The organism is Streptomyces sp. NPDC047042 (assembly GCF_040644035.1).
Taxonomy (GTDB): Bacteria; Actinomycetota; Actinomycetes; order Streptomycetales; family Streptomycetaceae; genus Streptomyces.
In genome coordinates, this window is record NZ_JBEYVP010000008.1 from 1 (window position 1) to 56,344 (window position 56,344).

General features: G+C 71.1%; 52 protein-coding genes (1 of these 52 cut by a window edge). 27 read left to right on the forward strand and 25 right to left on the reverse strand.

The genetic code is table 11. From position 1 onward, the window contains the following. Nucleotides 1-104 precede the first annotated feature (104 nt). Together ABZ855_RS10625 and ABZ855_RS10630 are read right to left on the reverse strand one after the other, a co-directional pair. The gene (locus ABZ855_RS10625; protein ID WP_360804222.1) at nt 105-917 is read right to left on the reverse strand and encodes an ABC transporter permease; all 813 of its coding nucleotides are present in this window, start codon (nt 915-917) and stop codon (nt 105-107) included. After that, entirely contained in the window at nt 914-1,858 is a 945-nt protein-coding gene (locus ABZ855_RS10630; RefSeq protein ID WP_360804225.1) for an ATP-binding cassette domain-containing protein, read from the reverse strand. The genes ABZ855_RS10625 and ABZ855_RS10630 overlap by 4 nt, the downstream gene beginning before the upstream one ends. 64 nt (nt 1,859-1,922) lie before the next feature. Here ABZ855_RS10630 and ABZ855_RS10635 point away from each other — a divergent pair, with 64 nt between their 5' ends. Beyond that, the gene (locus tag ABZ855_RS10635) at nt 1,923-2,636 is read left to right on the forward strand and encodes a TetR/AcrR family transcriptional regulator (protein WP_360804228.1); all 714 of its coding nucleotides are present in this window, start codon (nt 1,923-1,925) and stop codon (nt 2,634-2,636) included. A 34-nt stretch (nt 2,637-2,670) separates the two neighbouring features. Here ABZ855_RS10635 and ABZ855_RS10640 read toward each other — a convergent pair whose 3' ends face one another. From ABZ855_RS10640 to hmgA, 3 genes are read right to left on the reverse strand one after another with little or no spacing between them, the layout of a single operon-like run. Beyond that, entirely contained in the window at nt 2,671-3,846 is a 1,176-nt protein-coding gene (locus ABZ855_RS10640; protein WP_360804231.1) for a type ISP restriction/modification enzyme, read from the reverse strand. A 27-nt stretch (nt 3,847-3,873) separates the two neighbouring features. After that, nucleotides 3,874-4,623, reverse strand: a complete 750-nt coding sequence (locus ABZ855_RS10645) for a GntR family transcriptional regulator (RefSeq protein WP_360804234.1) — start codon at nt 4,621-4,623, stop codon at nt 3,874-3,876. Nucleotides 4,624-4,650: 27 nt separating this feature from the next. Beyond that, on the reverse strand, nt 4,651-5,994 hold the full coding sequence (hmgA, locus tag ABZ855_RS10650) for a homogentisate 1,2-dioxygenase (protein WP_360804237.1): 1,344 nt from the start codon (nt 5,992-5,994) through the stop codon (nt 4,651-4,653). Nucleotides 5,995-6,114: 120 nt separating this feature from the next. On the opposite strand from hmgA, the gene ABZ855_RS10655 reads away from it, so the two are divergent. The 6 genes from ABZ855_RS10655 to ABZ855_RS10680 all read left to right on the forward strand — a co-directional run bounded on the left by ABZ855_RS10655 (nt 6,115) and on the right by ABZ855_RS10680 (nt 13,856). Further along, complete coding sequence (locus ABZ855_RS10655) at nt 6,115-6,732, forward strand: TetR/AcrR family transcriptional regulator (protein WP_360804878.1); 618 nt, start codon at nt 6,115-6,117, stop codon at nt 6,730-6,732. A gap of 165 nt (nt 6,733-6,897) precedes the next feature. Further along, the gene (locus tag ABZ855_RS10660; RefSeq protein WP_360804240.1) at nt 6,898-9,165 is read left to right on the forward strand and encodes a molybdopterin oxidoreductase family protein; all 2,268 of its coding nucleotides are present in this window, start codon (nt 6,898-6,900) and stop codon (nt 9,163-9,165) included. Between the two features lie 122 nt (nt 9,166-9,287). Beyond that, entirely contained in the window at nt 9,288-10,733 is a 1,446-nt protein-coding gene (locus ABZ855_RS10665) for a citrate:proton symporter (RefSeq protein ID WP_360804243.1), read from the forward strand. Nucleotides 10,734-10,773: 40 nt separating this feature from the next. Beyond that, nucleotides 10,774-11,994: an MFS transporter gene (locus ABZ855_RS10670; protein ID WP_360804246.1), complete on the forward strand. Its 1,221-nt coding sequence runs from the start codon at nt 10,774-10,776 to the stop codon at nt 11,992-11,994. Nucleotides 11,995-12,085: 91 nt separating this feature from the next. After that, entirely contained in the window at nt 12,086-12,772 is a 687-nt protein-coding gene (locus ABZ855_RS10675; RefSeq protein WP_360804249.1) for a hypothetical protein, read from the forward strand. Beyond that, the gene (locus ABZ855_RS10680) at nt 12,759-13,856 is read left to right on the forward strand and encodes a class F sortase (protein ID WP_360804252.1); all 1,098 of its coding nucleotides are present in this window, start codon (nt 12,759-12,761) and stop codon (nt 13,854-13,856) included. The genes ABZ855_RS10675 and ABZ855_RS10680 overlap by 14 nt, the downstream gene beginning before the upstream one ends. Nucleotides 13,857-13,884: 28 nt before the next feature. Here ABZ855_RS10680 and ABZ855_RS10685 read toward each other — a convergent pair whose 3' ends face one another. The 3 genes from ABZ855_RS10685 to ABZ855_RS10695 form a co-directional block, all read right to left on the reverse strand. Continuing rightward, entirely contained in the window at nt 13,885-14,823 is a 939-nt protein-coding gene (locus ABZ855_RS10685) for a DMT family transporter (RefSeq protein ID WP_360804881.1), read from the reverse strand. Nucleotides 14,824-14,919: 96 nt separating this feature from the next. Next, the gene (locus ABZ855_RS10690) at nt 14,920-15,651 is read right to left on the reverse strand and encodes a winged helix-turn-helix domain-containing protein (protein WP_360804255.1); all 732 of its coding nucleotides are present in this window, start codon (nt 15,649-15,651) and stop codon (nt 14,920-14,922) included. Nucleotides 15,652-15,721: 70 nt separating this feature from the next. Beyond that, complete coding sequence (locus ABZ855_RS10695) at nt 15,722-16,381, reverse strand: TetR/AcrR family transcriptional regulator (protein ID WP_360804258.1); 660 nt, start codon at nt 16,379-16,381, stop codon at nt 15,722-15,724. 74 nt (nt 16,382-16,455) lie between these two features. On the opposite strand from ABZ855_RS10695, the gene ABZ855_RS10700 reads away from it, so the two are divergent. The 3 genes from ABZ855_RS10700 (at nt 16,456) to ABZ855_RS10710 (ending at nt 18,709) form a co-directional block, all read left to right on the forward strand. Continuing rightward, a complete protein-coding gene (locus ABZ855_RS10700; RefSeq protein ID WP_360804261.1) occupies nt 16,456-17,607 on the forward strand; it encodes an acyl-CoA dehydrogenase family protein in 1,152 nt (383 codons plus the stop codon). 60 nt (nt 17,608-17,667) lie between these two features. Then, complete coding sequence (locus tag ABZ855_RS10705) at nt 17,668-17,955, forward strand: YiaA/YiaB family inner membrane protein (RefSeq protein ID WP_360804264.1); 288 nt, start codon at nt 17,668-17,670, stop codon at nt 17,953-17,955. 106 nt (nt 17,956-18,061) lie between these two features. Beyond that, nucleotides 18,062-18,709: a TetR/AcrR family transcriptional regulator gene (locus ABZ855_RS10710; RefSeq protein ID WP_360804267.1), complete on the forward strand. Its 648-nt coding sequence runs from the start codon at nt 18,062-18,064 to the stop codon at nt 18,707-18,709. Here the strand turns inward: ABZ855_RS10710 and ABZ855_RS10715 are convergent. Beyond that, nucleotides 18,700-19,161 (reverse strand): MaoC family dehydratase, encoded by a 462-nt coding sequence (locus ABZ855_RS10715; RefSeq protein WP_360804270.1) that lies wholly within the window; start codon nt 19,159-19,161, stop codon nt 18,700-18,702. The two genes, ABZ855_RS10710 and ABZ855_RS10715, sit on opposite strands and share 10 nt — an antisense overlap. Before the next feature lie 128 nt (nt 19,162-19,289). Here ABZ855_RS10715 and soxR point away from each other — a divergent pair, with 128 nt between their 5' ends. Then, entirely contained in the window at nt 19,290-19,805 is a 516-nt protein-coding gene (gene soxR, locus ABZ855_RS10720) for a redox-sensitive transcriptional activator SoxR (protein ID WP_360804273.1), read from the forward strand. Here the strand turns inward: soxR and ABZ855_RS10725 are convergent. After that, nucleotides 19,759-20,826, reverse strand: a complete 1,068-nt coding sequence (locus ABZ855_RS10725; protein ID WP_360804276.1) for an RNA ligase (ATP) — start codon at nt 20,824-20,826, stop codon at nt 19,759-19,761. The genes soxR and ABZ855_RS10725 overlap by 47 nt on opposite strands. A 586-nt stretch (nt 20,827-21,412) precedes the next feature. Next, nucleotides 21,413-22,018, reverse strand: coding sequence for a hypothetical protein (locus ABZ855_RS10730; protein WP_319207604.1), 606 nt, complete (start codon nt 22,016-22,018; stop codon nt 21,413-21,415). Nucleotides 22,019-22,435: 417 nt separating this feature from the next. Here ABZ855_RS10730 and ABZ855_RS10735 point away from each other — a divergent pair, with 417 nt between their 5' ends. Continuing rightward, nucleotides 22,436-25,240, forward strand: a complete 2,805-nt coding sequence (locus tag ABZ855_RS10735; protein WP_360804279.1) for a penicillin acylase family protein — start codon at nt 22,436-22,438, stop codon at nt 25,238-25,240. 61 nt (nt 25,241-25,301) lie between these two features. On the opposite strand, the gene ABZ855_RS10740 is transcribed toward ABZ855_RS10735, so the two are convergent. Both ABZ855_RS10740 and ABZ855_RS10745 read right to left on the reverse strand, forming a co-directional pair. Continuing rightward, complete coding sequence (locus ABZ855_RS10740) at nt 25,302-26,738, reverse strand: serine-threonine protein kinase (protein ID WP_360804282.1); 1,437 nt, start codon at nt 26,736-26,738, stop codon at nt 25,302-25,304. A gap of 80 nt (nt 26,739-26,818) precedes the next feature. After that, on the reverse strand, nt 26,819-28,057 hold the full coding sequence (locus ABZ855_RS10745) for a DUF1343 domain-containing protein (protein ID WP_360804285.1): 1,239 nt from the start codon (nt 28,055-28,057) through the stop codon (nt 26,819-26,821). Nucleotides 28,058-28,254: 197 nt separating this feature from the next. On the opposite strand from ABZ855_RS10745, the gene ABZ855_RS10750 reads away from it, so the two are divergent. Genes ABZ855_RS10750 through ABZ855_RS10760 form a run of 3 tightly spaced genes read left to right on the forward strand, consistent with a single transcriptional unit; the run spans nt 28,255 to nt 31,363 of the window. Then, entirely contained in the window at nt 28,255-29,019 is a 765-nt protein-coding gene (locus ABZ855_RS10750) for an SDR family oxidoreductase (RefSeq protein WP_360804884.1), read from the forward strand. Further along, complete coding sequence (locus tag ABZ855_RS10755) at nt 29,016-30,719, forward strand: AMP-binding protein (RefSeq protein ID WP_360804288.1); 1,704 nt, start codon at nt 29,016-29,018, stop codon at nt 30,717-30,719. Before ABZ855_RS10750 ends, ABZ855_RS10755 begins: the two co-directional genes overlap by 4 nt. Before the next feature lie 50 nt (nt 30,720-30,769). Next, nucleotides 30,770-31,363 carry a TetR/AcrR family transcriptional regulator gene (locus ABZ855_RS10760; RefSeq protein ID WP_319208409.1) on the forward strand — a complete coding sequence of 198 codons (594 nt, stop codon included), beginning with the start codon at nt 30,770-30,772 and terminating at the stop codon, nt 31,361-31,363. 166 nt (nt 31,364-31,529) lie between these two features. Here ABZ855_RS10760 and ABZ855_RS10765 read toward each other — a convergent pair whose 3' ends face one another. From ABZ855_RS10765 to ABZ855_RS10775, 3 genes are all read right to left on the reverse strand, one after another. After that, on the reverse strand, nt 31,530-32,780 hold the full coding sequence (locus ABZ855_RS10765) for an acyl-CoA dehydrogenase family protein (protein ID WP_360804291.1): 1,251 nt from the start codon (nt 32,778-32,780) through the stop codon (nt 31,530-31,532). 6 nt (nt 32,781-32,786) lie between these two features. Continuing rightward, nucleotides 32,787-33,830, reverse strand: coding sequence for a phosphotransferase family protein (locus ABZ855_RS10770; RefSeq protein WP_360804887.1), 1,044 nt, complete (start codon nt 33,828-33,830; stop codon nt 32,787-32,789). A 181-nt stretch (nt 33,831-34,011) separates the two neighbouring features. After that, nucleotides 34,012-34,314, reverse strand: coding sequence for a hypothetical protein (locus ABZ855_RS10775; protein WP_360804294.1), 303 nt, complete (start codon nt 34,312-34,314; stop codon nt 34,012-34,014). Nucleotides 34,315-34,509: 195 nt separating this feature from the next. Between ABZ855_RS10775 and ABZ855_RS10780 the strand changes: the two genes are divergently transcribed. Next, complete coding sequence (locus ABZ855_RS10780) at nt 34,510-35,451, forward strand: NADP-dependent oxidoreductase (RefSeq protein WP_360804297.1); 942 nt, start codon at nt 34,510-34,512, stop codon at nt 35,449-35,451. 113 nt (nt 35,452-35,564) lie between these two features. On the opposite strand, the gene ABZ855_RS10785 is transcribed toward ABZ855_RS10780, so the two are convergent. Genes ABZ855_RS10785 through ABZ855_RS10800 form a run of 4 tightly spaced genes read right to left on the reverse strand, consistent with a single transcriptional unit; the run spans nt 35,565 to nt 37,749 of the window. Beyond that, on the reverse strand, nt 35,565-35,888 hold the full coding sequence (locus ABZ855_RS10785; RefSeq protein WP_360804300.1) for a DUF202 domain-containing protein: 324 nt from the start codon (nt 35,886-35,888) through the stop codon (nt 35,565-35,567). Beyond that, nucleotides 35,885-36,277, reverse strand: coding sequence for a DUF202 domain-containing protein (locus ABZ855_RS10790; protein WP_360804303.1), 393 nt, complete (start codon nt 36,275-36,277; stop codon nt 35,885-35,887). Before ABZ855_RS10790 ends, ABZ855_RS10785 begins: the two co-directional genes overlap by 4 nt. An 11-nt stretch (nt 36,278-36,288) precedes the next feature. Next, a complete protein-coding gene (locus ABZ855_RS10795; RefSeq protein WP_360804306.1) occupies nt 36,289-36,813 on the reverse strand; it encodes an NUDIX domain-containing protein in 525 nt (174 codons plus the stop codon). A 42-nt stretch (nt 36,814-36,855) separates the two neighbouring features. Continuing rightward, nucleotides 36,856-37,749 carry a DMT family transporter gene (locus ABZ855_RS10800; protein ID WP_360804309.1) on the reverse strand — a complete coding sequence of 298 codons (894 nt, stop codon included), beginning with the start codon at nt 37,747-37,749 and terminating at the stop codon, nt 36,856-36,858. Nucleotides 37,750-38,161: 412 nt separating this feature from the next. Between ABZ855_RS10800 and ABZ855_RS10805 the strand changes: the two genes are divergently transcribed. The 4 genes from ABZ855_RS10805 (at nt 38,162) to ABZ855_RS10820 (ending at nt 43,142) form a co-directional block, all read left to right on the forward strand. Continuing rightward, nucleotides 38,162-39,112, forward strand: a complete 951-nt coding sequence (locus tag ABZ855_RS10805; protein ID WP_360804312.1) for a hypothetical protein — start codon at nt 38,162-38,164, stop codon at nt 39,110-39,112. 71 nt (nt 39,113-39,183) lie between these two features. Next, complete coding sequence (locus ABZ855_RS10810; RefSeq protein ID WP_360804315.1) at nt 39,184-40,758, forward strand: APC family permease; 1,575 nt, start codon at nt 39,184-39,186, stop codon at nt 40,756-40,758. Nucleotides 40,759-41,791: 1,033 nt separating this feature from the next. After that, entirely contained in the window at nt 41,792-42,517 is a 726-nt protein-coding gene (locus ABZ855_RS10815; RefSeq protein ID WP_360804318.1) for a molybdopterin-dependent oxidoreductase, read from the forward strand. Further along, nucleotides 42,501-43,142, forward strand: coding sequence for a cytochrome b/b6 domain-containing protein (locus tag ABZ855_RS10820; RefSeq protein WP_360804320.1), 642 nt, complete (start codon nt 42,501-42,503; stop codon nt 43,140-43,142). The genes ABZ855_RS10815 and ABZ855_RS10820 overlap by 17 nt, the downstream gene beginning before the upstream one ends. Nucleotides 43,143-43,446: 304 nt before the next feature. Here ABZ855_RS10820 and ABZ855_RS10825 read toward each other — a convergent pair whose 3' ends face one another. The 4 genes from ABZ855_RS10825 to ABZ855_RS10840 form a co-directional block, all read right to left on the reverse strand. Beyond that, nucleotides 43,447-44,484 (reverse strand): L-idonate 5-dehydrogenase, encoded by a 1,038-nt coding sequence (locus ABZ855_RS10825; protein WP_360804323.1) that lies wholly within the window; start codon nt 44,482-44,484, stop codon nt 43,447-43,449. Nucleotides 44,485-44,520: 36 nt separating this feature from the next. Next, the gene (locus ABZ855_RS10830; RefSeq protein WP_360804326.1) at nt 44,521-45,288 is read right to left on the reverse strand and encodes an SDR family oxidoreductase; all 768 of its coding nucleotides are present in this window, start codon (nt 45,286-45,288) and stop codon (nt 44,521-44,523) included. Between the two features lie 10 nt (nt 45,289-45,298). Next, a complete protein-coding gene (locus ABZ855_RS10835) occupies nt 45,299-46,696 on the reverse strand; it encodes a gluconate:H+ symporter (protein WP_360804329.1) in 1,398 nt (465 codons plus the stop codon). An 81-nt stretch (nt 46,697-46,777) separates the two neighbouring features. Continuing rightward, nucleotides 46,778-47,335 (reverse strand): gluconokinase, encoded by a 558-nt coding sequence (locus ABZ855_RS10840; RefSeq protein WP_360804331.1) that lies wholly within the window; start codon nt 47,333-47,335, stop codon nt 46,778-46,780. Nucleotides 47,336-47,431: 96 nt separating this feature from the next. Between ABZ855_RS10840 and ABZ855_RS10845 the strand changes: the two genes are divergently transcribed. After that, a complete protein-coding gene (locus ABZ855_RS10845; protein WP_360804335.1) occupies nt 47,432-48,133 on the forward strand; it encodes a FadR/GntR family transcriptional regulator in 702 nt (233 codons plus the stop codon). Here the strand turns inward: ABZ855_RS10845 and ABZ855_RS10850 are convergent. Next, complete coding sequence (locus ABZ855_RS10850; protein ID WP_360804338.1) at nt 48,130-48,639, reverse strand: YchJ family metal-binding protein; 510 nt, start codon at nt 48,637-48,639, stop codon at nt 48,130-48,132. The two genes, ABZ855_RS10845 and ABZ855_RS10850, sit on opposite strands and share 4 nt — an antisense overlap. A 379-nt stretch (nt 48,640-49,018) precedes the next feature. Between ABZ855_RS10850 and ABZ855_RS10855 the strand changes: the two genes are divergently transcribed. The 6 genes from ABZ855_RS10855 to ABZ855_RS10880 all read left to right on the forward strand — a co-directional run. After that, nucleotides 49,019-50,884: a phage tail sheath subtilisin-like domain-containing protein gene (locus ABZ855_RS10855; protein ID WP_360804341.1), complete on the forward strand. Its 1,866-nt coding sequence runs from the start codon at nt 49,019-49,021 to the stop codon at nt 50,882-50,884. 43 nt (nt 50,885-50,927) lie between these two features. Then, nucleotides 50,928-51,452, forward strand: a complete 525-nt coding sequence (locus ABZ855_RS10860) for a phage tail protein (protein WP_055614510.1) — start codon at nt 50,928-50,930, stop codon at nt 51,450-51,452. 779 nt (nt 51,453-52,231) lie between these two features. Beyond that, on the forward strand, nt 52,232-52,936 hold the full coding sequence (locus ABZ855_RS10865; RefSeq protein WP_360804890.1) for a hypothetical protein: 705 nt from the start codon (nt 52,232-52,234) through the stop codon (nt 52,934-52,936). After that, entirely contained in the window at nt 52,929-53,699 is a 771-nt protein-coding gene (locus tag ABZ855_RS10870; RefSeq protein ID WP_360804345.1) for a hypothetical protein, read from the forward strand. The genes ABZ855_RS10865 and ABZ855_RS10870 overlap by 8 nt, the downstream gene beginning before the upstream one ends. 46 nt (nt 53,700-53,745) lie before the next feature. Then, nucleotides 53,746-54,771: a Pvc16 family protein gene (locus ABZ855_RS10875; RefSeq protein WP_360804348.1), complete on the forward strand. Its 1,026-nt coding sequence runs from the start codon at nt 53,746-53,748 to the stop codon at nt 54,769-54,771. Between the two features lie 108 nt (nt 54,772-54,879). Then, on the forward strand, nt 54,880-56,344 hold the 5' portion of the coding sequence (locus tag ABZ855_RS10880; protein WP_360804893.1) for an ATP-binding protein. The gene runs 455 nt beyond the window's last position; the window shows 1,465 of its 1,920 coding nt (coding positions 1-1,465); its start codon is at nt 54,880-54,882; its stop codon lies off the right edge, out of view.

Consider the following 56,344-nt stretch of genomic DNA (forward strand, 5'->3'; position numbering starts at 1 on the left):
ACGGGCTAAAAATTAGCCCCTCCGGCGTTTGAGGAGCGGGGGTTCGGGGGCAGCGCCCCCGAGACGGATGGGACGGGTAGGGGCGGCGGGGGCGAGAGAACTCCTCAGCCTTCGCCCTCCGTGTATCGGCGTACCGCCAGGGGGAGGAACACCCCGATCAGCACCACGCACCACGCCAGCGACCCGGCCACGGGATGGGAGACCGGCCACGCGGCGTCCACCGGGACCGGCGCGTTGCCGAACAGACTCCGCAGCGCCGTCGCGACCGCGCTGATCGGATTCCACTCCGCGACCACTCGCAGCCACCCCGGCAACCCGCCCGTCGGAATGTACGCGTTAGACAGCAACGGCAGCAGAAACGTCGCACCCCCCAACTGCCCGGCCGCCTCCTCGCTCCGGGACAGCAGCCCGAGATAGATCCCGATCCACGTCGTAGCGAACCGGAAGAGCAGCAACAGACCCACCGCTCCCACCGCCCGCAGCGCCGACCCCTCGATCCGCCACCCCACCGCGAGCCCGACGAGAAGCACCGGCACCGTCCCCGCAGCGGTCACCACGAGGTCCCCGAGGGCCTGCCCCAGCGGTACGGCGGCCCGGCTGATCGGCAGCGTACGGAGCCGGTCGGTCACGCCCCGGTGGGTGTCCTGGGCGGCCTGGAACATGCCGGTCATGATGCCGTTGGCGGCGGTCGCCACCAGCAGCCCTGGCACCAGGAAGGCACGGTAGTCCTCGCCGGGCATCGCGAGGGCGCTGCCGAAGACGTAGCCGAAGAACAGCAGCATCGTGATCGGCATGGACTGGGTGAGGATCAGCAGCCCTGGGTTGTGCCGCAGCCGCCGCAGCTGCCGGCCCAGCATGGCCGTGCCGTCGTACACCAGGGCGGAGGCTACGGAGGGCGCGGAATTCTGCATCGTCATGCTGCGAGCTCCTTGCGGTCCGTAAGGCGGAGGAAGACGTCGTCGAGGGTCGGTGGGCGCAGGCTCACGTCGAGCAACGCCACGCCCGCTGCGTCGAGTTCGCGCACCAGCCGGGGAAGGGTGATCGTCGCGTCGGTGGTGACCGCGCCGACGGTGAGCAGGTCGTGGTGCAACACCGGGGTGGAGCCGGTGAGTTGGTCGAGGACGGCAGCCGCGCCGAGCAGCGCGTCGGCGTCGGTGACCGCGATCTCCGCGTACGAGCCGATGAGCGCCTTGAGTTGGGCGGGTGTTCCGGTGTGGGCGACCCGGCCGTGCTCCACGAGGGCTATCTCGTCGGCGAGTTGATCGGCCTCCTCCAGGTACTGGGTGGTCAGGACAACGGTCGTACCCTCCTCCTTCAGTTCGCGCACGGCCGCCCAGATCTGGTTGCGGGCGGCGGGGTCGAGCCCTGTCGTGGGCTCGTCCAGGAAAAGGACGTCGGGCCGTTCGACCAGGCTCGCCGCGAGGTCGAGGCGGCGGCGCATACCGCCCGAGTAGGTGGACGCGGGCCGGTCGGCGGCCTCGGTGAGCCCGAAGCGGTCGAGCAGGTCGTCGGTGCGCCCCGCCGGTCCCCTGACCCGGTGCAGCCGGGCGAACAGCCGCAGGTTCTCGCGGCCGGTGAGGTCGCCGTCGACCGACGCGTACTGCCCGGTGACGCCGATCCGGCGTCGTACGGCGGCCGCCTCGCGTACGAGGTCGTGGCCCGCGACGCGCGCCGAGCCCGCGTCGGGTCGAAGCAGTGTGGTCAGGAGGCGAACGGCCGTGGTCTTGCCCGCCCCGTTCGGTCCCAGGATGCCGCAAACGGACCCCTCGGCCACGGCGAGGTCCAGCCCGCGTACGGCATGGACCTTCCCGAACGACTTCTTCAGACCCTCACTAAGTACAGCGTACGTAGTAGTCATGGTGTGACCATAGCGCACTACGTACGGTGTACGTAACTACGATGGGTGGTCGAGGTGATGATCAATGGCCGGCCGAGCCGCCGTACCCGAAGTGATCTGGGCCCGTCCCGAACGTGCGGGCCGTGGTCCGAAGGCCACGTACAGCCGCGCCGACATCGCCGCCGCCGCGGTGCGGATCGCGGACGCGGAGGGGCTCGACGCGGCCTCGATGCGGCATGTCGCGGCCGAGCTGGGCTGCGGCACGATGTCGCTCTACAACTACGTCCCCCGCAAGGAGGACCTGTACGAGCTGATGGTGGACGCCATCAGCGGCGAGCACGAGCTGTGGGAGCCCTCGGGCGACTGGCGAGCCGACCTGCTCCGGGTGGCCCACCAGACACGCGCTCTCATGCTGCGCCACCCCTGGCTGCCGCGTCTGATGTCCCCGGTGTACGGCTTCAGCCCCAACGCCCTGCGCTATCTCGAACACTGTCTGACCTGCCTCGACCCCTTCGACGCCACCTACGGCACGAAGCTCGAGCTGATCGCGATGCTCAACGGCCTGGTCACGACGTACGTCGGCAACGAACTGGCCACGGCGGAGCGGGCGCGGTCGCTGCCGTGGTCGGAGGAGCAGGAGAACGCGGTGCGGATCGCGTATCTCGGGGGGCAGGTGGGGAGCGGGCGGTATCCCCGGATGGCCGCGGCGTTCACTGAGGACGCGGGGCCGATCGATCTGGAGGCGGTGTTCGAGCGGATGCTGCTGCGGGTGATCGACGGGTTCTCGCCGCGGGGGTGAGTTCTCGCCCCCGGCGGGACGGCGGGAAGGTCGGTCAGAGCAGGGTGAACTGGCCCTCCGGGCCCTCCTCGTGGTGGTCCAGGACCGACGCCGGGCGGCGTGAGCCGGCAGGGACCGGGAGTACGCCCGCCGACCGCAGGTCCGCCGCGCTGATCGGGTCCGTCACCGTCAACTCGGCCTGTAGTGGGCGCAGTTCGGACAGTAGGGCCAGTACCGTGATCAGCTCCAGCAGCTCCGACGTCCAGTGCTGCGGCCAGGCCGCAGGCCTGACCGCCTCCAGCGTTCCCGGCTCGCCCGCGTCCTCCACGCGCACCCCCAGCCACTGCTCCAGCACCCGTACCCCACCCACCTCGAAGTCCCACGCCTCGGGCGGCACCGGGGAGATCCGGCCTTCCTCGACCTGGAGGGTCTCCTCGTCGCGGTCGTAGTGGACCGCGACCGGGCGCGAGGGCAACGGGGACCGGACGTACGGGCGCCGGCCGCCGGGCAGCTTGGGGCGTTGGCCGTCCCGGCGCATCAGCCACAGCATCCGGCGGCCCAACTCGACGCCCCTGGACCAGGTTTCCGGGTCTGCGGTCAGCGGGACGGCCAACCCCGGCCGTACCGCCACCAGGGCCCAGGCCAGGACGTCGACCGGGTCGGGGCGGTGGCCGAGGCGGTCGGTGAGGTGGTCCAACAGGCCCGGGGCCAGGTTGGGTTCGCTGCCGTCGGGCCGCCGGTAGAGGGGGCGGACCCGGCCCGGGCGGGCCAGCGGGAGGAGGGACGAGGCGAGTAGCAGGGGGCCCGCGGAGCCGGGAGGTGCGGTCGGCGTTTCGACGACGAACACCTGTCGGTCGTCCGCCACCCGCCACAACTCCGGGCGGGCCGCGTCGATCAGCCGGTGGTCCGGGATCAGCCACTGCTCGTCGAAGGGCGCCCACAGGACCCGTACCGGCTCCGCGCAGGGGCCGTGGGCGCGGGCCAGCCTCTCCGTGCCGCCGGCCCGGCCGGGCAGCTGGCCGACCGCCGAGTGCGTGGTGCGGGCGCGCGTCGGCTCGAACAGGGTCTCGCGGTCCGGCCCCTCGGCCTTCAGCAGGGCGTCCCAGCGTGCCTTCAGGGAGGCGGCGTCCGGGGCCGTCGGCCACCGCCGGCCCAGCCGTGGCGGTGCGACGGACCACGGCATGAGGTCCGCGAGCAGCGGAGCGTCGTCGTCGTGCGGCACGCTGGGCATCGTACGACGCCCCCTCCTCTCCCTGTCTCAGGTCGCGTCGAGAGTCACCGTGAAGGAGAAGCGGTCGCCCCGGTAGTGGATGACGGCCACGTCCAGGACCCGGCCCGTGTCGTCGTACGCGACACCCGTGTAGTGCAGGATCGGGCTGAGCAGTGGGACCCGGAGCAGCCGGGCCGTCTCCGGGTCGGCGAGGCGGGCCTCGACCGTGTCCGTGATGCGGCTGATGTCGATGCCGACGACGTCCCGCAGCACCTTGGTCATCGGCCAGCGGACCAGGTCGTGCCGGTCGATGCGTTCCGCGAGTTCCGGACGGACGTAGTTGCGGGCGTGGTTGGTCGGCTCACCGGTCTCCTCGTCGCCGCGCAGCCGGTGGTACGTGGCCACCTCCCCGAGATCCGGGAAGTACTCGGCGAGTTCGGCGGGCACGGGCGCGCTGCCGTGGTCGAGGAGCCGGGTCGTCATCCCGGACTGCTGCGCCACGATCGCGTCGACCGAACCGAGCAGCCGTACGGGAACGCCCCGCCGGGCGTCCGGCTCGATGAACGTGCCGCGCCTGCGGTGGCGGCTGATGAGTCCCTCGTCCTCCAGCTCCTTGAGCGCCTGCCGCATGGTCAGCACGCTCACGCCGTAGTGCCCCGCCAACTGCTCCTCGGTGGGCAGCCGCAGCGGGTCCCGGGCCGAGCGGCCGAGGATCGAGGCGCGCAGGGACTGCGAAACCTGGTACCAGAGCGGCAGTTTGCGGTTCAGGACGATCGAGTCCGGAGCGAAGGAGGTCACGGAGGTATCCGTACCGGTCGCCAACGCTCAGTGCAACGGCCGGAAGTGCCGCTGGAGGCCCGACCACACGTCGTCGTACCCGGGTTGCAGATGCTCCGCCCGCGCCGCCTGTGCCGTCAGCGTCACCGGCCAGCGGGTCTCGAACATGAACGCCAGCCCGTCGTCGACCCGTTGGGGCCGCAGCTCCGCCGCGCTCGCCCGGTCGAAGGTCTCCCGGTCCGGTCCGTGCGCGGACATCATGTTGTGCAGCGAGCCGCCCCCGGGCACGAAGCCCCCCTTCCCGGCGGTCTTCGCGTCGTACGCGCCCTCGATGAGCCCCATGTACTCGCTCATCACGTTCCGGTGGAAGTACGGCGGCCGGAAGGTGTCCTCGCCCACCAGCCAGCGCGGCGCGAACACGACGAAGTCGATGCCGGCGAGCCCGGGGGTGTCCGACGGGGACGTCAGCACCGTGAAGATCGACGGGTCCGGGTGGTCGTACGAGATCGTGCCCAGGACGTTGAAGCGACGCAGGTCGTAGACGTACGGGACATGGTTGCCGTGCCAGGCGACCACGTCGAGCGGGGAGTGGTCGTAGACGGCAGTCCAGAGGTTGCCGCAGAACTTGTTGACGACCTCCACCGGGCCCTCGACGTCCTCGTACGCGGCGACCGGCGCCCGGAAGTCCCGGGCGTTGGCCAGCCCGTTGGCGCCGATCGGCCCGAGGTCGGGGAGCCGGAAGGGGGTGCCGTAGTTCTCGCACACATACCCCCGGGCCCAGGCGTGGGTCAGCTCCACCCGGAAGCGCACCCCGCGCGGGACGAGCGCGACATGGCCGGGCTCGACGTACAGCAGCCCGAACTCGGTGCGCAGCAGCAGCCCGCCGTCCTCCGGGACGATCAGCAGCTCCCCGTCGGAGTCGCTGAACACCCGCTCCATCGAGGAGTCGGCGTGGTACAGGTGCACCGCCATGCCGCTGCGCTGAGCGGCGTCACCGTTGCCGCCGAGGGTCCACAGGCCGGCCAGGAAGTCCGTCCCGGCCGGGGGCTCGGGCAGCGGGTCCCAGCGCAGCCGGTTGGGATCGGGCACGGATTCCGTGAAGGGGGCCGTACGGATCGAGCCATTGCCGGTGGGTGCGAACGGGGGGTGCGCGGCCGAGGGGCGGATGCGGTACAGCCAGGAACGGCGGTTGTGGGCGCGGGGCTCGGTGAACGCCGTACCGCTGAGCTGCTCGGCGTAGAGGCCCAGGGGGGCGCGCTGCGGCGAGTTGCGGCCCTCGGGGAGGGCACCCGGGACGGCCTCCGAGCTGTGCTCATTGCCGAAACCGGAGAGCGACAAGAGCCCGGTGAGGCTGTCCGGCACCTCGGCGGCCTTCCGTGCGTTCTCGCCCATCCCGTGCTCCCTCTCGCTCCCTCGCCCTCATTCCTATGCTTCACCGTAGGATTCCCCCTCCTTGGGCGCAAGGGGGGAAAGTGAGGGGCACGGTTCACCGGACCGCCGCGGAGCGGCATGATGAGGCCTGTGCCCCAAGCGACCTCGCTACGTCGTGCGCCCGTACAGCGGCGCAGTGCCGAACGGCTGACCAGAATCCTCGACGCCTGTGCGGACCTCCTGGACGAGGTCGGCTACGACGCCCTGAGCACCCGGGCGGTGGCGATCCGCGCCGGCGTCCCCATAGGCTCCGTGTACCGGTTCTTCGGCAACAAGCGCGCCATGGCGGACGCGCTGGCCCAGCGGAACCTGGAGATCTTCACCACGCGCGTCACCGAACGCCTCGGGCAGCAGAGCGGCGGCGGGTGGCGTGCGGCCATGGACGCCGTGCTCGACGAGTACCTGGCCATGAAACGGACCGCGCCGGGCTTCTCGCTCGTCGACTTCGGCAACCAGATCCCGGTCGGCAAACGCGACGCCGAACCCAACCACCGTGTCGCCGACACGCTCACCACCCTCCTCGCCGGCGTCCTCGACCGCGCCCCGGACGACGACCTGCGCCGTACGTTCCTGGTCGCCACCGAGACCGCCGACACCCTGATCCACCTGGCCTTCAGGGTCGCCCCCGAGGGGGACGAGCGGATCATCGGGGAGATGCGGGAGCTGCTGCGGGCGTATCTGTCGAGGGTGCTCGACTGAGGTTCACGCCCGGTTCGCGCCCGGTTCGCGGGCGGATTCCCGGGTGTGCACGCGGGTGGGCGCGGTCGAGGTGGGTCCGCGCAACCCCTCCCCACCATCCCTACCGGTCGGTATGCTCGGCTGCGATCGCGCGTCACCGCTGCCGCCACCCACCCGGGAGGACCCGTGTCCAGCCCCATCGACTCCCGCACCGAATCCCGCACCGCCCTGCGTGTCTGCCCGCTGTGCGAGGCCACCTGCGGACTGACGCTCACCATCGAGAGCGGACGGGTCACCGGAGCCCGGGGCGACCGGGACGACGTGTTCAGCCAGGGGTTCATCTGTCCCAAGGGCGCCTCCTTCGGGGCCCTCGACAGTGACCCCGACCGGCTGCGCACCCCCCTGGTGCGACGGGACGGCGAGTTGCGCGAGGCGAGCTGGGCGGAGGCCTTCGACGCCGTCGCCGCCGGTATCCGGGGCGTGGTCGAGCGCTGCGGGGCCAACTCCGTGGGTGTCGTCCTCGGTAACCCCAACGTGCACACCATGGCCGGGGCTCTCTACCCGCCGGTGCTGCTCGCCGGTCTCGGCACGCGCAGTGTCTTCACCGCCTCCACGGTCGACCAGATGCCCAAGCACGTCTCCAGTGGGCTCCTCTACGGCGACGCCAACGCGATCCCCGTACCCGACCTCGACCACACCGACCATCTGCTGATCATCGGCGCCAACCCCCTTGAGTCCAACGGGAGTCTGTGTACGGCACCCGACTTCCCCGGCAAGCTCAAGGCGCTCAGGGCGCGGGGCGGCACGCTCACCGTCATCGACCCGCGCCGCACCCGCACCGCCCGGCTCGCCGACCGGCACATCGCGATCCGGCCCGGCACGGACGCCCTGCTGCTGGCCGCGATGACGTACGTGCTCTTCGACGAACACCTCGTCGACCTGGGCGAGTTGGCGCCCCATGTCGAGGGGATCGACGAACTGGCCGCGTCGGTGGGGGACTTCACGCCCGAGGCCGTCGCCGAGGCCTGCGATGTGGACGCCGGCACCATCCGCACCCTCGCCCGTGAACTCGCCGCGGCCCCAACTGCCGCCGTCTACGGCCGGATCGGCAGCTGTACCGTCCCGCACGGCACCCTCGCGAGCTGGCTGGTCGACGTCCTCGACATCCTCACCGGCAACCTCGACCGGCCCGGCGGTGCTCTCTTCCCCCAGGCGGCGACCGACAGGACACCCCGGCCGGCCGGTCCCAGTCACGGGTTCACGCTGGGCCGCTGGCACTCGCGGGTCAGTCAACACCCGGAGGTCAAGGGCGAGTTGCCGCTCTCCGCGCTCGCCGAGGAGATCGACACGCCCACCGCCGAGGGAGAGCCGGTCCGCGCCCTGATCGTCGTCGCCGCCAACCCCGTCCTGTCGGCACCGGACGGCAACCGGCTCGACAGGGCGCTGGACTCGCTCGACTTCATGGTGAGCGTCGACCCGTATCTGAACGAGACCTCGCGCCACGCGCATGTCGTACTGCCCCCGCCCCCGCCCTCGCAGAGCCCGCACCACGACTTCGCCTTCAACACCCTCGCCGTCCGCAACCAGGTCCGCTACAATCGCCCCGCCGTGCCCCTGGAGCCGGACAGGATGGCCGAGACCGAGATCCTCGCGCGGATCGTCCTGGCGGCGACCGGCATGCACGGCGCCGACCCCGCCGCCGTGGACGCCCTGGTCATCGACCAGACCCTGGGCAAGGCGGTCAAGGAAGCCCACTCCCCGGTCCACGGCCGCGATCCGCAGGCCCTCGCCAAGGAGCTCGACGGCGACACCGGCCCCGAGCGCCGCCTCGACCTGATGCTCCGCCTCGGCCCGTACGGCGACGGCTTCGGCGTACGAGCGGACGGGCTGACCCTGACGAAACTGCTCGCCCACCCGCACGGCATCGACCTCGGACCGCTCAAGCCGCGTCTGCCGCAGCCCCTGAAGACGCGCAGCGGCAGGATCGAACTGCTGCCGCGGCCCATCGCCGACGACCTGCCGCGCCTGCGCGAAGCCCTACGCGAGCGCCCGGCCGGCCTCGTGCTCATCGGCCGCCGGCATCTTCGCTCCAACAACAGCTGGATGCACAACGTGCCCGCCCTCACCGGCGGTTCCAACCGCTGCACCCTGCACATCCACCCCGAGGACGCCGCCGAACTCGGCGTCGCGGACGGAGACGCCGTACGGATCAAGGGCCCCGGGGGAGAAGTGGTGGCCCCGGCCGAGATCACCGACGTCGTCCGGCGCGGGGTCGTGAGCCTGCCCCACGGGTGGGGACACGACCGGCCCGGCACCCGGCTCACGCACGCCGCGGTCGACCCCGGCGTCAACATCAACCAGGTCCTCGACGGCAGTCTGCTGGACCCGCTGTCGGGCAACGCCGTACTGAATGGTGTACCCATCGACCTCGCGCCAGCAGGCACAACGCCCTGACCTGGAGTTTTGCGCTTATTGCTCGCACGTCAACGTCTTGTTAAGACTTGTGTAAGCGCCCTAACGTCAACGCACTGCCGACTCCGGTGGGAGTTCAAGGGCGAACGTTAGGTAACCCACTCATGTTGACCATCCTGGGCTTCACGATGATCGCGACCTTCCTGGTCCTGATCATGATGAAGAAGATGTCGCCGATCGCGGCGCTCGTACTGATCCCGGCACTGTTCTGTGTCTTCGTCGGGAAGGGCGCCAAGCTCGGTGACTATGTCATCGACGGCGTCACCAGCCTCGCCCCCACCGCGGCGATGCTCATGTTCGCGATCGTCTACTTCGGTGTGATGATCGATGTCGGCCTCTTCGACCCGATCGTCCGAGGCATCCTGAAATTCGCCAAGGCCGACCCGCTGCGCATAGTCGTCGGCACGGCGATCCTCGCGGCGATCGTGTCCCTCGACGGCGACGGCTCGACCACCTTCATGATCACGGTCTCGGCGATGTACCCCCTGTACAAGCGCCTCAAGATGAGCCTCGTCGTGATGACCGGCGTCGCCGCGATGGCCAACGGTGTGATGAACACCCTTCCCTGGGGCGGGCCGACGGCCCGTGCGGCGACGGCCCTGAAGCTGGACGCGAGCGACATCTTCGTCCCGATGATCCCGGCGCTCGCCGTCGGCCTGGCCTTCGTCATCGCGCTCTCCTACGTCCTCGGCCGCCGCGAGCGCAAGCGGCTCGGTGTGCTCACGCTGGACGCCGTCCTGGTGGAGGAGCCGGAGCAGGAGACGGAGACCGTGCTGGTCGGCGCCGGCTCCGGGGCCAAGTCGGCCGGCGGATCCGGTGCGGGCAACCCGGCCGCGCCCACCGGCGGTTCGGGTGGCGAGGGCCCCGTCGACAGTGACAGTGACACGGACGATGACGACGACCGAATGCTGAAGGTCCTCGACCCGAACCGTGCCACCCTGCGCCCCAAGCTCTACTGGTTCAACGCGCTCCTCACGGTCGCCCTGCTCACCTCCATGATCATGGAGTGGCTGCCGATCCCGGTGCTGTTCCTGCTCGGCGCCGCGCTCGCCCTGACGGTCAACTTCCCGCACATGCCCGACCAGAAGGCCCGGCTCGGCGCCCACGCCGAGAACGTCCTCAACGTCTCCGGCATGGTCTTCGCCGCCGCCGTCTTCACCGGTGTCCTCACCGGCACCGGCATGGTCGACCACATGGCCCGCTGGCTCGTCGACAACATCCCCGACGGCATGGGTCCGCACATGGCCTTCGTCACCGGCCTGCTGAGCATCCCGCTCACCTACTTCATGTCGAACGACGGCTTCTACTTCGGCGTCCTGCCGGTCCTCGCCGAGGCCGGCGCCGCCCACGGCGTCTCCCCGCTGGAGATCGCCCGCGCGTCCCTCATCGCCCAGCCGCTGCACATGTCCAGCCCGCTCGTCCCGGCCGTATACGTTCTCGTCGGCATGGCGAAGGTCGAGTTCGGCGATCACACGAAGTTCGTAGTCAAGTGGGCCGTGCTGACATCGCTGGCGATCCTCGGGTCGGGAATCCTCTTCGGCCTCATCTGATCCACGTCCGAACCGCGCATCCGTCCGAAAGGACACGACTATGAGGCCCGGTGGGAACCGCGGCTGGCTGCTCCGCCTCGTCATCGCCTTCAGCTTCACGCAGGGGGCGGTGTCGATGGCCCGGCCCGCCGTCTCCTACCGGGCCCTCGCGCTGGGCGCGGACGAGCGGGCGATCGGCGTCATCGCCGCCGCGTACGCGCTCCTCCCGCTCTTCGCCGCCGTACCGCTGGGCCGCCGTACCGACCACGGCCGCTGCGCGCCCCTGCTGACCGTCGGCGCGCTCCTCATCTCGGGCGGCTGCGCGCTGGGCGCCACCGCCCACTCCCTGCCCGCGATGGCCGCGTGGAGCGGAGTGATGGGCCTCGGTCACCTCTGCTTCGTCATCGGCGGCCAGTCACTCGTCGCCCGCCGGTCCGCCCCGCACGAACAGGACCGCAACTTCGGCCACTTCACCATCGGCGTCTCCCTCGGCCAGTTCATCGGCCCGATGGCGGCCGGCGCGCTGATCGGCGGCCACGACATGGCCGGCACCAGCGCCCGCGCCCTGCTGGTCGCGGGCGCGGTCGCCGCGTTGTCGTTCACGTCGCTGTGGCGCGTCGAGGACCGTACGGCCGTCAAGTCCCGTACGCAGCAAGGCGACCGCGTCCCCGTGCACCGCATTCTGCGCACCCGGGGAGTCCCCGCGGGCATCTTCGTCAGCCTCGCCGTGCTGTCCGCGACCGACATCCTCACCGCCTACCTTCCGGTGGTCGGCGAACACCGGGGCATCGCACCGGCGGTGATCGGCGTACTCCTCGGACTGCGCGCGGCGGCCACCATCGCGTGCCGGCTGGTGCTGACCCCCTTGCTGCGGCTGCTCGGCCGCCGGCTGCTGCTCACCGTGACCTGTCTGCTCGCGGCGCTGCTCTGCGCGGGCATCGCGCTGCCGGTACCGGTGTGGGGGCTGGCCCTCGTGCTCGCGGCCCTGGGCTTCTGCCTGGGCGTCGGACAGCCGCTGTCGATGACGACGGTCGTCCAGGCCGCCCCGGCCGGCGCCCGCTCCACCGCCCTCGCGCTGCGGCTGACCGGCAACCGGCTCGGCCAGGTCGCCGCGCCCGCGACGGCCGGACTGGTCGCCGGGGTCACGGGCGTGGCGGCGCCTTTCGTGATGCTCGGCGCTCTGCTGCTGCTGTCGTCGGGCATCGCCGCGCGCTCGTCGGCTCCACCGGCGCCGACGGAGAAGCGGGAGAGGGCCAAGAGGGTGATGTCCGACGGGGCCTAGGGCGTGCTTCCGTCGTTGTGGGCGGTTATGTGAAAGAGAGTCAGAAGAAGCTGTATTTGTATGAAAATCTTCTGACTTGGAGGAACCACGCATGACCACCTCGCTCCGTCCACGCCGGTCCGGCGCCCGCGGCGCCGCGCTCGCGGCCCTGACCCTCGCGGGCACCGCCCTCGTCGCGACCCCCGCCGTCGCCGCCCCCGGCGACAACGGAGACGTCAAGATCCACAAGATGGGTACGCCCTTCAACGACCAGCGCAACGAGCCGAAGGTCTGCGACTTCTACCTCGCCGCGTTCAACTTCGACGACCTTCCGGACGGCCAGGACATCGAGTGGTCCATCGAGACCCAGCCCCTGGAGGCGAACGGCGCCACCCTCAACGACACCATCGACCTCGAGCCCGACGGCACCGGCCACACCATGCCCCTGTCGTTGCCGGACGGTCAGTACAAGCTGACGTGGAAGATCGTCGGAGGCAATGGCGCGGGCAAGCAGAAGGTGTTCCAGGTCGAATGCCCGCTCGGCAACCCGACCGCGACACCGACCCCGCCCGGCGGCCCGGGTGGCCCCGGCGGTGGCCCCGGCGGTGGCCCCGGCGGTGGCCCCGGCGGGCCCGGTGGAGGCCATGGCGGCCCGCACGGCGGGGTGCCTGCCGGTGGCGGCGGTGTCGCCCGCGCGGAGGCGTTCTCGCCGGTCGCCGGTGCGGCTGCCGTGGGCCTGATTGTGGTCGGGGGAGTCGTGTATCTCCGCACGCGCCGACGTGCCGATGGCGCGGCCTGACCCCGCCCGTCGGCGCCGGCCGTGGCGCCGGACGCGCGCCTACCGTCTCACCCGTACGGTCGTCCTGACCGTCACCCTGGCGGTGGGCGGCGTCTGGTGGTCCCGGGCCGACGAGCCCGCCCCCGCACCCGTCACCGCCACGGACGCCACGCCGGTCGCGCCGTCCGCAGGGAACGGCGAGCGGGCCGGGGCGGGGGCGGCGGCAGGGGACCGGAGACCGGATCCGGCCGCGACGACACCGGCGGGCGGGTCCGCGAAGGAGCCGTCAGGGGCCGCCGGACCACCATCAATCACCGGGCCGGGCCGGACGGACGGACCGACGAGGGGTCGGTCGGGGCCGGCCACGTCGACCCCTCCCACCGGGCCGACCAGGGCGTCCGGACCCGCGCAGGGGCGGCCCGGGCAGCCCACGCCAACCCCTTCCTCCGGGCCGGCCCGGGCGGCCGGACCGGCGAAAGGGCGGCCCGGGCAGCCCACGCCGACCCCTCCCACCGGGCCGAGCCGGACGACCGGACCCGCGAACAGCCGGCCAGGGCCAGCCAGGCCACTCTCCCCGGCCGCTCACCCGCCGCCCCCACCGCCCGCCCGCCCGAAAACGCCGCCCCCGCCGCGCCCGCCCGCCCCCCTCCCGCGCTCCCGCCCCACGACCTTCACCCTCCCGTACCTCGGCATCGAGGCGCCGGTCGTCGATCTGCGCCTCGACCGTCACAGGCAGCTCACCGCGCCCCCGGACGACAAGTCCAACCTGGTCGGCTGGTACGCGGACGGTCCGTCCCCCGGGGAGAACGGCACGGTGATCGTCGTAGGGCATCGGGACACCCGTGCCGGTCCCGCCGTGTTCATCGGGCTCGACGCGGTGACTCCCGGACGACGGGTCGAACTCCGGCGCGTGGACGGGCGTACGGCCGTCTACACCGTCGACGCCGTGAAGACCTACGACAAGGCGAACTTCCCCAGCCGCGAGGTGTACGGCGCCCGCGCCCGACCCGAGCTGCGGCTCATCACCTGCGGTGGCGGCTACGACCGACGGACCGGCTACACCGGCAACATCGTGGTGTACGCGCACCTCACGGCCACGCGATAAGCCGTCCGGCGTTCGAGGACAGGCGAGTTCAGCGTCGCGCACCGGGGTCCGAGGGCACCGCCCCCGCCGCCACCTTCGCCCGGGACCGCGACACCGCCACCCCCGCGAGGCACAGCCCGCCGCCCGCCAGGGTGAGCAGCCCGGGCACCTCGCCCAGCGCCAGCCAGGACATCAGCACCACCAGAGCCGGTACGGCGTACGTGGTCGCGCCCATCCGGCTGGCCGTCGTACGGGCCAGGGCGTAGGCCCAGGTCGTGAACGCCAGCGCGGTCGGGAAGACGCCGAGGTAGATCATGTTGAGGGTGGCGGAGAGCGGCGCGTCGGCCGCCTCGCCGACCAGTTGCCCGGCGAACGGCAGACAGGTCAGCGCCCCGACCAGACACCCGAACGTCGTGGCCTGGAGGGCGCTCGCCCGGGCCAGCGCCGGCTTCTGCGCGACGACCCCGGTGGCCCACGCCGCCGCCGCGAGCAGACACAGCGCCACCCCGAGCACCGAGGTGCCGCCCCCGCCCGACATCGAAAGGCCCACGGTCACCGCGCCCGCGAACGACACCGCCATGCCCGCGAGCAGCCGGGGCGGCATCGGGTCGCCGAGCAGCCGGGTGCCGAGCAGGGCTATGAGAAGGGGCCCCACGTTCACCACGAGGGCGGCCGTCCCCGCGTCCACCTGCTGCTCGCCCCAGTTCAGGACGACCATGTAGACGCCGAACCACAGCACTCCCGAGATCGCGATCCCGCGCCAGGCCGACCGGGGCGGCAGCCCCTCCCGCCGGACCAGACAGATGGCCCCCAGGGTCACGAACCCGGCGAGCATCCGCCCGAGTGCCAGCGCGCCCGGCGAGTACGCGGATCCCGCACTGCGGATCGACACGAACGCCGACGCCCACAGCACCACGGTCACACAGGCCGCGACGGCGGCGAGCACCTCCGCACGGAAGACCGGACGGGAGGGCGAAGGGGAGGTCATCATGCTCCAGAGGCTAGGGAGGAAGGGCGAGGAGAGCTCGCGATTTTTCGAGCGCGGTGCGGCATGGCGCCAACCGCCGCTCAGCGAAACGGCCGCTCAGCGCAACGCCGTCGGCTCGATTCCGAGAAGCTCGTTGAACGCGCGTTCCCCTTCCGGGGTCACCCTGACCGCCCGTTCCGAGCCGATGCGTACGCACCAGCGCGCGTCCAGGGCGTGCCGGCACAGGGCCGCGCCCGCGGTGCCCGCGAGGTGCGGGCGGCGTTCGGTCCAGTCGAGGCAGGCGCGGGTCAGGGGGCGGCGACCGGCGCGGTCGAGGTCGATGCCCGCCGTGGCGAACCAGCGCAGCCCGGCGTCCGTGAGCGCGAAACCCATGTCCTGGCGCAGCAGTCCCCGCCCGGTCAGGGCGTCGGTGAGGGCGATGCCGAGCCGTCCGGCGAGATGGTCGTAGCAGGTCCGGCCGCGCGCCATCGCGGACCCGGCGCCCGACTCCCGCAGTGTGCGCGGACGTTGGGCCGCGCCCGGCCCGACCTGGGCGGCCAAGTCCTCGACGAGCTGGGCCACACCGGCGTCGGCCAGCCGCACATAACGATGCCTGCCCTGACGCTCCTCGGTGAGCAGCCCGCCGGCCACGAGCCTGCCCAGGTGCTCGCTGGCCGTCGACGCGGCGACCCCGGCGTACCGAGCCAGCTCCCCGGCGGTCCACGCCCGCCCGTCCAGCAGCGCCAGCAGGAACCCGGCCCGGGTCTCGTCCGCCAGCAGCCCGGCCAGCGCCGCGAGACCGGACGCCGGGCCCGGTGCCCGCGCGCTCCTCGCATCCCTCGTGCTCATGGGCCCAGCATGCGGTACGCATACTTCGGCGCCCACCGAAGTGTGCGCGGCGGAACGGCGGCCCGGCTCTCTACTGCGGTCGCCCGAGCTGCTCGTACTGCTGTGCCAGCCCGTCGAGCAGTGCCGTCAGGCCGGTCTCGAAGGCCCGCTCGTCGATCTTCTCCTGCTGTTCGGAGAGGAGGTGGGCCTGGCCGAGGTGGGGGTAGTCGGCCGGGTCGTACGCGCTCTCGTCGTCCACGAAGCCCCCGGCGAAGGAGCCGAGCGCGGAGCCCATGATGAAGTACCGCATCAGCGCGCCGATCGAGGTGGCCTGGGCGGGCGGCCAGCCGGCCTCGACCATCCCGCCGTAGACGGCGTCGGCGACCCGTAGGCCCGCCGGTCGACGGCCGGGACCGAGGGCCATCACCGGAACGATGTGCGGATGGTCGCGCAGCGCGGCCCGGTAGGAGACGGCCCAGTCGTGCAGCGCGGTACGCCAGTCCGGGCGTTCCCGGTTCTCGTCGTCACGCTCGAACATCGACAGGTCGACCAGCCCGCTCACCGAGTCGGCCACCGCCTCCAGGATCTGGTCCTTCGTGCGGAAGTGGTTGTAGAGGGACGGCCCGCTGACGCCCAGCTCGGCGGCGAGCCGTCGGGTCGACAGGGCGGCCAGTCCCTCCGCGTCCACCAGTGCCCGTGCCGTCTCGACGATCAGGTCGGTGCTGAGGAGGGGCTTGCGCGGTCGGGCCATGGCGCACATAGTAGGGCTGCGGCTTTAAACTAGCAGTGCTAATTTAACTGCGATCCTATGAGGTGGGGCCCGTCATGAACCTGGAACTGAGCGAGGAGCAGGCCGCCGTCCAGCGGCTCGCCCGGGACTTCGTCGAGCGGGAGATCACCCCGAACGTCGTCACCTGGGACCGCGCCGAGAACGTCGACCGGTCGATCGTGAAGAAACTCGGCGAGGTCGGCTTCCTGGGGCTGACCGTCGACGAGGAGTACGGCGGCTCGGGCGGCGACCACCTCACGTACTGCCTGGTCACCGAGGAACTCGGCCGTGGGGACTCCTCCGTGCGCGGAATCGTCTCCGTGTCCCTGGGGCTGGTGGCCAAGACCGTCGCGCACTGGGGGAGCGAGGAGCAGAAGCGCCGCTGGCTGCCCGGGCTCACCTCCGGCGCGTACGTCGGCTGCTTCGGGCTGACCGAGCCGGGCACCGGCTCCGACGCGGGCAACCTCACCACGTGCGCGGTGCGGGAGGGCGACGAGTACGTCGTCAACGGCACCAAGATGTTCATCACGAACGGCACCTGGGCCGATGTCGTCCTGCTCTTCGCCCGCTCCACCGACGACCCCGGCCACAAGGGCGTCTCCGCCTTCCTCGTGCCGACCGACACCCCCGGACTGACCCGCCGCACCCTCCACGGCAAGCTCGGGCTGCGCGGTCAGGCCACCGCCGAACTGGTCTTCGAGGACGTTCGCGTGCCCGCCTCCGCGATGCTGGGCCCCGAGGGCAAGGGCTTCTCCGTGGCCATGTCGGCGCTCGCGAAGGGACGGATGTCGGTCGCCGCCGGGTGCGTCGGGATAGCCCAGGCCGCCCTCGACGCGGCCGTCCGGTACGCGGGTGAGCGTGAGCAGTTCGGCGGGCCGATCGCCCGGCACCAGCTCGTGCAGGAACTGATCAGCGACATCGCCGTGGACGTCGACGCGGCACGGCTGCTGACCTGGCGTGTCGCCGACCTGATCGACCGGGGTCTGCCCTTCGCCACCGAGTCCTCCAAGGCCAAGCTCTTCGCCTCCGAGGCCGCCGTCCGCGCCGCGAACAACGCCCTCCAGGTGTTCGGCGGCTACGGCTACATCGACGAGTACCCGGCGGGCAAGCTCCTGCGCGACGCCCGCGTGATGACCCTCTACGAGGGCACGAGCCAGATCCAGAAACTGCTGATCGGCCGCGCGCTGACGGGCGTATCGGCCTTCTGAGTACGTTCCTGAGTATTTTGGCGGATGTGGCGCGGGCCACGTCCGTCGAATCCTGTCCCCATGAGTGAGAGACCCGTCCAGCAGCAGAGCACGGCGGCCTTCTACGGCCAGGCCGTCGCGTCCTTCGGAATCGCCCTCGGGGCGACGGCCATCGGCATCTTCCGGTTGCAGGCCGACGCCTGGGTGCGCGGCTTCCTCGGTATTGCCGTCCTCTACCTGGTGACCTCCGCCTTCACCCTGGCCAAGGTCATCCGGGACCGCCAGGAGGCCGGCCAGATCGTCAGCCGGGTCGACCAGGCCCGCCTGGACAAGCTGCTCGCCGAGCACGACCCCTTCGAGCACCGCTGATCCCGAGGGCGCGGTTCTCCCGGGCCCCTGACCGGGTGTGCTAAGCGCCCGCTCACCCGCGGCGGTAGAGTAAGGGCTCACTGTCGGCGAAAGGGGCGAACGGGCGATGAGTACGGCGGAGCAGACGGCCGGCGGCGAGGCGGCGCCCTGGGGTGAGGTGACCCCTGACGCGGCCCGGCGGCTGCTCATCGCCGCGGTGGAGGCCTTCGCCGAGCGCGGCTACCACGCGACGACGACCCGTGACATCGCGGGCCGCGCGGGCATGAGCCCGGCCGCGCTCTACATCCACTACAAGACCAAGGAAGAGCTGCTCCACCGGATCAGCAGGATCGGCCACGAGAAGGCCGTCGACATCCTGCGCACGGCGGCACGGACCGAGGGCACCGCGACCGAGCGGCTGGCCGAGGCCGTCAGCTCCTTCGTCCGCTGGCACGCGGGCGGGCGCACCACCGCCCGGGTCGTGCAGTACGAACTCGACTCCCTCGGCCCCGACGCCCGCGCCGAGATCCTCGCGCTGCGCCGCCAGTGCGACGCCGAGGTGCGCGGAATCCTCGAGGACGGGGTGGAGTCGGGCGAGTTCGACGTGCCCGACGTACCGGGTACGACGCTCGCCGTGCTGTCGCTGTGCGTCGACGTGGCCCGCTGGTTCAACGTCAGCGGTTCACGTACCCCGGACGAGGTCGGCGCGCTCTACGCCGACCTCGTGCTGCGCATGGTGGGGAAGGGTGGGCCGGGCTCACCGGCTCACAGGTAGTACCGCGACACCGACTCGGCGACACACACCGGCTTGTCGCCGCCCTCGCGCTCCACGGTGAAGCCGACGGTGACCTGGACACCGCCGGGGACGTCGTCGACGCCGTTGATCCTGGCGGTGGCGCGCAGGCGTGAGCCCACCGGGACGGGCGCGGGGAAACGCACCTTGTTCGTCCCGTAGTTGACGCCCATCTTGACGCCCTCGACCGTGATCAGCTGCGGTCCGAACAGGGGCAGCAGCGAGAGCGTCAGATAGCCGTGCGCGATGGTGGTCCCGAAGGGGCCGGCCGCCGCCTTCTCCGGGTCGACGTGGATCCACTGGTGGTCGCCGGTGGCGTCCGCGAACAGGTCGACGCGCTTCTGGTCGATCTCCAGCCAGTCGGTGTACCCCAACTGCTCACCGACCGCCGCCTTCAGCTCGTCCGCGCCCGTGAAGATCCTCGGCTCTGCCATGTCCCGGCCTCCTCGCCACTGTGACCACGCATTGTGTCGCACTATCTCTAAGCAACTGCTTAGCATGGTGGGCTGTGGACCCCATGTCAACGGACTGCGGTCCGAGTGGGGTGGGTAGGGTTCGAGGGGTGCCCCAGATTCACGAGAAGATCCATGAACTCACGGTCGGCCAGCTCGCCGCCCGCAGCGGCGCCGCCGTCTCCGCCCTGCACTTCTACGAGTCCAAGGGCCTCATCACCAGCCGCCGCACCTCCGGCAACCAGCGCCGCTACAGCCGTGACGCGCTGCGCCGGGTCGCCTTCGTCCGGGCCGCGCAGCGCGTCGGCATCCCGCTCGCCACGATCCGCGAAGCGCTCGCCGAACTGCCCGAGGAACGCACCCCCACCCGGGAGGACTGGGCCCGGCTGTCCGAGCACTGGCGTTCCGAACTCGACGAGCGCATCAAGCAGTTGAACCGGCTCCGCGACCATCTCACCGACTGCATCGGCTGCGGCTGCCTGTCCCTGGAGGGCTGCGTCCTCTCCAACCCGGACGACGTCTTCGGCGAGAGCCGGGCGGGCTCCCGCCTCATGGTGGAGAGGAACGGCACCCGTCCGGCTACTCGTACTCCGTCCCGCCCTTGCGCGTCAGATACGCCGGACTGACCGCCTTGGCGATCGCCCTGCCGCCGGTCACCGGGCTGTACCGCTCGACGGCCGGCCGGATCACCACACCCTCCCGCAGATGCAGCTCCCGCCCGGACACCGTCTCGCGTCCGCTCGCGATCTCCAGGACCCGCTCGACGTCGTACGGACCCTCGTAGAGCCTCGGTACGAGCGGCAGCCGGCCCTCCAGCAGCTCCGCCGCGTCCAGCCAGCGCACCTCCCCGTCGACCTCCACGGACACGTCGAACACGGCGTACCCGAGCGTCTCGCGCCGCCCGTCCGCGCCGTACGTCAGGTCCTGTACGCCCGCTCCGTACACCTCGCCGAAGATGCCGACCCGGCGCGCGCCGAGCCGTTCGGCGAGGCGGGCGGCGGTCTCGGCGACGCCGTGGGCGGTCACCGCACGCCAGTACAGATTGCGCGGGTCCTCCTTCAGGGCGAGGGACTTGGCGCCGAACCCCTTCGAGGAGACCTGGGTGCGTTTCTCGTCGGCGAGATAGGTGAGCAGGCAGGCCGAGCCGTGCAGCTTCTCGGTGAGGACGACCGGCTCGCCCGGCGTGAAGATGTCCGGGTAGCGCTGGATGTTCTCGATGTCGACCCAGCTCAGCAGGTCGGGCGCGGACTCGACTTCGCCGTTCATGGTGGGCGGGATCGGCGGCACCCATTTGACGATGCCCAGCCGCTCCGCGAAGTCGGTGCGTTCGGCGGCGGCACGTGTCAGGTCGACGCCGTCGAGTGCGCGGGGGAGGCAGACGATGCCCTGCGAGAGTTCGCCGCGCAGCCGTACCGCCTTGACCCGGTCCGACTTGCTCCCCGCCAGCCGTCCGGTCAGGCCCAGCTCTTCGACCAGTTCGGCCGGCAGCACGGACTGCTCGGGGATGTACACGGCCGTGTCGCCGGTCTTGTACACGCCCTTGGCGACGACGGCGCGGTACAGGCCCACCTGGGCCAGTTCGAGTGCGTCGGCGTTGGGGTGCGGGTGGATGGTCAGGGGTTCGGCGGTGACGCGCAGCGTCGACATGGGTGGCTCCTCAGTGGGGTTTCATCGTTGCCAACTCTCCTTGGGGGAAAGGGGTGGAGCGAGGGGTTTTGTCGGTGCTATGGGCTCCGCCGGGGGTGCGTGGTTTGGCTGCGGGTTGGTGGGGGCTGGTCGCGCAGTTCCCCGCGCCCCTAAAAGATGCGCCGTTCCCCGCGCCCCTGGGGGACCGCGCCGTTCCTCGCGCCCTTGAAAGATCGCGCGGTTCCTCGCGCCCCTGAAAGATGCGCAGTTCCTCGCGCCCCTGGGGGCTGCGTGGTTCCTCGCGGCCTTGAAAGATCGCGCGGTTCCTCGCGCCCCTGAAAGATGCGCAGTTCCTCGCGCCCCTGGGGGCTGCGTGGTTCCTCGCGGCCTTGCAAGGTTGCGTGGCTTCTCGTGCCCCCAAAAGATGCGCCGTTCCCCGCGCCCCTGGAGGGCCGTGCCGTTCCCGGTGACCCTGGGAGAACGTGTGGTTCCTCGCGTCGCTGAAAGACGCGCGGGTTCTCGTGTCGCTGGAGGGGCGGGCCGTTCTTCGTGGGGCTGAACTGTGTTCGGTTGGGGGTGCGGCATCCCCGGCGCACCCCCGGTGTGGTCAGGCCGAGGCCAGCAGTAGGCGGCCGCGCCTGGACTCTGCCAGGGCCTCGGGGGTCAGTACGGGGCGTGGCACCACGATGCCGCACTCCGTGCAGACGGGACCCGACGACGGCTCATGGGCCAGGTCGTACTTCCAGGTGAGGCGCTCCCCGTCGCACACCGGGCACACCGAGCCCGGGTCGCGCTCCAGGGCGGCGATCAGCCGTCGCAGCACCTCGGCCAGCGGTTCATGGGGGTGGACCCCCGGGTCGTCGCACCAGGCCACCCCGAACCCGCCCCAGGTCAGCCGATGCCAGTCGTCCACGCTTCCGGGCCGGCGCAGCCCGTCGAACTTCTCCTTCTTGCGGCGCTTCGCGAACTCCACCTCGTAGGCAAGCCAGACCGAGCGCGCTTCCTCGAGCTCCTCCAGTGCGGCCACGAGCCGCGCTGGATCGGGGGACCGGTCCTCCGGACCGAACCCCGCCCGGGAGCACAGGTGGTCCCAGGTCGCCCGGTGCCCGTAAGGGGCGAACCGCTCAAGGCACTTGCGGAGCGAATACCGCCGCAGTGCCAGATCGCACCGCGGGTCCCGCACCTGTCTCGCCAGACTCCGGAAACCGGCCATCGCCTTGCACCTCCGTCACATCTGCACCTGTACTTCGGTCACTTCGGCGTCGTCGAACGGACGTCGCCGAATAGACGTATCGACAAGCGATTCGGCTCCATCTGTTTTCCGATGACGGCCATAAGCCGCTCGCCGGGCCCCCTCGGGACCGACGTCAACGGCCTTAAGCCGTCCGCCGGACCACCCTTCACGGTTACCTCCCGCACCTGTCAGCCTTCTGTGCAACACCTGTTGAGCACGGGCGCCGGACCGCGTCTGCTTCCAGCGCCGCGAAGTGCCCCCGCACTCCTCCAACGCAATTCCTGTACCACGTTGTTCAAAAGTGACGCATGTTCATCTTCAATCGCGGGGATACCGGCGGTAACCTCTGGCCCACTCCGTTCGGAGTGGCCCACCCCCCGGTCCGGAGGAGCTGCCATGTCACGGCGCACCCCAGGCAACACCGTCGATAGAACCTTCGACAGACTGAGAACTCCCGGCGGACTCTTCGGGTTCCTGAAGACCGCAGCCGTATGCACGCTCATTGCGGGTCTTTTGTCGCCCCTTTCCCCCATGTCCCCGGCGACCGAGGCCCACGCCGCAGCGTCCAACGACTACTGCGGAGCCCAGTGTTCCGACATCCTGCCGCCCGGCCAGAACGGCAACGCGACCCTCGCGCAGATCCTGCTCAACCAGGCCTTCGGGTCCCAGCCGGAGCACGCCGAGGACCAGCTCGCGCCCTATGCCAACCTGGCCACGGGCTACTCCGGACTCACCAACGCGACCATCAACAACTTCTTCAACGACGCCTCGTTCGGGGTCCCCGCCGACCAGGTCGCCTCCACCCTCGCGCCGGCCGGCCGCACCGACGTGACGATCGTCCGTGACAAGAAGACGGGTGTGCCGCACATCACAGGCACCACCCGTTACGGCACCGAGTTCGGCGCCGGGTACGCGGCGGCGCAGGACCGCCTCTGGCTGATGGACGTCTTCCGGCACGTCGGACGCGGCCAGCTCACCCCCTTCGCGGGCGGCGACCCCTCCAACCAGGGCCTCGAGCAGGAGTTCTGGCGCCACGCCCCCTACACCGAGGCCGACCTCCAGGCCCAGATAGACAACGCGGTCGCCAGCAACGGCGCCCGCGGCCAGCAGGCCCTCGCCGACGTCAACGCCTACGTCGCCGGCATCAACGCCTACATCGACGCCTCCGACAGCGGCCGCTACTTCCCCGGCGAGTACGTCCTCACCGGCTGGAAGGACTCCGTCACCAACGCGGGCACCATCCAGAAGTTCAAGCCCACCGACCTGGTCGCGCTGGCCTCCGTGATCGGCGCGCTCTTCGGCTCCGGCGGCGGCGGCGAGGTCAACAACGCGATCTCACTGATGGCCGCCCAGTCCAAGTACGGCGTCACCGAGGGCACCAAGGCCTGGGAAGCCTTCCGCGAACGCAACGACCCCGAGGCCGTCCTCACCGTCCACAACGGCGAGAGCTTCCCGTACGCGACCCCGCCCGCCGACCCGCAGGGCGAGGCCCTGCCCGACGCCGGCACGGTCGCCGAGGAACCGATGGTGTACGACCGTACGGGCAGCGCCGCCACCGCGACCGCGACCAGCACCACCGGCACGGCAACGGCCACCGCCCTCACCTCCGCCAAGCGCGGTATGTCCAACGCCCTGGTGGTGAGCGGCGCCAAGACGGCCAGCGGCCACCCGATCGCCGTCTTCGGCCCGCAGACGGGCTACTTCGCCCCCCAGCTGCTCATGCTCCAGGAGATCCAGGGCCCGGGCATCAGCGCGCGCGGCGCCTCCTTCGCGGGGCTGAGCATGTACGTCGAACTCGGCCGCGGCCAGGACTACGCGTGGAGCGCGACGACCTCCGGGCAGGACATCATCGACTCGTACGCGGTCGAGCTGTGCCAGGACGACGTCCACTACCTCTACCACGGCACCTGCACCGCGATGGAGAAGCTGGAGCAGACCAACGCCTGGAAGCCGACCACGGCCGACGGCACGGCAGCCGGCTCCTACCGGATGCAGGTCTACCGCACCAAGTACGGCCCGGTGACCCATCGGGCCACGGTCGGCGGCAAGAAGGTTGCCTACACCACCCTGCGTTCCTCCTACATGCACGAGGCCGACTCGATCATCGGCTTCCAGATGCTCAACGACCCGGACTACGTGAAGAGCCCGGCGACCTTCCAGTCCGCCGTGCAGCACATCAACTTCACCTTCAACTGGTTCTACGCCGACTCCACCCACACCGCGTACTACAACAGCGGCGACAACCCGGTGCGCGCGAGCGGAGTCGACGCCGAGTTCCCGGTCTGGGCGCAGTCCGCGTACGAATGGCGGAACTGGAACCCGACCACGAACACCGCCGACTACACACCGCCCTCCGCCCACCCCAACTCGGTCGACCAGGACTACTACATCTCCTGGAACAACAAGCAGGCCAAGGACTACACCACCGCGTCCTGGGGCAACGGTTCCGTCCACCGCGGCAACCTCCTCGAGGACCGGGTCAAGAAGCTCGTCGCGGCGGGCGGAGTGACACGGGCGCAGCTGGTGAAGGCGATGGCCGACGCCGCGCTCGCCGATCTGCGGGCCGAGGACGTGCTGCCGAAGCTGCTGCGGGTCATCAACAGCTCGACGGTCACCGACTCCACGGCCGCGGCGGCCGTCAGCAAGCTGTCCGCGTGGGTGACGGCGGGCGGCAAGCGCACGGAGACGTCGGCGGGTTCGAAGACGTACGCCAACGCCGACGCGATCCGCATCCTCGACGCCTGGTGGCCGCTGCTGGTGCAGGGCGAGTTCCAACCGGGCCTCGGCAACGACCTGTACACAGCGATCACCGCCAACCTCCCCGTCGACGAGGCACCCTCGGCCGCACACGGCCCGACGGGGGCGCACGCGGGAAGTTCCTTCCAGTACGGCTGGTGGAGCTACGTCGACAAGGACATCCGGGCGATCCTCGGTGACCCGGTGCAGGGCGGGCTGACGCAGAAGTACTGCGGCGGCGGCACGCTCAGCGGCTGCCGGGACGTCCTGATCAGCACCCTGAAGACCGCGGCGGGCAAGACGGCCGCCCAGGTCTACCCCGGCGACACGCTGTGCGCGGCGGGCAACCAGTGGTGCGCCGACTCGATCGTCCAGCGCACCCTGGGAGGCATCAAGCACTACAACATCAGCTGGCAGAACCGGCCGACCTTCCAGCAGGTCGTCGAGTTCACCTCACACCGGTGACAGCTGATGACCGACAGCAGATGACTGACAGCCGGTAACGGCTGGGATGTTCGGCGGCGGGTCAGTGGATACGGCCCGCCGCCAGCACCAACCGGGCGAGTTCCGGATGACATATGTCGCTGTGGGCTCCCGACGGGGGCCCACCGCGCTTCACCACGGCCGCCGCGTCCACGTTCACACACCCGTTCGCCGGCAGCCGCGCCGGCGCGAGAGCGTCCGCGAGCGTCAACTCGACGGTCCCCGGCACCGCTTGGACACCGTCGTGGCCCATCGCGCCCCACTCCGGTCCCAGCGCCTCCGCCACATCGACGCCCGCGAAGGACCGGTCGGCGGCGAGCACCCCCTGACTGTCGTGCGCCATGCGCGAGGCCAGCGGATAGAACGTGCCGAGCGCCCCGTCGAACTTGGAGTAGCAGCACACCACGGGCCCGTCGACACGCTTCTGCCGGCCGTGCAGCGCCCCGCCCGTAAGCGGTTCGTGCGGCAGCCGCTCCGCGAACGCGTAGTGCGAGAAGGCCCCTTGGAGCAGCGTCAGCGACTTCACCGTGCTCACGTCCGCGGGCAGCCCACGCAGCGCGAACGACACGAGCCGCGCGCCGAAACTGTGCCCGACGAGATGCACCCGCACCCCGGGCGCCGCCTCGGCGAGCTGCCCGATCAGCGGCCCGAGCCCCCGCTCCCCGACGGTTCCGGCCCGCCGCTTCATGGCGTAGTACGTGGCCTGCCGCAGCAGTTCCTTTCCGCCCTCCCAGGGATTGGGCAACTTGGGCAGTTTGGGCAGCTTCGGCAGTTTGGGCAGTGCGAACTCCGCGACAGCGCCCGGGGGTTCGTCCGGTTCATCCCCGGTCAGGGCCAGGGCGAACTCCTCGCAGACCTCCGCCGTGCTTCGTGCGAACATCTCGGGGTCGCCCTCCGGCTCGCCGTCCGTCTCGCCGTCCCTGCGCAGGAGGTCCGCCGCGAACCCCGTCTGCGGGGCCTCGGGCGACACCTCGACCAGCAGCCGCACCAGCCCCCCGAACTCCTCCAAGGCCCGGTCGCCCTCCGGCTGTTGCTCCAGCAGCCGGGCGATCTGCTCGACGACCGTGGCCCTCCCGGGGAAGGTCTCGAGCAGTGCCTGCCGGGTGTCCTTGTCGAGCCCGGGTCCCTCGGCGGCAGCCGGCAGGGCGCCGGTGGCGGTGGCGATCGCGGTCGCGGTCGTCGACCGCGGGAAGTCGGGGATCGGCTCGTCCGTGAAGCGCATCGACGGCCACACCACACCGACATAACCGATCCTCGCGGTCGGGGGCGCGAACGCCGGGACCTCCGAGAAGAACCTGCTGTAGAGCCCGGTCGCCGTGGACCGGTCGTTGTTCCAGCCGTGCGCGAAGACGATGAGATCACGGACCTGACGAGGCCCCACCTCCGCGAACAGCCGGTCGCGTCTGCGCGCGTCGGTGTCGCCGTCCGCGTCGAACGTCAGCTCCCAGTAGGGAGAAACACTCATTTCCTGTTCCGCCATGACATACCCCGTCCCCCGTGGCGTTGTCTGATGTGGGGCGTATCGTCCCGCTGCCGGGCGGAGTTGGCCATACGTCACGCTCACTTGTAGATGAGGTATTTCCTCCGCGTGCGCCTGAACTCCGCCAACTCCTCCTGCCAGCCCGCCACGACCTCGTCGGTGTCAGCGCCCGCGTCGATCATCGTGCGTACGCGAGTGGAGCCGGTCAGCTTGTCGATCCAGTTGTCGGAGCGCCAGGTGAAGCCGCTCCAGACCCGCTTGGCGGTCACCAGCAACCCGACTCCGGTACGCACCGGGTCGTAGGCCGCCCGGTCGTGCACATGGAGCTGTACGCCGCCGATGGTCTTCCCCTGGAACTTGGAGAAGGTCGGCGCGAAGTACGCCTCCCTGAAGTGCACGCCCGGCAGCCCGAGTTGCTCCGCCGCGACGGCCCACCGTCGGTCGATGCCCTCGGCGCCGAGCAACTCGAACGGCCGGGTCGTACCGCGCCCCTCCGAGAGGTTCGTCCCCTCGAAGAGGCACGTCCCCGAATACACCAGCGCGGTGTCGGGCGTCGGCATGTTCGGGCTCGGCGGCACCCAGGGCAGCCCCGACGCGTCGTAGAACTCCGACCGCTTCCACCCCGACATCAGTACGGCGTCCAGCTCCACCGGCGCGGTCAGGAACTCGCCGTTGAACAGCCGCGCCAGCTCCGCCACCGTCATCCCGTGCGCCTGGGCGATCGGCTGCCGCCCGACGAACGTCGCGAACTCCCGGTGCAGCACGGGTCCTTGGGCGGCCCGTCCGGTCACCGGGTTCGGCCGGTCCAGCACCAGGAAGGGCTTGCCGGCGAGCTGGGCCGCCTCCATGCAGTCGTAGAGCGTCCAGATGTAGGTGTAGAAGCGGGCGCCCACGTCCTGGATGTCGAAGACGACGATGTCCACGCCGGAGGCGGTGAACACGTCGGCGAGCGGACGGCCGCTCTTGAGATACGTGTCGTAGACGGGGAGACCGGTCACCGGGTCGTCGTAACGGCCCTCGGAACCACCGGCCTGCGCGGTACCCCGGAAGCCGTGCTCGGGGCCGAAGACGGCGGTCAGGTTCACCCGGTCGTCCGCGTGCATGACGTCGACGATGTGGCGGACGTCCCGGGTGACGCCGGTGGGGTTGGTGACGAGGCCGACTTTTTTGCCGGTGAGGGGTTTGTAGTTCTTGGCGGTGAGGTTCTCGAAACCTGTGCGGAGGTGTTTTGGGCGGTGTTGGGTGGGGGTTGCTCCGCAGGAGGCGAGGGATGTGGCTGCTGCTGTTGCTGTCAGGAGGCCGCGTCTTGACAGGGGCATGGGGGTTCCCTTGGTGAGGCGGTTCGGGTGGTAGTGGCACCGTATGTGCTTCCGCCCGTAGTTCGTAGGGTGCGGGTGCGTTGTGGCTTGTCGCGCAGTTCCCCGCGCCCCTGGCGGGGTTGCCGGTACCCCTTTCTTGCTACATACCGACCGGTTAGTCTGGGCGGACTTGGAGCCGTTCAGCGTCGAAGGGACCGATCGTGGGTGTCGTGCAAGGGGCCGGAGTCGTCGTCACCGGAGCCGGGGGTGGGATCGGGGCTGCTCTGGCCCGTCGGTTCGCCGCTGAAGGGGCCCGAGTCGTGGTCAACGACCTCGATGCCACGCGAGTCGAAGCCGTCGCCGAGGAGATAGGTGGGATCGCGGTGGTCGGTGACGCCTCCGCCATCGTCGGTGAAGCCCGGGCCGCGCTCGGTGGGACCGTCGATGTCTACTGTGCGAACGCCGGGCTTGCCTCGGGTGGGTCCGAGGCGGCCGAGGAGAAGGTCTGGGAGCTCGCCTGGGACGTGAACGTGATGGCGCACGTCAGGGCGGCCCATGAGCTGCTGCCGGAGTGGCTGGAGCGCGGCAGCGGGCGTTTTGTGTCCACCGTGTCCGCCGCCGGGCTGCTCACCATGATCGGCGCGGCGCCCTACAGCGTGACCAAGCACGGTGCCTACGCCTTCGCGGAGTGGCTGTCGCTGACGTACCGCCACCGAGGGGTCAAGGTGCACGCCATCTGCCCGCAGGGCGTACGTACGGACATGCTGGCCGGCACCGGCAGCGCGGGTGATCTGGTGCTCACGCCGACCGCGATCGAGCCCGAGGCGGTCGCGGAGGCGCTGTTCGAGGGGATCGAGGAGGACCGGTTCCTGATCCTGCCGCACCCCGAGGTCGCCGACTACTACCGGGCACGCGCCGCCGACCCCGACCGCTGGCTGACCAGCATGAACCACATCCAGCAGAAGTGGGAGGCCACCCGATGACCGACTCCGACACCGAGATCGCGGCCGACTCCGGCTCCCGGTACGCGGCGCAGCCCTGGCTGGGTCTTCTCGACGAGGTCCAGCGCGGGCCCGTCAGCCCGGACGACTCGCTCGTCCACGCGCTGCGCCGGACCGCCGCCGAGGTCCCGGACCGCACCTTCCTCGCCTACTTCGACGGGCGGCTCAGCCACCGCGAGGTCGACGAGCTGAGCGACTCCGTCGCCGGATACCTCGTCACCCGGGGGCTGGAGCGCGGCGACCGGGTCGCCGTCCTGCTCCAGAACTCGCCGCTGTTCGTCCTCGCCGTGCTGGGGGCCTGGAAGGCGGGCGCGACCGTCGTCCCCGTCAACCCGATGTACAAGTCGGGGGAGGTCACGCACGTCCTGCGGGACGGTGACGTGGCCGCGCTGATCTGCTCCGACCGGGCCTGGGAGTCGTACCTGAGGGAGACGGCCGCGGACTCTCCGGTGCGGATCGTGCTCACGGGCTGCGAGCTGGACTTCCAGAGTCGTGGCGACACGCGCGTGCTCGCGTTCGAGCGGCTGCCGCAGGCCCCGGACGCCGAGGACCTGACGGCGGTCGCCCGGTACGGGCACCAGGCCCCCGACGCCGGCGATCGTGATCCGCGCCCCGACGACATCGCGCTGATCAGCTACACCTCCGGTACCAGCGGCGCCCCCAAGGGGGCCACCAACACCCACGCCAACATCATGTACAACGCGGAACGGCAGCGGACCGGCCTCCCGCTGCCCGAGGCGCCCGTGTACTTTGCGCTGGCGCCCCTGTTCCACATCACCGGCATGGTGTGTCAGCTCGGCGCGAGCCTGAACAGCGCGGGCACGCTGGTGCTGGCCTACCGCTTCGAACCGGGTGTCGTCCTGGACGCGTTCGCCGAGCACCGCCCCCACTACACGGTCGGGCCGTCGACGGCCTTCATGGCCCTGGGCGCCCATCCGGCCGTCACGCCCGACCATTTCTCGTCCTTCCGGCACATCTCCTCGGGTGGCGCCCCGCTGCCGCCCGCCCTCGTGGAGAAGTTCCGGGCCGGCTTCGGCCCGTACATCCGCAACGGCTACGGCCTCACCGAGTGCACCGCCCCCTGCGCCTCCGTACCGCCCGCCCTGGAGGCCCCCGTCGACCCCGTCTCCGGCACCCTCGCCGTGGGCGTGCCGGGCCCCGACACCGTCGTACGGATAGTCGACGAACAGGGTGCCGAGGTTCCCTTCGGGGAACAGGGCGAGATCGTCGTCCGGGGGCCACAGGTGGTGCCCGGCTACTGGCGGCTCCCGGAGGCCACCGCGGAGACCTTCCCGGAGGGGGAGCTGCGCACCGGCGACATCGGGTTCATGGACGCCGAGGGGTGGCTGTACGTCGTCGACCGGAAGAAGGACATGATCAACGCGTCCGGCTTCAAGGTGTGGCCGCGTGAGGTCGAGGACGTCCTGTACACCCATCCGGCGGTACGTGAGGCAGCCGTCGTGGGTGTGCCCGACGGGTACCGCGGGGAGACCGTGAAGGCGTACATCAGCCTGCGCCCGGGTGCCGAGGGGGACCCGGACGCGCTCGCCGCGTACTGCAAGGAGAGACTGGCCGCGTACAAATACCCGAGGCAGGTGGAGATCCTGCCCGACCTGCCGAAGACGGCGACTGGAAAGATCCTCCGTCGGGAACTGCGTTCCCGGTCGACGGACTCTCTGTAAGCGACCTCGGTAAGCAACTCAGTGGAACGTGGGGAAGGCTGGTGGCGGTAGTGCCCAGGACGACGGACGGCGACGGTACGCCCGTCCCGCAGCGGCTGCTGGCCGCCGCCACCCGGCTCTTCGCTGAACAGGGGTACGACCGTACGTCCGTCCAGGAGATCGTCGAGGCGGCCGGGGTCACCAAGGGGGCGCTGTACCACTACTTCGGGTCCAAGGACGATCTGCTGCACGAGGTGTACGCGCGTGTGCTGCGTGTCCAGCAGGAGCGGCTGGACGCGTTCGCGAACGCGGACGCGCCGGTGGAGGAGCGGTTGCGGCGGGCCGCGGCGGATGTCGTGGTCACGACCATCGAGAACCTCGACGACGCGATGATCTTCTTCCGCTCGATGCATCATCTGAGTCCGGAGAAGAACAAGCAGGTGCGGGCGGAGAGACGGCGGTATCACGAGCGGTTTCGGGCGTTGATCGAGGAGGGGCAGGAGGCGGGGGTCTTCTCGCGGGCGACCTCAGCGGATCTGGTGGTCGACTACCACTTCGGCTCGATCCATCACCTGTCGACGTGGTACAGCCCGGAGGGGCCCCTGAGCTCGACAGAGGTCGCCGACCAACTGGCGGACCTTCTGCTGCGAGCGCTCCGCCCGTAGGGGTGGTTTTCCTCGCCCCCGCCGCCCCTGCCCGTCCCATCCCTGGAAGCTGCGCCCCCAGACCCCCGCTGGGTATGTCAGCCCCTCCGGCGTTTGAGGAGCGGGGGTTCGGGGGCGGAGCCCCCGAGACGGATGGGACGGGTAGGGGCGGCGGGGGCGAGAGAAACTACACGTACCGCTTCAGCTCGCGTCGCGCCAGCGACCGCTGGTGCACCTCGTCCGGACCGTCCGCCAGCTTCAGGGTTCGGGCGCTCGCCCACAGCTCCGCCAACGGGAAGTCCTGACTCACCCCACCCGCCCCGTGCAACTGAATCGCCTTGTCGATGATGTCCACCACCGCCCGCGGCGTAGCGATCTTGATCGCCTGGATCTCCGCGTGCGCCCCCTTGTTGCCCACCGTGTCCATCAGCCACGCCGTCTTCAGCACCAGCAGCCGCAACTGCTCCACCGTGACCCGCGCGTCCGCGATCCAGTTGTGGACCACACCCTGCTGAGCCAACGACTTGCCGAAGGCCGTCCGCGAGACCGCCCGGCGGCACATCAGCTCGATCGCCCGCTCCGCCATCCCGATCAGCCGCATGCAGTGGTGGATACGGCCGGGCCCGAGCCGCGCCTGCGCGATGGCGAAGCCGCCGCCCTCCTCGCCGATCAGGTTCGAAGCCGGCACCCGCGCCTCGTCGAAGACGACCTCGGCGTGGCCGCCGTGCGAGTGGTCCTCGTAGCCGAACACCTGCATGGCCCGCTTGACCGTGACCCCGGGGGTGTCCCGGGGGACCAGGATCATCGACTGCTGGCGGCGGATGTCGGCGCCGCCCGGGTCGGTCTTGCCCATGACGATGAAGATCTGGCAGCGAGGGTTCATCGCCCCGGAGATGTACCACTTGCGGCCGGAGATGACGTAGTCTCCCCCACTCTCGGCTCCGCTCGAGCGGGAGGTGCCCCCATCGTCCCGCCGGATGTGGGTCTCGATGTTCGTCGCGTCGGACGAGGCCACCTCGGGCTCGGTCATCGCGAACGCCGAGCGGATCTCCCCGGCAAGAAGCGGCTCCAGCCACTGCTTCTTCTGCTGCTCGTCGCCGAACTGCGCCAGCACCTCCATGTTGCCGGTGTCCGGCGCCGCGCAGTTCAGCGCGGTCGGCGCCAAGTGCGGGGAACGGCCGGTGATTTCGGCGAGGGGGGCGTACTGGAGGTTGGTGAGGCCGGCGCCGTGCCGGGCGTCGGGCAGGAAGAGATTCCACAGGCCCTGGCTGCGGGCCTCGGCCTTCAACTCCTCGACCACGGCCGGGGTGTCCCACGGCGAGGCCAACTGCCCCCGCTGCTCGTGCTCGACCTGTTCGGCCGGATAGACGTACTCGTCCATGAAGGCGAGGAGTTTGGCGCGCAGTTCCTCGGTGCGCGCGTCGAACGCGAAGTCCATGACGGGTCAGCCTTCCTGGAGACCTGAGTGAATGGTGGTCAGGCCGTGCTCGATGAAGACGGGAACCAGATCCCCGATGCGGTCGAAGCCCGCGCCGACCGTCTGGCCCAGCGTGTAGCGGTAGTGGATGCCCTCCAGGATCACGGCCAGCTTGAACCAGGCGAACGCCGTGTACCAGGAGACCGCCGAGACGTCCCGCCCCGAGCGCGCCGCGTACCGCTCGATCAGCTCGGCGGGGGAGGGGTGCCCGGGGGCCTCGGCGGTGGTCGAGACGACGGAGCCGGCCGCGCCCAGCGGCATGCTGTACATCACCAGCAGGCCCAGGTCGGTGAGCGGATCTCCGAGCGTCGACATCTCCCAGTCGAGGATCGCGTTGATCTTGTCGTCCGCGCCGATCAGGACGTTGTCGAGCCGGTAGTCGCCGTGCACGATCGCGGGGGCGGGGGAGTGGGGGAGGGCTTGGCCGAGTGCTGCCCGCAGTTCGTCGATGCCGGTCAGCTCGCGGTTGCGGGAGGCGTCCAACTGCTTGCCCCAGCGCCGCAGTTGCCGGTCGAGGAAACCCTCGGGACGGCCGAAGTCCCCGAGGCCCACCGCCGCGGCGTCCACCGCGTGGAGTTCGACGAGCGTGTCCACCAGCGAGAGCACCACGTCCCGGGTGCGGGCCGGGCCGATCGGGGCGAGCTGGTCGGACGTACGGTACGGCGTGCCCGGCACGAACTCCATGACGTAGAAGGGCGCTCCGGGCGCCGCCCCGTTCTCCGGGTCCTCGCACAGCAGCACCGGGCGCGGGACCGGCACGGCCGTCGGATGCAGGGCGCTGATCACCCGGTGCTCGCGCCGCATGTCGTGCGCGGTGGCCAGGACATGGCCCAGCGGGGGCCGTCGTACGACCCAACGGGTGGTGCCGTCGGTGACCGCGTAGGTGAGGTTCGACCGGCCGCCCTCGATCAGCCGGCCGGTCAGCGGGCCTTGCACGAGTCCGGGGCGTTCGCCGTCGAACAGGCCGCGCAGCCCGTCGAGATCGAGACCTGGCAGGTCTTCCGGGGGCATCATCGCTCCTACGCGTACGGAAACAGGACCTGCCTCATGATGCCGACCGGTCGGTATGTCGTCCAGTGGGTGAGCGAAAAGTGACCGGCGTCTCGCTTCCGGTCTGCGGAAGGAGACGCCGGTCGGGCAGGGCATTCGAACAGGGGGCTCGGGGAGTGGCGTCAGTGGGCGGCGGTGGTGGTCAGTGGTCGTCCCAGTGGCCCTCGTGCTCGGCGTGCCGGTGGCCGTCGTGCAGATAGTCGACGTGGTCGCCGTGCGGGACGCTCGGGTGTCCGCAGTCGTCTCCGTGCGCATGGTCGTGGGTGCCGTGCGCCACGTGCTCGCCGGGCTCGCACTCGTCCCAGTGGTCGCTGTGCGCGCGGTGCAGATGTCCGTCGTGCGCGTAGTCCACGTGGTCACCGTGCGGCACCTCGGTGTGGCCGCAGTCCGGGCCGTGGGTGTGCTCGTGGGTCGGGTGTTCCTGGTGGAGGGTGGGGGTGCTCATGCTGCTCGCCTCCGGCATTCGGGGGTACGGGGACACAGGGGTACGGGAGGGGGAGTGCGGGGTGTCCGCGGTGAACCGTGAGTTGTGACGCCGTCGGACAGGTTGTCATGCTATGCGCCCATATCGGGCTATTCGACTTGCGTGGCGTGCGCGCACCCCGGAAGGTCGGGCGTGAGGAATCGGAGGACCAGACATATGAAGGCCATCACCTACAGCCGGTTCGGCGGCCCCGACGTCCTGGAGTACACCGAGGACGCCCCGGACCCCAAGGTCGGGCCCGACTCCGTGCTGATCAAGGTGCGGGCGGCGTCGGTCAACCCGGTGGACTGGAAGTGCCGCGAGGGCTACCTCGACGGTCTCCTGGACACCGTCTTCCCCGTGACGCCGGGCTGGGACGTCTCCGGGGTCGTGGTCCGTCCGGGTGTCTCCGTCTCCGAGTTCGCCGTGGGTGACGAGGTCATGGGCTACGTACGCGAGGACTTCCTCTCGCGCGGCACCTTCGCCGAGTACGTCGCCGCCCCGGTGCGCACCCTCGCCCGCAAGCCCCGCAACGTCTCCTTCGAGGAGGCGGCCGGGCTGCCGCTGGTCGGGCTCACCGCCTATCAGGTGCTCGCCAGGTCGCTCGCCGTCCGTACGGGTGAGACCGTCCTCGTGCACGCGGCGGCGGGTGGGGTCGGCTCTGTCGCCGTCCAGCTGGCCCGCCGCCACCTGGGCGCGGCGCACGTCATCGGCACGGCGAGCACGCACAACCACGACTACGTGCGCGAACTGGGCGGCGAACCGGTGACGTACGGCGAGGGCATGGCCGAGCGGGTACGGAAACTGGCCCCTGGCGGGGTCGACGCGGTGTTCGACACCGTCGGCGGTGACACGCTGAGGGATTCCGTGGAGCTGCTGGCTCCCGGGGGGCGACTGGTGTCGGTCGCGGATCCGGACGTCGTCGGTCTCGGGGGGCGCTACTACTTCGTACGGCCCGACGCGGTGGATCTCGCGCACATCGCCGATCTGGTCGAGCAGGAGGTGTTCTCGTTGCATGTGTCCGAGATGTTTCCGCTGGAGCGGGCGGCGGAGGCGCATCGGCGGAACGCGGAGGGTGGTACCAGGGGCAAGATTGTTGTGACGGTTGACTGGGTGTGAGGGTGCGGTAGGGGGTGGGGGGCTTTGGCTGCGGGTGGGTGGGGGCTGGTCGCGCAGTTCCCCGCGCCCCTGTCGGGCCCCTTCGGGGCCCTCAAGGGATCAATGCGGAACCCCTAGAGGAGCAGTGCTGCTCCGCATGCTGCCAGGGTCAGTGTGCACAGGGCCGCTGCTGTGGCCAGGTGGGGGGCCAGGGGTGGTGGGGGCTCGTCGGGTGGGGTCGCGAGGGCGCGGATGCGGTGGTGGGCCACGGTCAGGAAGCACAGCCACAGCGCGCAGCACATCGCGCAGACCGTGACGCCGGCCGCCGACGGGCCCTCGTGCAGCGCGGTCTTTCCGGCGAGCACCGCGGCGACGGTGCCCGACAGCGTCGTACGCCGCCACGCCAGCCTCGTCCGCTCCGGTTGCAGACCGGGATCCCGTGCCCCCGCCTCGCTCATCCGTCCCCCCGGACCAGTACGACGACCACCATGGCGACCGCGACCACGGCGACCGCGAGGCTCAGCAGTGCCGGGAAGCGGGACACCGGCAGGTCCACGCCCCGCCGCATCGCCCGTTCGCACCGTACCCAGTGGTTGACGGCCCGCAGCGAGCACAGCACACCGGCGGCCAGCAGTGCGAGCGCCAGTCCCACCCGCCAGGCCCAGCGCAGGTCGGGCAGGAACTGGTCCACGGCGAAACCGCCGCCGATCAGCGCCAGCGCGGTACGCAGCCAGGCCAGGAAGGTGCGTTCGTTGGCCAGGGAGAAGCGGTAGTCGGGGGTGCTGCCCTCCTCGGCGATCCCCTGGGGGGCGAACCACAGGCGGACGTTCCGTGCGAAATCGATCACGTGTAGGAACCTTACGGGTTGCCGGCCGAGCGGTACGCCTTGAGGCGCTCGTACGCGTCCAGGCCGTCCGGCACCCACTCCCACTCGCCCAGCCGCCGTTCCACCTCGTCCTCCGGCAGGAACGCATGCCAGGCGACCTCCTCCACCTGCGGGTGGACGGGCAGGTCGCAGCGGACCTCGTACACCGCCGACCACCAGGTCCGGCCGGCGCCGTCGTCGTACAGGAACTTGAAGAGGGGCTCGGGGCGGGGCAGGCCCGTGACGCCGAGTTCCTCCTCGGCCTCCCTCAGGGCCGCGAGGTCGTACGACTCGCCCGCGCCCACGACGCCCCCGACGAACATGTCGTACAGGGAGGGAAAGACCAGCTTGGTGGGGGTGCGGCGGTGGACGAAGACGCGGCCCTCGGCGTCCCTGGCCTGGATGAAGACGCAGCGGTGGCGCAGCCCGCGCGCGTACGCCTCGCCCCGGGGCGACTGGCCGATGACCTCGTCGTTCTCGTCGACGATGTCGAGGATCTCGTCAGCGGGAGTGTTCATGGCTTCCATCCAAGCCCATCCCGCGCTTCCGCTGTACGGCGATCAGCTGGGCTGGAGGTCGCGGCTGGGTCTGCTCGGTGTGCTGCCGCTCGGCATCGCCGGGTGGAGGCCCAGCAGGACGATGCCCACGACCACCGCCGCGAGCCCCGCCGCCTCCCAGGCCAGGGCGCCGGTGTCGGTGCGCAGCCGGTCGCCGAGGAAGCCGACCCCGCAGACGATGCCGGCCAGGGGCTGGGCGGCCGTGAGCGCCGGGAGGGACATGCGCAGCGGCGCGGTCTCGAAGGCGCTCTGGACCAGGATCAGGCCGGTGAGACCGAGGAGGAGCACGGCGTACGGCTGCCAGCCGGTGAGGAGGTGGGGCAGGCCGCCCGCCGAGAAGCGCTGGCCGCTGACCCGCGTGAGGGCGTCCTGGACGCCGTAGAGGAGGCCCGCGGCCAGGGCCAGCAGTACGGGGCCGGCGCTGAGGCGGGAGCGTTTCGCGTACGTCGTGAGGAGCAGGGCGAGGCCCACCATGGTGCCGATGATCAGCCAGTGGCGCACCGGGTCGGTGACGGCCGTGCCGCCGCGCGGTTCGCCCGCCACGATGAACGCGGTCACCCCGCCCGCGAGGAGCAGGAGGCCGGCCCAGCCCTGGCGGCCCAGTGGCTGCTTGGTCTGCCTGCGGGAGAGGGCGAGCGCGAAGAGCAGGTTCGTGGCGAGGAGTGGCTCGACCAGGGAGACCTCGCCCTGGCTCAGCGCGATCGCGCCCAGCACCATGCCCGCCACCATCAGACCGATGCCGCCGAGCCAGCGGGGCACCCGCATCAGGTCCAGGAGCAGCCGCGGGGAGAGGAAGTCGCTCAGGGGTGCCTGCCGGGCCGCGTTCTGCTGGAGGACGAAACCCAGGCCCAGGCAGCACGCGGCGCTCACGGCGAGAGTCAGAACCAGAACGGACACGCGGATACCTCGATGACAGGGCGGATTGTGGGGTGTGGTAAAGGCCGACTGTAGTCGTCCCCGGTCGGTCCCGCCCTGGGGATGTGACGGAATCGTGCGGTCGTCCGGGTCACGTTCGGGTCCGGTCCGGGTTCCCTCCGGGACGCGTACGAATCCCGGAGGGAGCCCGGTTCCGCGTTCGGTGGGGGTGTCGGTGTCGCGACTTAGCGTGATCTCGGTCGTGTTGATGGGGCGTGCCAGGGTCTGTCGTTCGGCAGGTCAACTGTCCTGGACGGATGGGTAATTGACACGTGTCGTATCCATTTCCGGCCTTGACGTGAAGCTCTCGTGGAGGGTTTGCTGTCGGTGATCAACCGATGGCCGTCGTTCGACCGCCGTCAGCTAACCGCGTCGTGTGAGGAAGTTCCCCGCGGTGTCTCCACCTCCACCACCTCTGGGCCGGGGCCGCAGGCGCGCAGCCCAGGCCTTCGACGCGGCGCTCGACGACACGGAACTCGTCGCCGCGCGCACCGCGCTGGCCCAGGGGCGCTGGCAGGCCGTCCGCGCGCTGCTCGCCACGACCGGCGACGACTGGGACCGCCGGGGGCACCGGATCACCGTCCTCGCGCTGGAGTCCGGTACCGCGGCCTGGGCCCGCGACTGGCTCCTGGCCGAACCGGAGTCCGCCGACGCCGCCGTCCTGCTCGCCGCGGCCACCGTCCAGCGGGCCCTCTCGGGCAAGGACAAGCCGGTCCGGGCCCGGGAAGCCTGCCATGCCGCCGCCGAGCTCGCGCCCGCCGACCCCACGCCCTGGCTCGGGCTGCTCCAGCTGGAGCGGACCATGGGGCCCGAGGAGACCGTCGTCCAGCTCTTCGACGAGGTCCGGCACCGCTACCCGGACCATCACCAGGCCCACCATCTGATGGTCGCGCGCCTCGCCGAACGCCGTACCGACGCCGGACAGGACCCGCTGCACGAGGTGTACGACTTCGCCCACTGGGCCGTCGAACAGGCCCCCGCCGACTCGCCGTTGGCGATTCTGCCGGTCGTCGCGCATGCCGAGCGCTACCGCGTCCTGGCCGCCGCCGGTCTGGAGTCGACCGATCCGGCGTCCTCCGGGCACTGGGTCGGGCGCCGGGCCCGCCAGGTGATGAAGGCCGCGTTCGACTGGTGGCTGGAGTGGGAGCGCGACGACCATCCGCGCCGGCTGATCGACCTCAACTTCCTTGCCCACGCCAAGTTCTGCGAGGGCCGGGGCGCGGAGGCCGCCGCGCTGTTCCACCGTATCGGCCCGCACCAGACGCCGGACCCGTGGTCCTACCCGGACCGTGATCCGCACACCGCCTTCCGTGCCGCCCGCGCCAGCGCGCTCGGCACGGTGTAAGTCCCCACGCAGTACTGGAAACACCTTCGCACCACCGAAACTCCGTACGCCCCCGAAAGGACAACCCCGCGATGACGACGGGCAGTTCGAGCACAAGCAGACCAGGCGCCGACAGCAGTAGCGGCAGCAGCGGCGGCAACAGCAGCGGTATCAGCACGTTCAAGGGGCAGGAGCGGGCGCTGCGCGCCGACCGCCTCGGCACCGGGGGGCTGCTGCTCTCCGTGCTGGCCGCGACCGCCCCTCTCATGGTGGTCGCGGGTGTCATGCCCACCACATTCGCGGTGATGGGCATCGTCGGCCAGCCCCTCCTCTTCGTCCTCCTCGGCGTCGTCCTCGTCCTCTTCAGCGTCGGGTACGCCGAGATGAGCCGCCACGTCCACAACGCGGGCGCCTTCTACGCGTACATCTCGCGCGGTCTCGGCGGCACCGCCGGGGCGAGCTCCGCCATGCTCGCGCTCGTCGCCTACAACGCGCTCCAGGTCGGCATCTACGGCATCTTCGGGTTCGAGGTGTCCGGGCTGTTCTCCACCTACCTGGACACCGAGATCGCCTGGTGGATACCGGCGTTGCTCGCCGCGCTGGCCGTGGGCGCACTCGGCTGGCTGAAGATCGACGTCAACGCGCGCGTGCTCGGCGTGCTGATCGTCATCGAGGTCGCCCTCGTCGTCATCTTCGACATCGCCGCCGTCGCCGACCCGGCGAAGGAGGGGCTGTCGCTGCACGCCTTCAACCCGGACACCCTCACCGGGGCGGGCGTCGGCACCGCCCTGTGCTTCTGCATCGCCGCCTTCACCGGCTTCGAGCAGGCCCCCGTGTACGCCGAGGAGACCAGCCGGCCGCACGTCCTGGTCCCGCGCGTGATGTTCCTCGCCGTCAGCTTCGTCGCCGTCTTCTTCGCGATCAGCTCGTGGGCGTTCACGGTCGCCGCCGGTCCCTCGGCGATCATCGGCACCGCGCAGAAGGAGAGCGCGGGGCTGCTGTTCACCCTCACGGAGTCCCGCCTCGGGGGAACGTTCACGGACGTCCTGCACGTTCTGTTCGTGACGGGCATGTTCGCGGCGCTGCTCAGCTTCCACAACGTCGTCGCGCGGTACGCGTTCGCCATGGGCCGCGAGGGGCTGCTGCCCGCGACCTTCGGCCGCACCACCGGCGCGAGCGGCGCCCCCGGCACGGGTTCGCTTCTCCAGACGGTGGTGGCCGTCGTGATCGTCGCCGCCTTCGCGGTCTCCGACGACGGACCGGTGGGCGACCCGACGACTCCCGTGCTGAAGCTGTTCACCTGGTTCGGCAACATCGGAGCCCTCGGCGTGATCCTGCTGATGGCGGCGGCCTCCCTCTCCGTCATCGTCTTCTTCGTCCGCCGCGGCGCCGCGAGCGCCCAGGCCTGGCGACTGGCCACGGCCGCGCTCTCCGGTGTCGCGCTGCTCGTCATCGCCTTCTACACGATCAAGGACTTCGACATCCTGGTCGGTACGGGCCCGGACTCCTCCCTCAACTGGCTGCTGCCCGGCATCATCGTCGCCGCCGTGCTCCTCGGCCTGGTCCAGGGCCTGGTCCTGCGAACCACCAAGCCCGAGGTACACGGCCGGATCGGCCTCGGCAACGAGGCGTTCCAACTGGAGAAGGCGGCGGACTCGGCGTCCTGAACGCCACGTCTCCACCGCCGCGCCCCGACCGGAACGGGAGAGCGGACTCGGCCTTTTGAACACCGCCTCACCGCCACCGCACCCCGACCGGAACGGGAGAAACGGCGCCGGAAGTCTGACGCGCACCCGCGATCCCTGGCTCGAGAGGGGTCGCGGGTGTTCGAATGGACAGGTGAACTCCGAACGACCCGAACGTCCAGAACGGACCGAGTGGTCCGGCCGACTCGAGCGGTCCGGCCGACCTGAACGGTCCGGCCGACCCGCACGGTCCGCCGAACCCAGGCGGTCCGATGACCCCGGGGGGTCCGATGGCCCCGGGGGGCCGGACTTGCCCGAGGGGGCCGGTGGTCCCGGACGGTGGGAGATGGACGGGGGGCCCGATGAACACGGGCGGCGGGATCCCAACGGGCGGTTCGATGGCTCGGGGCGGCCGGTTTCGGTCGGAGGGTCTGACGACCCCGGGCGGCCGGGCGGGCGGTCCGAGGACTCCGGGCGGCGGGATGTGGACGGGGGGTCGGATGGCCTGGGGCGGGCGGTTTCGGTCGGAGGGTCTGACGACCCTGGGCGGCGGAATGCGGGCGGGCGGTCCGAGGACCCCGGGCGGCGGGATGTGGACGGGGGGTCGGATGGCCTGGGGCGGGCGGTTTCGGTCGGAGGGTCTGACGACCCCGGGCGGCGGGTTGGCAACGGGGGGTCCGATGAGCCGGGGCGGCGAGGCGTCGACGGGGTGTCTGATGGCTCGGGGCGGCGGGCTTCGGCCCGGGGGATCGATGAACCCGAGCCGGATTCGCTCGGGGGGTTCGATGATCCTGGGCGGCCGGATGTCAGCGGGGCTTCTGATGACCCGGGGCGGCCGGTTTCGGCGCCAGCGGCCGATGGCCCCAGGCTGACGGATTCGCTCGAGCGGTCCGATGACCCCGGGCTGACGGATTCGCTCGAGCGGTCTGCGGCTACCCCCGGGCGGCGTGATTTGGCCGGGGGGTCCGAGGAACCCGGGCGGCGGGATGTGGGCGAGCGGTTCGATGGTCCGGAGTTGCGGGGCGGGCGTTCGCAGGAGCGGGGTACGCCCATTGGGCGCCGGATATTTCTTGGCACGCTTGGGCTCGGTGCCCTCGGGGTGGTCGCGGCGCCCGGGCTCCAGCGGGGCATGGAGTCCTTTCTCGCCGGTGCGGCGGAGAAGGACCCCACCGGCCTGACCGGCCTCCTCCCGAACGGCGGCGGCTTCCGCTACTACTCGGTGACCTCCTCCGTACCCCGCAAGGATGCCGAGAACTACCGGCTGAAGATCGACGGCCTGGTCGACAGACCAGCCACCTACACCCTCGCAGACCTTCGCGCGATGCCCCAGACCAGGATGGTCAAGGACGTCCAGTGCGTCACCGGCTGGCGGGTGCCCGGCACCCCCTTCGAAGGGGTACGGCTGTCCCGGCTCCTGGACGCGGCCGGCGTGCGCTCCTCGGCCGGGGCCGTCCGCTTCACCTGCTTCGACGGCGCCTACAGCGAGAGCCTGACCCTCGAGCAGGCCCGCCGCGCCGACGTACTCGTAGCCCTGCGCATGCAGGACAAGGACCTGGGCCACAGCCACGGCGGCCCGGTCCGCCTCTACGTCGCCCCCATGTACTTCTACAAGTCCGCCAAATGGCTCTCCGGCATCACGGTCACCGAGGACGTACAACCCGGCTACTGGGAGAACCGCGGCTACGACATCGACGCATGGGTCGGCAAATCGAACGGACGCGACGATGAGCCTACGAGCTGACACCCAGGCGCACCCCACGTCCGACGTGCGCCGCTTCGGCCGCCCCCAGAAGTGGGTGCACCGCGCGACGGCCGCGCTGATGGGCGTGTGCGTGGCGACGGCGGCCTGTCTGTACATCCCCCAGTTCGCCGAACTGGTCGGCCGCCGCGCACTGGTGGTGCGCGTCCACGAGTGGGCGGGCCTCGCCCTGCCGGTACCCGTCCTGGCCGGCCTCGCCTCCCGCGCCTTCCGCGCGGACCTGGGCTTCCTCAACCGCTTCGGCCCCCACGACCGGGTCTGGCTGCGCGCGGCCCTACGACGCGACAAGCGCCGTGCGTCACGCCCGGCCGGCAAGTTCAACGCGGGCCAGAAGATCTACGCGGCCTGGATCGCGGGCGCCACCCTGGTCATGCTGGGCACGGGTCTGCTGATGTGGTTCACCCACCTCACCCCGCTGATGTGGCGCACCAGCGCGACCTTCGTCCACGACTGGCTGGCGCTGACCATCGGCATAGTCCTGGCCGGCCACATAGGCATGGCCCTGGGCGACCCGGAGGCCCGCCGCGGCCTACGAACAGGCTGGGTGAGCAAAGCCTGGGCCTCCCACGAACACCCCCTCTGGCACCCCCACAACAAGGACCACTGACCCGACTTGCCTGCCCTTCCCCGCCGGCCCCGAAAACCGGCCGCTTTCGCCCTCTCCCCCGGCCCCGGAAACCGGCCGCTTTCGCCCTCTCCGCCGGTCGCGGAAACCGGCCGCTTTCAGGGGCGCGGGGAACTGCGCGACCAGCCCCAACACACCCGCACCCAACAACGCACCGGCAGCCGACCAGCTCGCTTTCTCCGCCGCCCCCGGAAACCGGCCGCTTTCAGGGGCGCGGGGAACTGCGCGACCAGCCCCAACACACCCGCACCCAACAACGCACCCCTCCCCACACCCCCCGGCGGAGCTACCCCCCAAAGTCCAACAACACCTTGCACGCCCTCTCCCGATCCCCCGCCAACCCAAACGCCGACTCCGCCTCCCCCACCGGCACCACCGCACTGACCAACCCCTCCAGCGCCGGCTCAGCCCCCAACAACCCCAACGCCTCGTCGAACTCCCCGTCGAACCGAAAAGCCCCCCGCAGTTCGATCTCCCGAGTGACAACCAGATTCCCCGCGAACGGACTCGGCCCCGGCGGCAGCAGGCCGACCTGTACGACCACCCCACCCCGCCGCACCAACCTCAGACACGTGTCCAACCCCGCCGCCACCCCCGACGCCTCAACGGCAACATCCACCTCGGCCGGCCACCCCGCGTCGCCAGGATCATCCGCCCGCACGACCTTGTCGGCGCCCGCGACAACCGCGTACGCCAGCGCCTGCGGAAGCAGATCCGTGACCGTCACCCGAGCCGCACCCGCTGCCTTCGCCGCCGCGACGACCAGGCACCCGATGGGCCCCGCGCCGGTCACGAGGACATGCCTGCCCGACACATCCCCCGCCCGGCGCACGGCGTGCAGCGCCACCGACAGGGGCTCCGCCAAAGCCGCCCGCCGCAACGGCAGTTCCGCCGGTACGGCCCTCAACTGATCGACGGGGACGACCAGTCGCGCCGCGAAGCCGCCCTGGACGTGGGGCGTACGGGCGGCGCTCCCCAGGTAACGCGTGTCCCGGCAGACATTGCGCCGCCCGGACGCACACTCCGGACACACCCCGCACGGGGTAGCCGGGTGCACAGCAACCGGCGTACCCACCAAAGGATCTGACGCTCCGTCACCACCCCCGTCACCGTACGAGACCACCGTCCCCACCACCTCATGGCCCAGCACCATCGGCTCCGCGAGGCGAAAGTCCCCCACCCCGCCATGCCGCCAGTAGTGCAGATCCGACCCGCACACCCCGCCGTACCGGACGGCCACCAGCGCCTGACCGGGACCGGGGGACGGCACAGGCAGTTCGTCGACCCGCAGGTCACCCGCACCGTGGATCACGCAACCGAGCATCGGGAAACCCCTTCCGAGTGACTGAATCGGCCCGCGTCACAGGACGCTGGTCATGCCGCCGTCGACGTACAGCACCTGTCCGCCGACGAAGTCCGCCGCCGGGGAGGCGAGGAACAGCACCCCGCCCACCAGATCCTCCGTACGCCCCCACCGGCCGGCCGGGGTGCGTCGCCGTACCCAGGCGCTGAACTCCGGGTCGTCGACCAGGGGTTGGGTCAGTTCCGTCTCGATGTAGCCGGGGCCGAGGCCGTTGACCTGGACCCCGTGCGGGCCCCAGTCCGCGCACATGCCCTTGGTGAGCATCTTCAGCGCGCCCTTGGTGGCCGTGTAGGGCGCGATGCCCGGCCGGGCCACCTCGCTCTGTACCGAGCAGATGTTGATGATCTTGCCGTGCCCGCGTTCCGTCATCCGCCGGGCCGCCTCCCGCCCCACCAGGAACGCGCTGGTGAGGTTGGTGTCGAGGATGCGGTGCCAGTCGGAGTCGGTGAACTCCAGGAGCGGGGCCCGCAGTTGCATGCCCGCGTTGTTGACCAGGATGTCGAGCGGGCCGACCCGCTCCTCGATGTCCGCGATCCCGGCGGCGACCGAGGGACCGTCGGTGACGTCGAAGGCGGCGGTGTGGATCTTCCCGGAGGCCGAGGCCAGTTCGGCGGCGGCCTCGGCGAGCCGGTCGGTGTCGCGTCCGTTGAGGACGACCGTGCAGCCCGCCTCGGCCAGTCCCCGGGCCAGGGCGAGGCCGATGCCCCGGCTGGACCCGGTGACCAGGGCCGTACGGCCGCCGATGTCGAAGAGAGGGTGACTCATTCCCGTACCCCTAGATCACGAGTGACAGCAGCAGGACCAGGCCGCCCGCGACCACGGAGATGATCGTCTCCATGACCGACCAGGTCTTGAGGGTCTGGCCGACGCTCAGGCCGAAGTACTCCTTGACCAGCCAGAATCCGGCGTCGTTGACATGGCTGAAGAAGAGCGAACCGGCGCCGATGGCCAGGACCAGCAGGGCCGCGTGGGTCGTCGACATGTCCACTGCGAGCGGAGCCACGAGGCCGGCCGCCGAGACCGTGGCGACGGTCGCCGAACCTGTCGCCAGCCGGATCGCCACCGCGATCAGCCAGGCCAGCAGCAGGGCCGGTATGGACCAGTCCTCGGAGATGTCCAGGACCATCTTGCCGACCCCGGAGTCGATCAGCGTCTGCTTGAAGCCGCCGCCCGCGCCGACGATCAGCAGGATGCCCGCGATGGGCGCGAGACCCGTCTCGACGATCCGGGAGATGCGTTCCCGGGAGAACTCGGCCGGGCGGCCCAGCGTGAATATGCCCACGAGGACGGCGGCGAGCAGGGCGATCAGCGGGGAGCCGACGACGTCGAAGACGCGCTGCACCATGTGCGTGGGGTCGTCGATGATGATGTCGACGAGCGCCTTGGACAGCATCAGGACGACGGGGAGGAGGATCGTGGCGAGGGTGGCGCCGAAGCCGGGACGCTTCTCCAGGTCCTCCGAGGGGCGTTGGGGGATCATGCGGTCGGGGGCGGGAACGTCCACCCAGCGGGCCGCGAACCTCGAGAACAGCGGACCGGCGATGATCACCGTCGGGATGGCGACCAGGACACCGAGCGCCAGGGTCACGCCGAGGTTGGCGCCGACCGCGTCGATCGCGATCAGCGGACCGGGGTGCGGCGGCACCAGGCCGTGCATCACGGACAGACCGGCGAGCGCCGGGATGCCGATGCGCATCAGGGAGTAGTTGCCGCGCTTGGCGACCATCAGGACGACCGGGATCAGCAGGACGACGCCGACCTCGAAGAACAGGGGCAGGCCGATCACCGAGGCGATCAAAACCATCGCCCACGGCATCGTCCGGCCCGACGCCTTCGCCAGGATCGTGTCGACGATCTGGTCCGCGCCGCCGGAGTCGGCGAGCAGCTTGCCGAGGATCGCGCCCAGGGCGATCAGGACACCCACGCCGGCCACCGTCGCGCCGAGCCCGGTGGTGAAACTGGCGATGGTCTTGTCGAGCGGCGCGCCCGCGAAGGCGCCCAGCGCCAGCGAGCCGATGGTCAGGGCCAGGAAGGCGTGCAGCTTGAACTTGGTGATCAGCAGGACGATGAGCGCGATGCCCGCCAGTACGGCGACGCCCAACTGGGCGTGGCCGGCCGAGGTGATCGGCTCGACGGTGTCCGCTGCCAGCATCTCGACGCTGAGTCTGGTCACGGTGGTTCCCTTGTCTTTTTGTCTTGTGGAGTACTTCTGGAGTACTTCTGGGGGAGGGCCTATCGGCGCGCCCGGCGGGGTTCAGCTCTCCTCGGGCCCGCCGAGGTCATCGACGTCATAGCGGTCATCGACGTCGTCGAGCGCTGCCGTCGCGCGGGCGGTGATCTCCTCGGGGCTGCCGGACACGTCCACCGCCACGCCCGCCTCGTCCGCCTCGAGTGGCTGGAGCGTGGCGAACTGGGAGTCGAGCAGCGCGGTCGGCATGAAGTGACCCTGCCGGTGCGCCATCCGGTCCTCGATGAGCGCCCGGTCGCCGGTGAGGTGCACGAAGACCACTCCGGGCGCGGCGGCCCGCAGCCGGTCCCGGTACGACCGCTTCAGCGCCGAACTGCTCACCACCCCGCCGAGGCCGGCCCGGCCGTGCGCCCACTCGCCGATGGCGTCCAGCCAGGGCCACCGGTCCTCGTCGGTCAGCGGGGTCCCGGCCGTCATCTTGTGGATGTTGGCCGGCGGGTGGAAGTCGTCGCCCTCGGCGTACGGAACGCCGAGCCGAGCCGCGAGCAGGGGACCGATCGTGGTCTTCCCGGTGCCCGCGACCCCCATGATCACGACGACGTGTGGGGTACGCGTCTGCTGCATGGACGCAGTGAAACGCATTACGTAAGACAAATTCAAGAGCCGAGACTTAATAAGTCTGACTTTATGGAAGCGTGACGTGCCCCGTACTCTGAGTGCATGAGCACATCGGGCCGAGGGCTGCACGGCCATGTACTGGAAACCCTCGGACCTGCGATCACCGCGGGCGAGTACCCGCCGGGCAGCGTTCTGCGCACGGACGAACTCGCACAGCGGTTCGACGTGTCACGCTCGGTGATGCGGGAGGCGGTCCGCGTCCTGGAGTCGATGCACCTGGTCGAGTCCCGCCGCCGGGTCGGCGTCACGGTCCGGCCCAAGGCCGAGTGGAACGTGTACGACCCCCAGGTCATCCGCTGGCGGCTGGCCGGCGCCGACCGCCCGCAGCAGTTGCGCTCCCTCACCGTCCTGCGCTCCGCGATCGAACCGGTGGCCGCAGGTCTGGCCGCCAAGTTCGCCACCGCCGAGCAGTGCGCGCGGCTCACGGAGTGCGCGCTGGGCCTGGTGGCCAACTCGCGCGGCCATCAGCTCGAGGGCTATCTCGTCCACGACATGGCCTTCCACCGGGTGATCCTGGAGGCCTCCGGCAACGAGATGTTCGCCCGCCTCGGCGATGTCGTCGCGGAGGTCCTGGCGGGCCGGACCCATCACGAGGTCATGTTCGAGGACCCCGACCCGGCCGCCGTCACCCTGCATGTACAGGTCGCGGAGGCGGTCCGCGAGGGTGACGGCGAACGGGCGGAACGACTCACTCGGGAGATCGCGGTCGGGGCCCTTCAGGAACTGGACATACTCGCGCCCTAGACGCCCCGGGTGTCCTGAGTTCCCGTGTGGCCCTCGCCGCCGTTGTCGCCCTCGTCGATGTCCCCGTCGACGTACACCCACGCCCCGTCGACCCGCTCGAACCGGCTCCGCTCCCGCAGCGAACCTCCCCGGTAGGAGGCCCGGAAGGTCACGGTCCCGGTGGTGTGGAACGCCGTGCCCTCGCCCGTTTCAAGGATCTCCAGGCCCGTCCACCGCATCCCGGGATCGAATTCGATCCGCGCGGGGCGGGTACGCGGATGCCAGGTGCGCAGCAGGTACGCCTCGTCACACTTCACGAAAGCGCTGTAGCGGGAACGCATCAGCGCCTCGGCCGTCGGCGCGGCGGCCGCACCCGTGGGGGTCCCCCCGGTCGAGTTGGTTCGAGACTGGGGGAGGAATCGGCCACAGCACGTGTCGTACGTCTCCGCAAGACCGCACGGACATGTGGAGCTCTGAACAGGGGTGGAGGGGCGCTGCCGCCTGAGATGCGCAGTACGTCGGGACATGCCCGCCATTCTGCTGTACCACGTGCATCGTGTGCTGTGCGCATTCTGTGAAGTCGCTGACCCGACACGCGCACATCGCGTGCGGGTCGTGCGCGGCGATCTTCATCGAACCTTCCCCAGGGGTGGCGTGAACGCGTCTTGCTGGCCCAACTGCCCACCCCCAAAGGTGGATTACGCACTTGAGCATCAGGAGTCGCAAGCGTGTCGCTTGCCCCGGGCGGCCGTCCGGCCGGGGTACTGACGGGGGAAAGCTGATGAGGTGTCATGGGCCGGCGCGTCCCGCGCGCCGGACAGTTCCGTGCGCACCGGACCGGACGACTCTCCCTCCGCCACCTCCTTGGTGCCTTGACCCGGTGCCCGGATAGGGATTGGAGGGGGAATGCCGACGACAGCAGTGGGTGCGGCCAGGCCGACATATCCCGGCGTCTACGTCGAAGAGCTTCCCAGCAGCACTCGTACCATCTCCGCCGTGACCACGTCGGTGACCGCGTTCGTGGGGCACACCCGGCGCGGTCCGCTGAACGAGCCCGTGCGTGTCACCGGCTTCACCGAATTCGAGCGGCGGTTCGGCGGGCTCGCCTCGCAGAGCGCCGTCGCCTACGCCGTCCACCAGTTCTTCGGCAACGGCGGCTCCGTCGCCGTGATCGTCCGGGTCGCGAAGGCGGGCAGCGGCAAGGCCGCGTGCGTCGCCCTGGAGTCCACGGAGGGGCACAGCGAGGCCCGCGTCCTCGAGGTGCACGCCAAGGAACCCGGCGGGTGGGGCAACGGTCTGCGCGTCGCCGTCGACTACGACACCCCGAACTGCGACGAGACCTTCAACCTGCGCGTGTACGACGCGAAGGGCGAGGCCCGCGAGTCCTACACCGGGCTGTCGATGGACTCGGCACACGGGCGCTACGCGCCGACCGTGATCAACGCCGGGTCGCGGCTCATCCGGGTCGAGGCGGTCGGCGAGGGGCGGCCCGATCCGTCCGGGACCGTGTCCAAGCCCTTCGGCAACGAACTGCCCGATCTGGCCGTCGACGTGACCGTCAAAATCGGTGACGTGGAGCGGGAGTTCACGCTCTACGACCCCGAGTGCGACGGCGAAGCCCCCTGCTCCGTCGCCGAGTTGGCGCTGCTGCTCGAACGCAAGCTGCGGGCACTGCCCGACGCGCCGGGCAAGCACGCCTACGCGGGCGTCGAAGTCACCGCGTTCGGGCGGCGGTTGCAGGTCGTGGCCGGTTCCACCGACCCCGAGGACGTCGTCCGCTTCCTCGGCCAGTGCGCCAACGACCTGGGCCTCGAAGCCTCCGTGAACCCGCCCGTCTTCCCCCTGGAGGGCGGTGAGGACGGCGAGGCCCCCGGCCCGCGCGACCTCATCGGTTCCGAGGCCGACAAGTCCGGCATCCAGGCGCTGCGCGGCGTCGCCGACGTCAATCTGCTGGCCCTGCCCGAGCTGGCCGCGTACGAGAAGACCGAGGACATGCTCACCGTCGTCTCGGCGGCCCAGCGGTTGTGCGAGGAGCGGCGGATCTTCCTGCTCGTCGACGCGCCCAGCACCTGGGTGAGCGTCGACACGGCCCGGGCCGGGCTCGCCGCCTTCGACGCGGTCCGGGGCAACCACGCCGGCCTGTACTTCCCGCACCTTCAGCTCACCGACCCGCTCACCGGACGGCTGCGCGCCTTCCCGCCGTCCGGCGCCGTCGCCGGCGTCGTCGCGCGGACCGATTCGGAGCGCGGGGTGTGGAAGGCGCCGGCCGGGACGGAGGCCCGTCTCGCGGGCGTCCACTCCCTCACCGTCGAGCTGACCGACCGCGAGACCGGGCTGCTCAACCCGCTCGGCGTCAACTGTCTGCGGACGTTCCCGATGGCGGGTCCGCTGGTGTGGGGGGCGCGCACCCTGGAGGGCGCCGACGCGCTCGACAGCGAGTGGAAGTACGTACCCGTGCGACGGCTCGCGCTGCATGTCGAGGAAAGCCTCCAACGAGGCCTGCAGTGGGTCGTGTTCGAGCCCAACGACGAGAGTCTCTGGCAGCAGATCCGGCTGGGCGCGTCCTCGTATCTGCACACCCTCTTCCGGCAGGGCGCCTTCAAGGGCAGCACGCCGCGCGAGGCCTACTTCGTCAAGTGCGACCACGAGACCACGACCGACGAGGACGTGGCGAACGGGGTGGTGAACGTCCTGGTGGGCATCGCGCCGGTGCGGCCGGCGGAATTCGTGATCGTCAGGATCCAGCAGACGTCGGGCCAGTCCGCCCTCTAGGGCCTCGAAGTCCCCGAGCATTGTGGAGAGTTGAAGGAATCCGATGGCTGAGTTCACGGTCAACGCCCAGCGCTTCGATCCGTACAAGAACTTCAAGTTCCTGGTCCTGTGGGACGGTCGTACGGTCGCCGGCATCAGCAAGATCAGTCCGCTCAAGCGGACCACGGAGGTCGTCAAGCACCGCCACGGCGGCGACCCCTCCTCCCCGCGCAAGTCGCCGGGACGCTCCGAGTTCGAGGGCATCACCCTGGAGCGCGGGGTCACCCACGATCCGGAGTTCGACCGCTGGGCCAACAAGGTCTGGCAGGTCGGGGCGGGCCTCGGCTCCGAGGTGTCCCTCGCGGACTTCCGCAAGGACATCGTGATCCAGGTCCTCAACGAGGCCGGCCAGGTCGCCGTCTCGCACAAGCTGTACCGGACCTGGCCGAGCGAGTACCAGGTCCTCGGTGAGCTCGACGCCAACGCCAACGCGGTGGCCATCCAGTCGCTCAAGTTGGAGTGCGAGGGCTGGGAGCGGGACTACGAGGTGCCCGAGCCCGAGGAACCGTCGTTCCTCAACCCGGCCTGAGGCGGCGGTAGTCGAGGGAATCCGAAGCGGGGGAGGGTATGGCGATCACCTCGGCGGCCGGACTGCTGGCCGCGTGGGAGGCGGGACTTGCCGAGGCACCGGCCGGCCGTGCGCTGCTGCTGCACCGCACGGCCCGCCCGGACGTCGACATGGGCCTGCTGACGCGGCTTCCGGTCGGCGAGCGGGAGGTGGATCTGTTCGCCCTGCGCCGGGCACTGTTCGGCGAGCGCATGCAGGTACGGCTCGGGTGCACGGCGTGCGGCGAGGACATGGAGTTCGAACTGAACGCCGGGGAGTTGGCGCGGTCGCTGGACGGGGGCGAGGGCGAGGGCTTCTCGGGGGAGGAGCCGCGTCGGTCGTCGCTCGGGGCGGACGGATCACCGGCCGAGGGGGATGGGCCGGGGACGGTCGGGGACGCCGGGGCGCCCGTCGGGCGGGACGGGTCGGCTGCAGGTGAGGCTGGTAGTTCGCCGGTCGGGCGTGCCGAGGTGCCGGTGTCCGGGCAGGTTGCGGGCTCGGTTGGTGGGTCGGCCGCGTTGTCGGTCGGGCGGGACGGGTTGGCTGCGGGCGGGGGCGGTGGTTCGTCGGTTCGCCGCGATGAGCTGATTGGGACCGGGCCTGTTGCGGGGTCGATGAACGGGTCGGACGGGGTGGGCGGTTCGGTTGTTGGGCGCGATGGCGTGCCCGTGGCCGGGCAGGCTGTGGGCTCGGCGGGTGGATCGGCCGCGTTGTCGGTCGGGCGGGACGGGTTGGCTGCGGGCGGGGGCGGTGGTTCGTCCATCCGGCGTGACGAGCTGGTTGCGATCGGGTCGGACGGGGTGGGCGGTTCGGCTGTCGGGCGCGATGAGGTGCCCGTGGCCGGGCAGGCTGTGGGCTCGGTGGGTGGATCGGTCGGGCTTGGCGGGTTGGCTGCGGGCGAGGCTGGTGGTTTGCCGGGCGGGCGCGATGCGCTGGTTGGGGCCGGGCAGGTCGCGGAGGCGCCGGGTCGGGCGGATGGTTCGCCGGCCAGGCATGACGGCGGGTCCGGAGCCGGACGCGGGGATTCGCTTGTCCGCGTTCAACAGGGCGGCTGGGACGTCGAGTTCAGGCTGCCCGGGGTTGCCGACCTCGCGGCGGCAGCCCGGGCCGCGGATCCGCGCGGGGCGTTGCTCGCGCGGTGCCTCGTGTCGGCGGCCAACGACGGCGCCGCCGTCACCGCGAAGGACCTGCCCCCCGCCGTGCAGCGCTGGATCGCCGAGGCGGTCGAGGCCGCCGACCCCGGCGCCGACCTGGCGCTCAACGTGGCCTGCCCCGAGTGCGGCCGGGCCACGCGCGCGGAGCTCGACATCGCCTCGTACCTGTGGACCGAACTGGACGCCTGGGCCCGGGACCTCCTCCTCGACGTCCATCTGCTCGCCACCGCCTACGGCTGGAGCGAGCCGGAGATTCTGGCGCTCAGCCCGCTGCGGCGCCGCTACTACCTGGAGCTGTGTGCGGATGTCTGACCACCCGGCTGACTCCCCTACGGGAAGCGGGCCGTCGGGCCCGCCGGAGCCCGACTTCCTCGACCGGCTGATCGCCCGGCACACCGCCGGAGCCGTCACGGGCGCGGCCCGGGTGCGGCCTCGGCTGCCCGGTCCGTTCGAACGGGTCGAGGCGGTACGGGCCCCGGTGTCCGACCCGGACGGACAGTCCCCGCTCTGGCCCGCCCCCGCGTCACCGGCTGCCGTCGCAGCGCCCCCGGACCGGCCGCGCCCGGCGGTCTCCGGGGCCCGCCCCGGCCCGGAACGGGAGCGGACCGTCGTACGCACTGAACAGGTGTACGGCGAGCAGCCCACCCTGCCCGCACCCCGCGCTGCCGCCCCCGAGGGGCCCCTGCTCCGGCCGGTCACGCCCCTGCTGCCCGGCCCGCGACCGGCCGGGCGCCCCGCGCTCCGCACGGCGGGCGGGCAGCGCCCCGCGAGCGACTCCACCCGGACCACGGCGGCCGTGACCAGCCTGTCGGGCCCCGGGACTGCCTCCCGCGCCACCGGGTCCGCAGCCCCGCGTCCCAGCGCCGCGGACACGGCGGCGGCCCGCGAGGCCGTACGGCAGGCCGCCGCCCGGCGACCCGGACGCGCGCCCGAGCAGGTGGTCGAGGTGCGGATCGGACGGCTCGAGGTCACCGCGGCCGCGCCCGCCGGAGCCACGCGGCGCCGCCCGGCGCCCGCCGAGCGCCCGGCGGCGACCGTGAGCCTCGCCGACTACCTGGCCCGGGGGCGCGAGTGAACCACGCGACAAGGCCGACCGAGACGAGGACCGAGGAACGGACGTCATGAGCAACGCACTTGCCATCGCCCACGTCACCCAGGCCCTCGCCGCCCTGATCGAGAACAACCTCGGGCCGGAGTTCGACGCGGCCGTCACGGTCGAGACGCGCAAGCCGCCGACCGAGCCCTCCGGCGAACCGACCATCAACGTGTTCCTCTACCAGGTCACGCCCAACACCTCGCAGCGCAACAACGACCTGCCGACCCGCGCCGCCGACGGCACCCTGGTCAAGCGGCCCGCCGCCGCGCTGGATCTGCACTACCTGATCAGCGCGTACGGCGAGGAGAACGAACTGGTCGGACAGCGGCTGATCGGGTCCGTCGTCCGTACCCTGCACGAGATCCCGATCCTGCCCAAGGACGTCATCGAACAGGCTGGTGAGAAGCCGTATCTGACGGGCAGTGACCTCCTGGAATCGGCCCAGCGTGTCCGGTTCACCCCGACGGTGATGGACGTCGACGAGACGTCGAAGCTCTGGGGAATGCTCTATCAGACGCCCTACTCGCTGTCGGTCGTCTACCAGGCCGCCCTCGTCTTCATCGAGGGCCGCGAGACACCCGTCCCGGCGAAGCCGGTCCAGCGGACCGATGTGCGCGTGCTGCCGTTTGGGGCGCCGGGTGCGCCGGGTGCGCCGGGTGCGCCGGTACCGGGTGGACGGGCGCTGCCCGTCAACGAGGCTGCGGGGAACGGGAGTTCGGGCCGAGGCGCAGCAGTGCCGGGCCCGGACCGGATCCCGCAGCCGACTCCGGATCCGACCTCGGAGCCGACCCCCGAGCCGTCTTCCGAGCCGTCGTCCCAGCCCGCCGGGAAGGCGCTCGTGCCGAAGGCCGCCGCCAAGAAGGCCGTGGCGAAGGCGCCGGCCCGTGCCCGCAAGGCCGCGCAGCCGGCCAAGGCGGCGGGTGCGGATGCGGGTGCGGGTACCGGCGCGGGCGCGAGCGCGGGTGGCAGGGGCGCGCGGGGCGCGGCCAAGCGCACGCCCGCCTCGCCCGACGGACCCGGGAACGGCGACACCACGAGCGGGGGCAGCTAGCACATGGGAAAGCGCGAGGGGACCGGTACGACGGGCACGCCCACCACAGGCACGCCCACCACAGGCCCGCACGCCACCGGTACGCACACCACGGGCCCGGTGACGCTCATGGCGGAGATCCGTCGCGTCCTTGCCCGTGTCGACGCCCACGCGGCGCACGCCGGGCAGGGAACCGAGCCCGCCGGGCAGCCGGGGCCCGGCGACGCGTCGCTGCCCGCCGGTCCCGCCACCGCGCCCCTCGACGCCCTGCTCGCCTGCTTCGGACTCACCGCCTTCGAACGGGACCTCGTACTCCTCACCGCCGCCCAGGAGTTGGAGGCGACCGCCGCCGCCCGATGCGCGGCGGCCAGCGGTGACCCGGAGCGGACGTACCCGACCTTCTCGCTCGCCCTTGCCGCGCTCGCCGAGCCGCACTGGAGCGCGCTCACCCCGGTCGCGCCGCTGCGCCGCTGGCGGATCGTCGAACTCGACGACGAGACACGGCTGACGACCACCCGGCTCCGCCTTGACGAACGCATCCTGCACTTCCTCCTCGGCTCGCCCTACCTCGACGCCCGTCTGCACGGCCAGTTGCGCCGCGCGCCCGTGCCGGACCGGCTGCCCCACTCGTACGATCTGGCCGCGAGCCGTGTCGCCGCCGGCTGGACGAGCGGGCCGAGCCCGGACGCGCCGCTGCTCGTCGAGGTGACGGGTGGCGATCTGCGCAGCCGGGCCGACATCGCCGCCGCCGCGGCGGCCCGCGCCGGGCTCGGGCTCTACTCGGTGAGCGCCGAGGACATCCCCGGCGAGCCCGCCGAACGGGACCGCTTCGCCCGGCTCTGGCAGCGCGAGGCGATCCTGCTGCCCGCCGCGCTCCTCGTCGACGTGGGTGAACCGGACCGCGACCAGCGGGCGGCGACGGAGGCGTTCCTCGCCGGGGCCGCCGTACCCGTCGTCGTGTCCAGCGAGGACCCGCTGCGCACCGACCGCCCGCACGGCACCCGGGTGACCGTCCCCCGGCTGGACGAGGAAGAGCAACTCGCCCTCTGGGCGGACGCGTTCGACGACGTCACCGACCTCGACGAAGGTGAACTGCGGTCTCTGGTCGCCCAGTTCCAGCTGCCCCCGCACGTGGTGCGTTCGGCGGCGGCAGTCGTACGGCGTGATCTGCCCGGCGAGGACGAGCTGGACGGTGCCCAACTCGCGTGGCGGGCCGGGCTCGACGAGGCCCGGATCGGCATGGACGAGCTGGGGCGGCGCATCGAACCGGAGGCCGGCTGGAACGACCTCGTGCTCCACGAACGGCAGACGAGCGTGCTGCGCGAGATCGTCGCCCATGTGCGGCAACGCCCGACCGTCCACCAGGAGTGGGGATTCGCGGGCACCCTGCGGCGCGGCCTCGGCGTCACCGCGCTCTTCGCGGGCGGGTCCGGCACCGGCAAGACGCTGGCCGCCGAGGTCATGGCGAAGGAACTCGGCCTCGACCTTTTCATCGTCGACCTCTCCCAGGTGGTCAGCAAGTACATCGGGGAGACCGAGAAGAACCTGCGCCGGGTCTTCGACGCCGCCGAACGCGGCGGCGCGCTCCTCCTGT

Coding starts and splice junctions, on each gene's coding strand:
- ABZ855_RS10820 (WP_360804320.1), top strand. CDS start 42,501: ATGAGCCTACGAGCTGACACCCAGGCGCACCCCACGTCCGACGTGCGC.
- ABZ855_RS10770 (WP_360804887.1), bottom strand. CDS start 33,830: ATGCCCCCGGAAGACCTGCCAGGTCTCGATCTCGACGGGCTGCGCGGC.
- ABZ855_RS10680 (WP_360804252.1), top strand. CDS start 12,759: ATGGCGCGGCCTGACCCCGCCCGTCGGCGCCGGCCGTGGCGCCGGACG.
- hmgA (WP_360804237.1), bottom strand. CDS start 5,994: ATGGGCGAGAACGCACGGAAGGCCGCCGAGGTGCCGGACAGCCTCACC.
- ABZ855_RS10730 (WP_319207604.1), bottom strand. CDS start 22,018: ATGGCCGGTTTCCGGAGTCTGGCGAGACAGGTGCGGGACCCGCGGTGC.
- ABZ855_RS10735 (WP_360804279.1), top strand. CDS start 22,436: ATGTCACGGCGCACCCCAGGCAACACCGTCGATAGAACCTTCGACAGA.
- ABZ855_RS10675 (WP_360804249.1), top strand. CDS start 12,086: ATGACCACCTCGCTCCGTCCACGCCGGTCCGGCGCCCGCGGCGCCGCG.
- ABZ855_RS10780 (WP_360804297.1), top strand. CDS start 34,510: ATGAAGGCCATCACCTACAGCCGGTTCGGCGGCCCCGACGTCCTGGAG.
- ABZ855_RS10695 (WP_360804258.1), bottom strand. CDS start 16,381: ATGGCCCGACCGCGCAAGCCCCTCCTCAGCACCGACCTGATCGTCGAG.
- ABZ855_RS10625 (WP_360804222.1), bottom strand. CDS start 917: ATGACGATGCAGAATTCCGCGCCCTCCGTAGCCTCCGCCCTGGTGTAC.
- ABZ855_RS10765 (WP_360804291.1), bottom strand. CDS start 32,780: ATGGACTTCGCGTTCGACGCGCGCACCGAGGAACTGCGCGCCAAACTC.
- ABZ855_RS10655 (WP_360804878.1), top strand. CDS start 6,115: ATGAGGCCTGTGCCCCAAGCGACCTCGCTACGTCGTGCGCCCGTACAG.
- ABZ855_RS10725 (WP_360804276.1), bottom strand. CDS start 20,826: ATGTCGACGCTGCGCGTCACCGCCGAACCCCTGACCATCCACCCGCAC.
- ABZ855_RS10710 (WP_360804267.1), top strand. CDS start 18,062: ATGAGTACGGCGGAGCAGACGGCCGGCGGCGAGGCGGCGCCCTGGGGT.
- ABZ855_RS10755 (WP_360804288.1), top strand. CDS start 29,016: ATGACCGACTCCGACACCGAGATCGCGGCCGACTCCGGCTCCCGGTAC.
- ABZ855_RS10740 (WP_360804282.1), bottom strand. CDS start 26,738: ATGGCGGAACAGGAAATGAGTGTTTCTCCCTACTGGGAGCTGACGTTC.
- ABZ855_RS10700 (WP_360804261.1), top strand. CDS start 16,456: ATGAACCTGGAACTGAGCGAGGAGCAGGCCGCCGTCCAGCGGCTCGCC.
- ABZ855_RS10640 (WP_360804231.1), bottom strand. CDS start 3,846: ATGCCCAGCGTGCCGCACGACGACGACGCTCCGCTGCTCGCGGACCTC.
- ABZ855_RS10715 (WP_360804270.1), bottom strand. CDS start 19,161: ATGGCAGAGCCGAGGATCTTCACGGGCGCGGACGAGCTGAAGGCGGCG.
- ABZ855_RS10855 (WP_360804341.1), top strand. CDS start 49,019: ATGCCGACGACAGCAGTGGGTGCGGCCAGGCCGACATATCCCGGCGTC.
- ABZ855_RS10860 (WP_055614510.1), top strand. CDS start 50,928: ATGGCTGAGTTCACGGTCAACGCCCAGCGCTTCGATCCGTACAAGAAC.
- ABZ855_RS10745 (WP_360804285.1), bottom strand. CDS start 28,057: ATGCCCCTGTCAAGACGCGGCCTCCTGACAGCAACAGCAGCAGCCACA.
- ABZ855_RS10875 (WP_360804348.1), top strand. CDS start 53,746: ATGAGCAACGCACTTGCCATCGCCCACGTCACCCAGGCCCTCGCCGCC.
- ABZ855_RS10810 (WP_360804315.1), top strand. CDS start 39,184: ATGACGACGGGCAGTTCGAGCACAAGCAGACCAGGCGCCGACAGCAGT.
- ABZ855_RS10665 (WP_360804243.1), top strand. CDS start 9,288: ATGTTGACCATCCTGGGCTTCACGATGATCGCGACCTTCCTGGTCCTG.
- ABZ855_RS10870 (WP_360804345.1), top strand. CDS start 52,929: ATGTCTGACCACCCGGCTGACTCCCCTACGGGAAGCGGGCCGTCGGGC.
- ABZ855_RS10635 (WP_360804228.1), top strand. CDS start 1,923: ATGGCCGGCCGAGCCGCCGTACCCGAAGTGATCTGGGCCCGTCCCGAA.
- ABZ855_RS10795 (WP_360804306.1), bottom strand. CDS start 36,813: ATGAACACTCCCGCTGACGAGATCCTCGACATCGTCGACGAGAACGAC.
- ABZ855_RS10705 (WP_360804264.1), top strand. CDS start 17,668: ATGAGTGAGAGACCCGTCCAGCAGCAGAGCACGGCGGCCTTCTACGGC.
- ABZ855_RS10825 (WP_360804323.1), bottom strand. CDS start 44,484: ATGCTCGGTTGCGTGATCCACGGTGCGGGTGACCTGCGGGTCGACGAA.
- ABZ855_RS10785 (WP_360804300.1), bottom strand. CDS start 35,888: ATGAGCGAGGCGGGGGCACGGGATCCCGGTCTGCAACCGGAGCGGACG.
- ABZ855_RS10775 (WP_360804294.1), bottom strand. CDS start 34,314: ATGAGCACCCCCACCCTCCACCAGGAACACCCGACCCACGAGCACACC.
- ABZ855_RS10845 (WP_360804335.1), top strand. CDS start 47,432: ATGAGCACATCGGGCCGAGGGCTGCACGGCCATGTACTGGAAACCCTC.
- ABZ855_RS10830 (WP_360804326.1), bottom strand. CDS start 45,288: ATGAGTCACCCTCTCTTCGACATCGGCGGCCGTACGGCCCTGGTCACC.
- ABZ855_RS10690 (WP_360804255.1), bottom strand. CDS start 15,651: ATGAGCACGAGGGATGCGAGGAGCGCGCGGGCACCGGGCCCGGCGTCC.
- ABZ855_RS10670 (WP_360804246.1), top strand. CDS start 10,774: ATGAGGCCCGGTGGGAACCGCGGCTGGCTGCTCCGCCTCGTCATCGCC.
- ABZ855_RS10840 (WP_360804331.1), bottom strand. CDS start 47,335: ATGCAGCAGACGCGTACCCCACACGTCGTCGTGATCATGGGGGTCGCG.
- ABZ855_RS10685 (WP_360804881.1), bottom strand. CDS start 14,823: ATGACCTCCCCTTCGCCCTCCCGTCCGGTCTTCCGTGCGGAGGTGCTC.
- ABZ855_RS10630 (WP_360804225.1), bottom strand. CDS start 1,858: ATGACTACTACGTACGCTGTACTTAGTGAGGGTCTGAAGAAGTCGTTC.
- ABZ855_RS10850 (WP_360804338.1), bottom strand. CDS start 48,639: ATGTCCCGACGTACTGCGCATCTCAGGCGGCAGCGCCCCTCCACCCCT.